At 48.5% G+C, this 57,671-nt stretch carries 56 protein-coding genes, 1 tRNA gene, 1 pseudogene and 2 riboswitches; of the genes and pseudogenes, 6 read left to right on the top strand and 52 right to left on the bottom strand.

Features of this window, described 5'->3' with window-relative positions:
• Window positions 1-176: 176 nt before the first annotated feature.
• The 7 genes from BUB67_RS16595 to BUB67_RS06410 form a co-directional block, all read right to left on the bottom strand.
• Entirely contained in the window at window positions 177-347 is a 171-nt protein-coding gene (locus tag BUB67_RS16595) for a hypothetical protein (RefSeq protein WP_200798133.1), read from the bottom strand.
• Window positions 348-354: 7 nt separating this feature from the next.
• Window positions 355-660: an abnormal cell lineage family protein gene (locus BUB67_RS06435; RefSeq protein ID WP_073237721.1), complete on the bottom strand. Its 306-nt coding sequence runs from the start codon at window positions 658-660 to the stop codon at window positions 355-357.
• Window positions 661-693: 33 nt separating this feature from the next.
• Window positions 694-1,350, bottom strand: coding sequence for a YkgJ family cysteine cluster protein (locus tag BUB67_RS06430; protein WP_073237544.1), 657 nt, complete (start codon window positions 1,348-1,350; stop codon window positions 694-696).
• A gap of 213 nt (window positions 1,351-1,563) precedes the next feature.
• Window positions 1,564-2,343, bottom strand: coding sequence for an ABC transporter ATP-binding protein (locus BUB67_RS06425; protein WP_073237539.1), 780 nt, complete (start codon window positions 2,341-2,343; stop codon window positions 1,564-1,566).
• Window positions 2,340-3,137 carry an ABC transporter permease gene (locus BUB67_RS06420; protein WP_073237537.1) on the bottom strand — a complete coding sequence of 266 codons (798 nt, stop codon included), beginning with the start codon at window positions 3,135-3,137 and terminating at the stop codon, window positions 2,340-2,342. Before BUB67_RS06420 ends, BUB67_RS06425 begins: the two co-directional genes overlap by 4 nt.
• Entirely contained in the window at window positions 3,138-4,163 is a 1,026-nt protein-coding gene (locus tag BUB67_RS06415; RefSeq protein ID WP_238456977.1) for an ABC transporter substrate-binding protein, read from the bottom strand. It lies immediately after the preceding gene.
• Window positions 4,164-4,437: 274 nt separating this feature from the next.
• A tRNA-Gly gene (locus tag BUB67_RS06410) sits at window positions 4,438-4,512 on the bottom strand.
• 275 nt (window positions 4,513-4,787) lie between these two features.
• On the opposite strand from BUB67_RS06410, the gene BUB67_RS06405 reads away from it, so the two are divergent.
• The gene (locus tag BUB67_RS06405; protein ID WP_073237531.1) at window positions 4,788-5,225 is read left to right on the top strand and encodes a universal stress protein; all 438 of its coding nucleotides are present in this window, start codon (window positions 4,788-4,790) and stop codon (window positions 5,223-5,225) included.
• Between the two features lie 63 nt (window positions 5,226-5,288).
• Here the strand turns inward: BUB67_RS06405 and BUB67_RS06400 are convergent, their stop codons facing one another.
• The 6 genes from BUB67_RS06400 to BUB67_RS06375 all read right to left on the bottom strand — a co-directional run bounded on the left by BUB67_RS06400 (window position 5,289) and on the right by BUB67_RS06375 (window position 11,661).
• Window positions 5,289-6,209, bottom strand: coding sequence for an S-layer homology domain-containing protein (locus BUB67_RS06400; RefSeq protein WP_073237529.1), 921 nt, complete (start codon window positions 6,207-6,209; stop codon window positions 5,289-5,291).
• 163 nt (window positions 6,210-6,372) lie between these two features.
• Window positions 6,373-6,945, bottom strand: coding sequence for a xanthine phosphoribosyltransferase (locus BUB67_RS06395; RefSeq protein WP_073237526.1), 573 nt, complete (start codon window positions 6,943-6,945; stop codon window positions 6,373-6,375).
• Window positions 6,946-6,962: 17 nt separating this feature from the next.
• A complete protein-coding gene (locus BUB67_RS06390) occupies window positions 6,963-7,895 on the bottom strand; it encodes an ABC transporter permease (protein WP_073237524.1) in 933 nt (310 codons plus the stop codon).
• A 3-nt stretch (window positions 7,896-7,898) separates the two neighbouring features.
• The gene (locus BUB67_RS06385) at window positions 7,899-8,993 is read right to left on the bottom strand and encodes an ABC transporter permease (RefSeq protein ID WP_073237521.1); all 1,095 of its coding nucleotides are present in this window, start codon (window positions 8,991-8,993) and stop codon (window positions 7,899-7,901) included.
• Complete coding sequence (locus tag BUB67_RS06380) at window positions 8,990-10,519, bottom strand: ABC transporter ATP-binding protein (protein WP_073237519.1); 1,530 nt, start codon at window positions 10,517-10,519, stop codon at window positions 8,990-8,992. The genes BUB67_RS06385 and BUB67_RS06380 overlap by 4 nt, the downstream gene beginning before the upstream one ends.
• Before the next feature lie 59 nt (window positions 10,520-10,578).
• The gene (locus tag BUB67_RS06375; protein WP_073237718.1) at window positions 10,579-11,661 is read right to left on the bottom strand and encodes a BMP family ABC transporter substrate-binding protein; all 1,083 of its coding nucleotides are present in this window, start codon (window positions 11,659-11,661) and stop codon (window positions 10,579-10,581) included.
• A gap of 278 nt (window positions 11,662-11,939) precedes the next feature.
• On the opposite strand from BUB67_RS06375, the gene BUB67_RS06370 reads away from it, so the two are divergent.
• Window positions 11,940-12,137: a cold shock domain-containing protein gene (locus tag BUB67_RS06370; RefSeq protein WP_073237516.1), complete on the top strand. Its 198-nt coding sequence runs from the start codon at window positions 11,940-11,942 to the stop codon at window positions 12,135-12,137.
• A 183-nt stretch (window positions 12,138-12,320) separates the two neighbouring features.
• A riboswitch (purine riboswitch) is annotated at window positions 12,321-12,420 on the bottom strand.
• A 224-nt stretch (window positions 12,421-12,644) separates the two neighbouring features.
• Entirely contained in the window at window positions 12,645-12,824 is a 180-nt protein-coding gene (locus BUB67_RS06365) for a zinc ribbon domain-containing protein (protein WP_073237508.1), read from the top strand.
• A gap of 1 nt (window position 12,825) precedes the next feature.
• Here the strand turns inward: BUB67_RS06365 and BUB67_RS06360 are convergent, their stop codons facing one another.
• From BUB67_RS06360 to metF, 14 genes are all read right to left on the bottom strand, one after another.
• Window positions 12,826-13,050 (bottom strand): metallophosphoesterase family protein, encoded by a 225-nt coding sequence (locus tag BUB67_RS06360; protein WP_238456976.1) that lies wholly within the window; start codon window positions 13,048-13,050, stop codon window positions 12,826-12,828.
• A gap of 86 nt (window positions 13,051-13,136) precedes the next feature.
• Window positions 13,137-13,349 (bottom strand): DUF2892 domain-containing protein, encoded by a 213-nt coding sequence (locus tag BUB67_RS06355; protein WP_073237505.1) that lies wholly within the window; start codon window positions 13,347-13,349, stop codon window positions 13,137-13,139.
• Between the two features lie 20 nt (window positions 13,350-13,369).
• Window positions 13,370-13,684, bottom strand: a complete 315-nt coding sequence (locus tag BUB67_RS06350) for a hypothetical protein (RefSeq protein WP_073237502.1) — start codon at window positions 13,682-13,684, stop codon at window positions 13,370-13,372.
• Between the two features lie 14 nt (window positions 13,685-13,698).
• The gene (lpdD, locus tag BUB67_RS06345; RefSeq protein WP_073237500.1) at window positions 13,699-14,100 is read right to left on the bottom strand and encodes a prenylated flavin chaperone LpdD; all 402 of its coding nucleotides are present in this window, start codon (window positions 14,098-14,100) and stop codon (window positions 13,699-13,701) included.
• 5 nt (window positions 14,101-14,105) lie between these two features.
• Window positions 14,106-14,609, bottom strand: coding sequence for a nucleoside recognition domain-containing protein (locus BUB67_RS06340; protein WP_073237498.1), 504 nt, complete (start codon window positions 14,607-14,609; stop codon window positions 14,106-14,108).
• 50 nt (window positions 14,610-14,659) lie between these two features.
• Window positions 14,660-15,079: a nucleoside recognition domain-containing protein gene (locus BUB67_RS06335; protein ID WP_073237496.1), complete on the bottom strand. Its 420-nt coding sequence runs from the start codon at window positions 15,077-15,079 to the stop codon at window positions 14,660-14,662.
• Between the two features lie 171 nt (window positions 15,080-15,250).
• Window positions 15,251-17,161: a selenocysteine-specific translation elongation factor gene (gene selB / locus BUB67_RS06330; protein ID WP_073237493.1), complete on the bottom strand. Its 1,911-nt coding sequence runs from the start codon at window positions 17,159-17,161 to the stop codon at window positions 15,251-15,253.
• A complete protein-coding gene (selA, locus tag BUB67_RS06325) occupies window positions 17,161-18,588 on the bottom strand; it encodes an L-seryl-tRNA(Sec) selenium transferase (protein WP_073237491.1) in 1,428 nt (475 codons plus the stop codon). The genes selB and selA overlap by 1 nt, the downstream gene beginning before the upstream one ends.
• 88 nt (window positions 18,589-18,676) lie before the next feature.
• Window positions 18,677-19,402 carry a FadR/GntR family transcriptional regulator gene (locus tag BUB67_RS06320; protein WP_073237715.1) on the bottom strand — a complete coding sequence of 242 codons (726 nt, stop codon included), beginning with the start codon at window positions 19,400-19,402 and terminating at the stop codon, window positions 18,677-18,679.
• Window positions 19,403-19,557: 155 nt separating this feature from the next.
• Entirely contained in the window at window positions 19,558-20,280 is a 723-nt protein-coding gene (locus BUB67_RS06315; protein WP_073237481.1) for a FadR/GntR family transcriptional regulator, read from the bottom strand.
• A 139-nt stretch (window positions 20,281-20,419) separates the two neighbouring features.
• A complete protein-coding gene (locus tag BUB67_RS06310) occupies window positions 20,420-22,219 on the bottom strand; it encodes an L-lactate permease (protein ID WP_073237462.1) in 1,800 nt (599 codons plus the stop codon).
• 648 nt (window positions 22,220-22,867) lie between these two features.
• Complete coding sequence (locus BUB67_RS06305) at window positions 22,868-24,610, bottom strand: L-lactate permease (RefSeq protein ID WP_073237460.1); 1,743 nt, start codon at window positions 24,608-24,610, stop codon at window positions 22,868-22,870.
• A gap of 394 nt (window positions 24,611-25,004) precedes the next feature.
• Complete coding sequence (locus BUB67_RS06300; RefSeq protein ID WP_073237457.1) at window positions 25,005-25,874, bottom strand: nitrilase family protein; 870 nt, start codon at window positions 25,872-25,874, stop codon at window positions 25,005-25,007.
• Between the two features lie 126 nt (window positions 25,875-26,000).
• Window positions 26,001-26,870: a methylenetetrahydrofolate reductase [NAD(P)H] gene (gene metF / locus BUB67_RS06295; protein ID WP_073237454.1), complete on the bottom strand. Its 870-nt coding sequence runs from the start codon at window positions 26,868-26,870 to the stop codon at window positions 26,001-26,003.
• A gap of 199 nt (window positions 26,871-27,069) precedes the next feature.
• Here metF and BUB67_RS06290 point away from each other — a divergent pair, with 199 nt between their 5' ends.
• Window positions 27,070-27,561: a rubrerythrin family protein gene (locus BUB67_RS06290; RefSeq protein WP_073237451.1), complete on the top strand. Its 492-nt coding sequence runs from the start codon at window positions 27,070-27,072 to the stop codon at window positions 27,559-27,561.
• A 219-nt stretch (window positions 27,562-27,780) separates the two neighbouring features.
• Here BUB67_RS06290 and mqnC read toward each other — a convergent pair whose 3' ends face one another.
• From mqnC to BUB67_RS16865, 22 genes are all read right to left on the bottom strand, one after another.
• Complete coding sequence (gene mqnC, locus BUB67_RS06285; RefSeq protein ID WP_073237448.1) at window positions 27,781-28,848, bottom strand: cyclic dehypoxanthinyl futalosine synthase; 1,068 nt, start codon at window positions 28,846-28,848, stop codon at window positions 27,781-27,783.
• Window positions 28,841-29,689 (bottom strand): menaquinone biosynthetic enzyme MqnA/MqnD family protein, encoded by an 849-nt coding sequence (locus tag BUB67_RS06280; protein ID WP_073237445.1) that lies wholly within the window; start codon window positions 29,687-29,689, stop codon window positions 28,841-28,843. Before BUB67_RS06280 ends, mqnC begins: the two co-directional genes overlap by 8 nt.
• Window positions 29,689-30,792: an aminofutalosine synthase MqnE gene (gene mqnE / locus BUB67_RS06275; protein WP_073237442.1), complete on the bottom strand. Its 1,104-nt coding sequence runs from the start codon at window positions 30,790-30,792 to the stop codon at window positions 29,689-29,691. Before mqnE ends, BUB67_RS06280 begins: the two co-directional genes overlap by 1 nt.
• Window positions 30,793-30,846: 54 nt before the next feature.
• On the bottom strand, window positions 30,847-31,713 hold the full coding sequence (locus BUB67_RS06270) for a UbiA-like polyprenyltransferase (protein WP_073237439.1): 867 nt from the start codon (window positions 31,711-31,713) through the stop codon (window positions 30,847-30,849).
• A complete protein-coding gene (locus BUB67_RS06265; protein ID WP_073237437.1) occupies window positions 31,703-33,148 on the bottom strand; it encodes a menaquinone biosynthesis decarboxylase in 1,446 nt (481 codons plus the stop codon). The genes BUB67_RS06270 and BUB67_RS06265 overlap by 11 nt, the downstream gene beginning before the upstream one ends.
• 86 nt (window positions 33,149-33,234) lie before the next feature.
• Entirely contained in the window at window positions 33,235-33,951 is a 717-nt protein-coding gene (locus BUB67_RS06260) for a demethylmenaquinone methyltransferase (RefSeq protein WP_073237712.1), read from the bottom strand.
• 19 nt (window positions 33,952-33,970) lie between these two features.
• A complete protein-coding gene (locus BUB67_RS06255) occupies window positions 33,971-34,741 on the bottom strand; it encodes a polyprenyl synthetase family protein (protein ID WP_073237434.1) in 771 nt (256 codons plus the stop codon).
• 171 nt (window positions 34,742-34,912) lie between these two features.
• Window positions 34,913-35,296, bottom strand: coding sequence for an adenosylmethionine decarboxylase (gene speD, locus BUB67_RS06250; RefSeq protein ID WP_073237431.1), 384 nt, complete (start codon window positions 35,294-35,296; stop codon window positions 34,913-34,915).
• A gap of 317 nt (window positions 35,297-35,613) precedes the next feature.
• Window positions 35,614-37,848 carry a hypothetical protein gene (locus BUB67_RS06245; protein ID WP_143157013.1) on the bottom strand — a complete coding sequence of 745 codons (2,235 nt, stop codon included), beginning with the start codon at window positions 37,846-37,848 and terminating at the stop codon, window positions 35,614-35,616.
• A 49-nt stretch (window positions 37,849-37,897) separates the two neighbouring features.
• Window positions 37,898-39,058 (bottom strand): glycosyltransferase family 4 protein, encoded by a 1,161-nt coding sequence (locus BUB67_RS06240; RefSeq protein ID WP_073237424.1) that lies wholly within the window; start codon window positions 39,056-39,058, stop codon window positions 37,898-37,900.
• A gap of 168 nt (window positions 39,059-39,226) precedes the next feature.
• Window positions 39,227-39,415, bottom strand: a complete 189-nt coding sequence (locus BUB67_RS06235; RefSeq protein ID WP_073237422.1) for a ferredoxin — start codon at window positions 39,413-39,415, stop codon at window positions 39,227-39,229.
• A gap of 434 nt (window positions 39,416-39,849) precedes the next feature.
• Entirely contained in the window at window positions 39,850-40,065 is a 216-nt protein-coding gene (locus tag BUB67_RS06230) for a hypothetical protein (RefSeq protein WP_073237420.1), read from the bottom strand.
• A 152-nt stretch (window positions 40,066-40,217) separates the two neighbouring features.
• On the bottom strand, window positions 40,218-40,352 hold the full coding sequence (locus BUB67_RS17175; RefSeq protein WP_274377228.1) for a hypothetical protein: 135 nt from the start codon (window positions 40,350-40,352) through the stop codon (window positions 40,218-40,220).
• 208 nt (window positions 40,353-40,560) lie between these two features.
• Window positions 40,561-42,198, bottom strand: coding sequence for an ASKHA domain-containing protein (locus BUB67_RS06220; RefSeq protein WP_073237416.1), 1,638 nt, complete (start codon window positions 42,196-42,198; stop codon window positions 40,561-40,563).
• A gap of 23 nt (window positions 42,199-42,221) precedes the next feature.
• Window positions 42,222-44,627, bottom strand: coding sequence for a homocysteine S-methyltransferase family protein (locus BUB67_RS06215; protein ID WP_238456975.1), 2,406 nt, complete (start codon window positions 44,625-44,627; stop codon window positions 42,222-42,224).
• The gene (locus BUB67_RS06210; RefSeq protein WP_073237411.1) at window positions 44,611-45,303 is read right to left on the bottom strand and encodes a hypothetical protein; all 693 of its coding nucleotides are present in this window, start codon (window positions 45,301-45,303) and stop codon (window positions 44,611-44,613) included. The genes BUB67_RS06215 and BUB67_RS06210 overlap by 17 nt, the downstream gene beginning before the upstream one ends.
• Window positions 45,304-45,371: 68 nt before the next feature.
• A riboswitch (SAM riboswitch) is annotated at window positions 45,372-45,477 on the bottom strand.
• Between the two features lie 184 nt (window positions 45,478-45,661).
• Window positions 45,662-46,762, bottom strand: coding sequence for a redox-regulated ATPase YchF (gene ychF, locus BUB67_RS06205; protein WP_073237409.1), 1,101 nt, complete (start codon window positions 46,760-46,762; stop codon window positions 45,662-45,664).
• Window positions 46,763-46,873: 111 nt separating this feature from the next.
• On the bottom strand, window positions 46,874-47,407 hold the full coding sequence (gene rbr, locus BUB67_RS06200) for a rubrerythrin (protein WP_274377227.1): 534 nt from the start codon (window positions 47,405-47,407) through the stop codon (window positions 46,874-46,876).
• A 185-nt stretch (window positions 47,408-47,592) separates the two neighbouring features.
• The gene (locus BUB67_RS06195; RefSeq protein WP_084127657.1) at window positions 47,593-47,949 is read right to left on the bottom strand and encodes an arsenate reductase family protein; all 357 of its coding nucleotides are present in this window, start codon (window positions 47,947-47,949) and stop codon (window positions 47,593-47,595) included.
• Between the two features lie 27 nt (window positions 47,950-47,976).
• The gene (locus BUB67_RS06190; protein WP_073237404.1) at window positions 47,977-49,170 is read right to left on the bottom strand and encodes a M24 family metallopeptidase; all 1,194 of its coding nucleotides are present in this window, start codon (window positions 49,168-49,170) and stop codon (window positions 47,977-47,979) included.
• Window positions 49,171-49,188: 18 nt separating this feature from the next.
• The gene (locus BUB67_RS06185; RefSeq protein WP_073237709.1) at window positions 49,189-51,231 is read right to left on the bottom strand and encodes a PAS domain S-box protein; all 2,043 of its coding nucleotides are present in this window, start codon (window positions 51,229-51,231) and stop codon (window positions 49,189-49,191) included.
• Window positions 51,232-51,253: 22 nt separating this feature from the next.
• Window positions 51,254-53,593, bottom strand: a complete 2,340-nt coding sequence (locus BUB67_RS16865; RefSeq protein ID WP_159431813.1) for an HD domain-containing phosphohydrolase — start codon at window positions 53,591-53,593, stop codon at window positions 51,254-51,256.
• 721 nt (window positions 53,594-54,314) lie between these two features.
• Here BUB67_RS16865 and BUB67_RS06160 point away from each other — a divergent pair.
• Complete coding sequence (locus BUB67_RS06160) at window positions 54,315-54,776, top strand: universal stress protein (RefSeq protein WP_073237401.1); 462 nt, start codon at window positions 54,315-54,317, stop codon at window positions 54,774-54,776.
• Window positions 54,777-54,941: 165 nt separating this feature from the next.
• On the opposite strand, the gene BUB67_RS06155 is transcribed toward BUB67_RS06160, so the two are convergent.
• Together BUB67_RS06155 and BUB67_RS06150 are read right to left on the bottom strand one after the other, a co-directional pair.
• Window positions 54,942-55,388 carry a PPC domain-containing DNA-binding protein gene (locus BUB67_RS06155; RefSeq protein ID WP_073237398.1) on the bottom strand — a complete coding sequence of 149 codons (447 nt, stop codon included), beginning with the start codon at window positions 55,386-55,388 and terminating at the stop codon, window positions 54,942-54,944.
• A 428-nt stretch (window positions 55,389-55,816) separates the two neighbouring features.
• The gene (locus BUB67_RS06150) at window positions 55,817-56,098 is read right to left on the bottom strand and encodes a HEPN domain-containing protein (RefSeq protein ID WP_073237396.1); all 282 of its coding nucleotides are present in this window, start codon (window positions 56,096-56,098) and stop codon (window positions 55,817-55,819) included.
• Between the two features lie 143 nt (window positions 56,099-56,241).
• On the opposite strand from BUB67_RS06150, the gene BUB67_RS06140 reads away from it, so the two are divergent.
• Window positions 56,242-56,445 carry a DUF5348 domain-containing protein gene (locus BUB67_RS06140; protein WP_073237392.1) on the top strand — a complete coding sequence of 68 codons (204 nt, stop codon included), beginning with the start codon at window positions 56,242-56,244 and terminating at the stop codon, window positions 56,443-56,445.
• Window positions 56,446-56,823: 378 nt separating this feature from the next.
• Here BUB67_RS06140 and tnpC read toward each other — a convergent pair.
• Window positions 56,824-57,649: pseudogene (gene tnpC, locus BUB67_RS06135) on the bottom strand (IS66 family transposase); the annotation flags it as partial.
• Window positions 57,650-57,671: the final 22 nt, after the last annotated feature.

The raw sequence follows: 57,671 nt of genomic DNA, 5'->3' as shown, positions 1-57,671 counted from the left end.
GATACTTACTCCGGGTTTACATAAATCCTTGACAAATTAATAATTTGTAAAATTCAGTCATATATTACAAATTACTTCCATCTTTTTCCACATTATCCACCGATTTATCCCCAGCATTTTCCACCTTGTTTTAATCCTCTCTATATTGCGTCCTATTCATTCAAAAAGCCTTATTTTTACTCCGACCATTCCAATTCCTGTGCCAACTCTCTAATGGTATTTCTTAACTGACATTCTTTAATTTTCAACCTTCGAATGTCCACCCGGACAGCCATCAATTGTTTGACCAGCTCATTTATGTGAGCTAGTTTTTGTTTGTGCCGGTAAGAATTAATATCCGTAATCATAACTGTATTATTTCCCTAATTTTAGTAGACTTTCCAAATCTTCCGAGGCTTTTTGGATTGCTTCCTTTAAGGCAGCTTCTTTTGATTTAAGCTCAAAATACCCGTAATATTCCCTGGACTGTCGCTGCTGTAAACGAATTAACAACCCCGACTCTACGCCCGGGGGAACCTGAGAAATCATTGCTTGGTAATCAGGCAAGTCAAGGCCTTCAAAATATTTCAGGTATTGTCTAATTTCAAGGATTTCCTTCACCAGGGCATTTAATTTCTTCAATTGGTTACGTTTGCGGATTTCCATTATTTCTGTAACCATTCTGATCACCAAATAAATATTTAGACATTCCATTTAGGAATACCTCAATTTATTCCACAGCTTTTGACTGCAAACCTTCGCCAAATAAACCTGGCTGTAGCTGGTTTTATGGGTGAAGCCATTGGCAGGATAATCCGCCAGACGGAGATTGGCGTTATGTTCTTCATGGGCATAGGGTTTTTGTCCCGCCTGTCGGCTTTGCAGCAACCACAGGCGAACCAGTTCATCCATGCCGGTGTTAACCAGCTCCGAGCGCAGTTCCTGGGCCCTCGGAGTGCTTTCCATACAGACAAAACTCTGGCAAACCAGGGAACGGGCCGCATAACCGGAACAGATGCGCTCCTGTTGATTAAGAAAAACACAGGCTCCTTCCATGGTAAAACCCAGACTGATGTCCACTGCGCCGTTTTCCACATAAATATAACAGTACTTTTTGAGAAAATCCAACAGAGGCCAACGGGAATCCAGTTGCAGTTGATTTCCCAATCTTTTAAGATAGTTCAGGACATCTATACTGGTAAGTGGAATCCGCTCCCAGCAACACTCGTCACATCCCCGGCAAGGAGGATGAGTGTATTTTTTAATAAAATCGTTCATAGCATCCAAATAGTCCTGCACGGTGGCCCGGGGATGCAGAACTTCCAAATCATAGCCGTCACCGGTTGCTTTTTTAAATATTCGTACCTTCACATCTTTCCCTTGCTTTCTCAAAATAATTTTATAAAAACTTACGCTATACAGTATATAACAGAATGGATCTCTTGAAAAACCGGAATGCATAAATTAATTCATTGTGTTAAATCCGTACTAACCCAAGGCTGCCCGGAACAGATCAGCTGCACAAAATAAAAGCTATCATCCCCTGTTTGAGGTAATAGCTTTTATTTTTAAGCATTTACTTGTTTATCTCTCATTGGCTGCTGTCCGGCTTTCTTCCCACAGCATCTCCATGATTTCTTTTTTGACGGCCGAGAACTCAGGGGATACGGTGGACCGGTGATCCCGCGGCCTGGGGATAGGCACCTGAATTCGGCACCTGATTCGTCCGGGCCGGCGGGACATAACATAGACATTGTCTGCCAACAGCACCGCTTCGTCAATATCGTGGGTGATAAATAAAATGGTGGTGCGTTCCTTTTCCCAAACGGAGAGCAACAGTTCCTGCATAATAAGCCGGGTCTGGGCATCCAACGCACCGAAGGGTTCGTCCATCAGCAACATTTCCGGTTTATTGGCCAATGCCCGGGCGATGGCCACCCGCTGCTTCATGCCCCCGGACAACGCTTTCGGGAGCGCACCCTCAAAGCCGCCAAGTCCCACCAGATTGATATAGTGTCGGGCAATTTCTTGCCGCTCTTTGGCATTTATCCCTTTGATTTTCAGTCCAAATTCCACATTCTGTTGCACCGTCAGCCAGGGAAACAATGTATAAGATTGAAACACCACGCCCCGGTCGGCACCGGGTCCTTCAATGTTTCTGTTGTTCATAGTGATGACCCCGCTGTCAGCCTGTTCCAACCCCGCTACAATGTTTAGCAAAGTAGACTTGCCACAACCGCTGGGTCCCACAATCACCGCCAGCTCGTTTTCAGCAATACACAGGTTAATATCAGACAGGGCTTCCACAGCCTTGCCCCCTGTACCAAAGGTCTTCCCCACCCCGTTTAAAACGAGCTTGTTCATGCTTTACCACCTGCCTTCTCATTCCATGGCACCACAACTCTGGTTAACCACTTAAAGAACAGGTCGGTAGCCAGGCCCAGCAAACCGATAATAATTAACCCTGCAAACATGCGGTCAGTGGCCAAAAACCTCTGGGATTTCAAGATCATATGACCAAGACCGGAGTTGGCAGCCACCAACTCCGCCACCACCAGGTAGGTCCAGGCCCAGCCTATGGTAATGCGCAGGCTGTCCATAATGCCCGGCAATGATGCCGGCATCAATACCAGCCGGTAAATCTGCCACCGGCTGGCACCCAGGGTGGCTGCGGCCCTTAGTAAATCTCTTTGTACGCCGGCCACCACATCACTGACCATGAGCACCAATTGAAAAAAGGTGCCGAGGAAAATCACCGCAAACTTTTGGAGATCACCGATGCCGAAATACAACAGGGTTAATGGCACCATGGCCACCACCGGCAGGTAGCGGGCAAATTCAATAACCGGGGTTAGAATGGCTTCTGCCTTCTTGGAGGTGGCCACCAGCATCCCCAGGGGAATTGATACTATTACTGCCATGATCCAGCCCACCACCACCCGGTAGGTGCTGTCCAGCGTGTAGTCCACCAGGATACCCTCTTCATGCATTTCCCCCAGAGCTTGCAGCACTGAGCCCGGAGAGGGTAAAAACAACTCCTTGACGGCTCCGCTGTAACTTAGGGCAAACCACATGAGAAGAATAAATGTAAAAGATGACAGTGTTAGGGTACTATAGATGTTCCTACCCAGGATCCTGACCATGCGTTTCCTCTGCATTTACTTTGCAGCCTCTTTTACATAGGTAGTATCAATCAACTGATCAGGGTTTAACTGTTCAGTAATAATGCCCTTTTCCTGCCAGAACTTGCCTGCCCGTTCCACCAGCTTGTAAATGGTGTTGTCCCCGTCTTTGTTAAAGAAAGCCAGGTTTTCTTCCTTGCCAAGAAAAATCACGCCCTTTGCCATGTCGGCAATCTCCTCTTTCTTTAACCCTAAAGCCTTAGCCATGATTTCATTCCCCTCATCAGGATTTTGGCGGTAAAAATCAATGGCTTCAAACCACGCTTTGGTTAGCCCGGTGGCAGCTGCCGGATGTTCCTTCAGGAAATCTTGACGCATTGTGATAACGTCTACGATGGTGTGGGGGTACTCTTTACTATTCGCCAGCACATGACCACCTTGCCGCTGGGAGGCGTTGGTGAGCCAGGGCTCCCAGGTAACCGCTGCATCCAATTTACCCGCCACAAAGGCAGCCCCGGCATCCCCGGCGGACATTTCCTGGATCTTCACATCATCTTCTTTAAGACCGTGTTTTTCTAATATCGAAAGAAAAAAGAAATAGGAAGTGGTGGATTTGTCCAAGCCAACAGTAGCACCTTTTAAGTCTTCTACTTTGGTAATTTCTTTTTTGGCTACGATACCATCTCCACCGGCAGATTCGTCCATGGCAAATACAAAGGTTTCGGCAGTACCCTTGGCAAAATGAATGACTTCTCTGTCCACAACATTACCCAGAGCCTGAATTTGCCCGGAAGCCATTGCCCCGGCATACTGGGACTCATCTTCAATAACCACCAATTCCGGTGCAATGCCGTACTTCTCAAACAACCCCTTTTCTTTGGCAATATACAGAGGCCCGTAACCTACCCAGGTGGCGTGGGCCAGTTTAAACTGTACCGGCTTGTTTTCTGCAGCTTTGTTGGTTTTTTCCTTACTTCCTTCCTTTGGGGCTCCGCCGCACCCGCTGAGGGCCAGTGTAATCAGCATCAGCAGGACACCCGTTAACGCAAAGAATCTCTTCACAATACCGTTTCCTCCTCACAAAATGACATTTTATGCAACCACATTTAAACTATTCTACGTTAACAGTGTATTACCTGCCCATATTAAAGCTTTAATTTATTAAATTGCTGCGCTAGTATGATCTATTTTTGGCTTGGCGTGGTTGTTAAATATTCAGGTTCCTTATACAAGAGAAAAGTGCAGACCGGAAACCGGAACTGCACTTTTACCTTAATCCTTAACCATATACTTTGGGATATAGCAAAATAAGCAGGGTTTATCCCTGCTTACAAATTGGAGCGGAAGACGGGATTCGAACCCGCGACCCTCGCCTTGGCAAGGCGATGCTCTACCACTGAGCCACTTCCGCATCGGCAATGATAATATAACATAAAATCTTACCCTTGTCAAAAACAAATCTTATATTGAAATCGAACTTTTTGTCGTTTTTTTACCTTGTTTTTACCTCTTTCACAAGTATTCCCTTTAAAAATGGCATTCTAATCTTGTGAATGCCTTCATAAAGTATAACAGGTAAAATATGAAGGGGGTGATTGATGAATCGAATTTTGCATATCCTCCGGAAGTTGCAGGAATTTCATGTTTTAAAGAGAAGTAACACTGAAAAAACAAGGAGGGTATGCCATGTATAATAAGATTTTGGTACCCCTGGACGGTTCGGATCGTGCCAGAAAGGCCCTGTCCCATGCTGTTGAGTTAGCAAAAAAACTGGGAGCTAAGGTAACGCTGATGCATGTGGTGCCCAGTTTACCTCCCTACGTGAATACGGCAGTGGATCGTTTAGGTCAGGCCCAGCAAGCCATTATTGATGAATTAATGAGAAATGGCAAGGAATTACTGGAACAATATGCTTCTTCCATTTCGGATAAAACGATAGAGGTTGATACATTCATTGTCATGGGCCAACCGGCAGACGAAATTTTAGAAAAAGCCAAGGCTGAGAATTATGATTTAATTGTTGTAGGAAGCCGTGGTTTAGGAGAAATTAAGGGCTACTTGATGGGAAGTGTGAGCAACCGTGTCTCCAGACACGCCTCCTGCCCGGTTTTAATCATTCGCTAAACAAGTGAATAGAAATTTAAAACCAACCATCTCGAATGGTTGGTTTTTTATCGGTCTTGTGGTTTATAATTTGTTCAGTTGAATGTTTAATTGGGCCGGATAGTTTACAGGGATTGGCCTGGTATCCTTGGGTTCGGTAATCACCGTGGAATTATAAGAACCGGGGGTCGGTTCCTTCGTTTGGTAATTGACCGTTAATGTATGGCCGTCCAACTTCATATCCACGATGTATATTTCATACCCGCTGGAAGGTTTCTCACCCCAGGAAATTTCTAAGACCCTGCCACCTTCCTTACCGCTTATGATTTTAGCCGTAACATCCGAATCACTAACACCGATCCGTTGTTTTACTTCTTTTAAGATGGTGGCCATTTCTTGTGGCGTAACCCCTTGCTTGGGCCGGAAGCTGCCTTCCCGGTTTAATCGCATGATATTCAAACCTACCACAAGCTTTATATCATCCGCCGCCTCGGTGCTTGCGGCGGCCAAATCTTTAATCTGGGGTTGATCTGCAGCAGGCTCCGACCGGTTTCTGGCTTTTTGCTGCAGCAGGTTCCCTAAAATTTGGGCCATTTCTTCACGGAGAAGCATTTCTGAAGGCCGGAAAGACCTGTCAGTGGTTTGAATGACCCCGTTATAACCCAAAATCATAATGGCATTGGCTTGCGGAGAACCGGCCGGAACGTCATCAAAGAAGTCTTTAACCTCCGGGGCTTTAAAGAAACGATAGCCATCAAGATTTAACCCCAGAGAATTCACCAGTTTTACCGCGAATTCTCCCCGGGTGACATAGGGGCTGGATTTATTTGTGCCAGCTCCGGACGGAGCGGTATTATTTATAGGATTGTCAACAATCACACTTTGTTTTTGCGCTTGCGGCACTGTCACGTTGGTCTCGTCAGCTTGCCCCAACCCAATGGGCCAAAATGCCGCGGCACCTATTATCAAAGCACTAATTATTACATAGCCTGCGGACTTTTGCATAGATTTCCCTCCTGTTACTTTATTGACGTAGCGTCAGAACAGAAAGTTCCATCATGTGGTTGGCGCAACGACAAAATTAAAGGGCTCTTTGCCATAATCATATCTTGTTTTGTTTTGAAAAGCTACCGAAACCAAGAAAAGAAAACAGACCGGTATGCCGGTCTTATTCCTCCAGTTGAAGTTTTCCGCCTTCCAGGCTCTTAATTTTAATTAACGACTCAATCCTCACGCCGGAGTCGCGCAGGTTTTTGCCCCCGCCCTGAAATACCTTTTCAATGACAATACCAACGCCCACCAGCTCGGCTCCGGCCTGCTTAACAAGCTGGGTCAGTCCCTTCAGGGCTTCACCCCGGGCCAGAAAGTCATCCACGATGAGAACCCTGTCATGGCAGCTTAAATATTGTTTGGCCACATAAATATCCACGGACTCATTTTTGGTAAAGGAATGGATATTGGACAAATAATAATTTTGCTGCAAGGTAGACGGCATCTTTTTCTTGGCAAACAGTAAAGGAACGTTAAGGGCCATCGCCGTGGTCAAGCCTACGGCGATGCCGGAAGCTTCAACCGTTAATACCTTGGTGATCTTTGCATCTGAAAACCGACGGGCAAATTCACGGCCGATTTCCAACATCACATTGGGGTCAATCATATGATTGATGAAAGAGTCCACGCGCAAAATTTGATCGGAAACAATTTGACTGTTATGTATGATTTTATCTCTTAAAAGCTGCATAGGATCCCCCTTATGTTTCAGCGTTCTTCACGGTCGTAGGGTAAGCCTAACGCTCCCGGAGCGCCCACCCGGTTGGCCATGGCTTTGCGAGTTACCATAATTAACACGAGAATGGTAAAGATATAGGGCAACATCTTCAAAAAGAAGGACGGTATCATGACGCCCATGGCCTGGGCACGAAAGCCCAGCGCATCAATGCCACCGAAGATATAGCTGCCCAGCATGGCTCTCAGGGGATTCCAGATGGCAAATATCACCAATGCCACCGCGATCCAACCCCGGCCGGCGGTCATGTTTTCCAGCCAGGTAGGCGCATAAGCCAGGGAAAGATAGGCACCGCCCACCCCCGCCAGCATACCGCCCAGGGTAACATAGAGATACCTTACTCGATAAACACTGACCCCCAGAGAATCGGCGGCAGCGGGGTTTTCCCCCACAGCCCGCAGGTGCAAACCAGGTCGGGTATAGTAAATGAAAAACCAGAGAACCGGTACCAAAATATAAGTGACATAAACCAGCGGGTCATGGTGAAAAAAAACAGGTCCCAGGACGGGAATATCACTGAGGAACCCCAGCGTTACCGGTTTAAAGGCATTTTCCACCGGAATCCCGATATAGGGCTTGCCGATAAACCCGGAAAGCCCAGTGCCAAATAAAGTCAGGGCCAGACCGCTGACCACCTGGTTGGCCTGTAAAGTGACCGTTAAAAAGGCATGAACCAGAGCAAGGGCCCCGCCACCCAGCATGGCTGCCAGGACTCCCACCCAGGGGTCGTTGCTTCGGACGGCAAATACAAACCCGGTGACGGCACCCACCAGCATCATTCCCTCAACACCCAGGTTGAGAATGCCGCATCTCTCTGCCAGCAGTTCTCCCAGTGCGGCATAAAGGATGGGAGTCCCTGCAGTAATGGCGGTAGCCAAAATGGTTATGAGAAATTCCTGAGTCACTGGCTACACCTCCATCTTTGTTTTGCCTGTGCAGACAATTTTATAACGGTTGAAAAATTCCCCACCCAGTACAAAGAATAACAGCGCCCCTTGAATCATAAACACAATGGCGGCGGGCACACCGCTGGACTGCACGCTATATCCCCCCACCTGCAGGGCGCCCAGTAAAAAAGAAACCAAAAGGATGGCAAAGGGATTTAATTTAGCCAGCCAGGCCACAATGATGGCGGTATAGCCGTAACCGGGACTCAATCCCTGCTGCATCCTTTGGGCAATGGCGGAAACTTCCGCCATCCCCGCCAGTCCCGCTATGGCCCCGCTGAAAAACATCACCAGCAAAATATTTTTTGTAATATTCATCCCTGCATAGCGGGCGGCTCTGGGACTTTCCCCAATTACCGTTACCTCATAGCCCCAGCGGGACTGTCGTAAAGCAATCCAGAGCGCCACCGCCAGCACCAGCGCAAAAGCCAGACCAAGATGTACCCGACTGTTACCCAGCGTAGGTAAGACGGCCGCCGGTGTAAAGGGTTTACTCAGCGGGAAGTTCATGCCCTGGGGGTCTTTCCAGGGACCGAAAACAAGATAGTTCACCCATAAAATGGCTACATAGTTCAGCATCAAGGTGGTAATGGTTTCGTTGACGCCCAGGTATGCCCTGGGGACGGCCGGGATCAGTCCCCACAGGCCGCCGCACAGCATTCCCGTCAACACCATGGCAGGCAGCATCACACAGGCGGGCAGGTCTGGAAAGCTTAAGGCCACCCAGGCCGCCGCAAAGGCTCCCATATAAAATTGGCCTTCGGCGCCGATGTTCCATAACTGCATCCGGAAGGCAATGGATACACCCAGTCCGCAAAGCATCAAGGGAATGGCCTTCACAATGGTCTCTGAAAGGCCATAGCCAGAGCCGAAGGCTCCGTCCAACATGCCGGTATAGACAGCCAGCACTTGCCCCCAGCTAATGCCTTTGGGCGACCCCAGGCCGTTTATATAGAGAAAAACGGCTCCTGTCAACAGGGCCAGAAAAATCGCTGTCAAAGGTATCAAAACCATCCCTGCAGGAGAGGGCGCGGAACGTCTTTCCAATCTGATCATGATGCCATAACCTCCCCTGGTTGTGCACCCAACATCATCAGTCCAATTTTCTCCGGTTCTGCTTCCTCCACCGGCAGAATTCCCATTAACCTCCCTTTATATAGAACGCCGATATGATCCGATAGTTTGAGGAGTTCCTCCAGGTCCTCGGAAATCAAAACAATGGCCGCACCCTTACTCCTTTGTTCCAGGAGCATTTTATGTACCGCCTCGGAGGCCGCAATGTCCAATCCCCGCACCGGATACACAGCCACAATCACCTTGGGGGAGGACGCCAGTTCCCTGGCCAGCAAAAGCCTTTGCAAGTTACCGCCGGACAGCTTTTTAACCGGCACTTCCAGGCCTGTGACTTTAACCCCCACGTCCTGGATCAGCCGGGCGGCAAACTCCCCGGCCTTGCGGCGGTTGATAAACGGACCCCTGCCCAGCCCAGGTCGGCGGTATTCCTTTAAAATAAGATTATCCACTGCACCAAGGTTGGGCACCAGCCCGGAGCCCAGGCGGTCCTCCGGAATATAACTGACCCCTTCTTCAATGATTTCCAGGGGTGAAAGATTGGTAACATCTTTGCCGCCAATTAAGATTTTACCCTTGGAAAGGGGGCGTAAACCCGCAATAACCTCTGCCAATTCCCGCCGTCCGTTGCCGGCAATACCGGCAATGCCCAGGATTTCCCCCTGCCGAACGGTTAAGGAAATATCCTTCAAGCCCGGCCGACGGCTGTCGCTGTCCGCCGTAGCGCTCTCGAGTTTCAGTACCTCTTGGCCAAATTGACCGGGGTTCTTTTTGCTGGGAACAATAATATCCTGACCCATCATGAGTCTGGCCAGTTCCCGTTGATTTACCTGCTGTCTTTCCCTGGTGGCCACAGCCACGCCGCTTCGCAGGACGGTGACCCTGTCCGCCACTTCCATGACTTCGTTTAATTTATGGGTAATTAGAATGATCGATTGTCCCCGGGCGGTCATCTGACGGATGACTTGGAACAGTTCCCGGGCCTCCTGGGGAGTAAGAACCGCCGTGGGTTCATCAAGAATCAACAGCTTGGACCCCCGGTACAGCATCTTGACAATCTCCACCCTTTGTCTCTCGGCGATGGATAGCTGCCAAATCTTAGCAGTTGGGTCCACCTGTAGACCGTAACCCCGGGAGAGTTCTTCGATCTCTTTCTCCACTTTGCCTGCCTTCAGCAGGAATTTCGCTTCTTTACTGCCCAAAATTATGTTTTCTGCCACTGAAAAGGTATCCACCTGCTTAAAGTGCTGGTGTACCATACCAATTCCGGCGTCAATGGCTTCCCGGGGTGACTTGAAGGTCACCTTTCTGCCCTCAACATAAATCTCACCGGCGTCCGGTCGATAAAGTCCTGACAAAATGGACATAAGGGTGCTTTTACCGGAACCGTTTTCCCCCAGCAAAGCAAGGATTTCTCCTCTCTTTACCTGCAGATCAACGCGGTCGTTGGCCAGCACTCCCGGGAACCTTTTGGTGATTTGTTTCATTTCCACCAGAAAATCGGCAGTCAAGTCCTTTCGCCCCTTAAATTCAGCTGCTGGCAGGATTCCCTGCCAGCAGCGCGTTATTTTTACTTGGGAATGGTACCGTCTACACCTTCAACAAACCAGTCGAAGGAAAGCATTTCCGCATCGGTCATCTTCTGTCCGGCGGCTACACGCTCTTTACCGGTCTGGTCCTTGATGGGACCGGTGAAGACATCGAATTTACCTTCCAGAATTTCCTGCTTTTTAGCTTCTACCAGCTTCTTCACATCTTCGGGAACCATCGGGCCATAGGGGGCCAGGTCAACGATTTTATCAGACATGGGGCCCCAGTACTGGCTGCTCTTCCAGGTTCCTTCTTTGATGGCTTTGACAGTTTCCACATAGTAGGGACCCCAGTTCCAAACGGCAGAGGTCATCACCGCCTTGGGAGCCATTTTGCTCATGTCGCTGTTGTAGCCGATACTGAATTTTCCTTTTTCTTCAGCAGCCTGTTGGGGGCCGGGAGTATCCTGGTGCTGGGTAATCACATCGGCGCCGGCTTCCAGCAAGCTCTTGGCTGCTTCTTTTTCAGCGGCGGGATCATACCATGTGTTGGTCCAAACCACTTTTACCTTGGCATTGGGGTTTACAGAACGAACCCCCAGGGTAAAGGCGTTGATGCCGCGAATAACTTCGGGAATGGGGAATGCGGCAACGTAGCCGATGGTGTTGCTCTTGGTGGTTTTACCGGCGATGATACCGGTGAGATAACGGGCCTGGTACATACGGCCAAAGTAAGTACCTACGTTCTCCGCAGTTTTATAGCCGGAGCAATGCAAGAATTTCACATCGGGATATTTTTGAGCCACTTTAATAACGCTGTCCATGTAACCAAAACTGGTAGCAAAAATAATTTTGTTGCCCTTTTCAACCAGTTCGGTTAAAACACGCTCAGAGTCAGCCCCTTCAGGTACAGACTCAATATAGCTGGTTTCTACATCCGGCATTTGCTGTTCTAAATACTTGCGCCCCTGGTCATGGGCATAGCTCCAACCGCCGTCCCCGACGGGTCCGACATAAATAAAGGCAACTTTTAACTTTTCCTTGGCTGCAGGTTCCTTTTTATCTTCCTGAGCCTTGGGCTTCTCGCCGCCGCAGCCAACCAGAGCAACGACGAATACCAACATGAAAACAAAAGATATGATTCTTTTCACCTTTTACCCTCCCTTTACTAAATTCATGAATTTATAACCAAAAACGCTGTTTTCCCACCCCCTGGAAATACCGGCCTGCCTTCGCCGGCCATCAGTATTTATTTTTTAAAGAACGGATCTGCAGCCAAAGAATATTAAATATTAATTATATGGACAAAATAATTTTTCAGTTAGGAATAGTTTAGCAAGTTATTGCCAATACTTTAGGATGGAAGCGTTAATGCTTTATTTAATCTTGAGGAGGAAATACATTGCAAGGTAAGGTTAAATGGTTTAATGCCAACAAGGGCTACGGTTTTATTGAAGCCGAGTCCGGCACCGATGTTTTTGTCCACTACTCTGCTATTCAGGCCGAAGGTTATCGTACTCTCGAGGAAGGTCAACCGGTAGAGTTTGAAATAGTAGAAGGCGCTCGCGGCCCGCAGGCGGCCAACGTAATAAAATTATAATCCAAAGGAGTTACCGGCTTAAGCAAGCCTATCCTTTTTGCAATGACGCGGTGCAAAAAAGCCCAGGACAGATAGGTTTCATTCTCAGCAGAGTGAAACCTACCTCCTGGGCTTTTATCCCTATAGGTGTAGCGTAAAACGCCTGTACCGCTTGGACCAAACCAACCCAAAGGTTGTGGAACCCTAGGTACACTTTCCCTCCGTAGTCAGGCAATTACGGTTGCCCGGTAGAAACACTTGGGCCAATTCCCAAGCATATACGGATTTGATTCACTTGTCCAAAATCATACTACCAAGACTGTGAACATTTGTCAACGAGTAAATAGCCGTTATCAACAAAATAAAAGAAACTTCGAACAGTTTTTAAAACAGATATTGTTCAATGAAATTAAAGGAAGTCCGGGAAAACCGCCGGACGTTTCCCTTATATCTGCATAGTATACTAAAGGTTAACAATTCCCACCTCTAATCTCTCACTTCCCACATCTCAAAAGGGATGTCTTTTCTATGGTTATATGCCCTTATTGTCAGAAGGACATTCACCTGGACCTGGATACTTGCCCCCATTGCGGCGTCACCATGATTTATTTATATAAATGCAAACGCTGCAACCAGGAGATTGCCGCCACCGGCATTTTAAAATTTTGCCCCCTGTGTGATGCTGATTTATCGGATCAAATGAACTGAATTAATTTACCCCGGACAATGCCCTTATCTCGGGTCTTACATAATACACCTTTTTGGCCGAAACTTGTACAATTTCCCGTTCCGGATAACGCAGGGCTGTCAGCTTGCCACCCATTGCACAACCGGTATCGATATCGATGGTATTATTGCGAAACTGCGGCTTCTCCACGGGGGTATGACCGTAAACCACCAGGGCTTTACCGCGGTAATGCTTCGCTCCGATCAAAGGACAACCGGTATCCCTCCCAAGTTATTAAACAACCGGCCAATTTTATGGAAAAGAACGTCCGGCGGGTACCGGACGTTTACCTATTAAAAGAAATCCTCATCTTCATCTTTCTGACCCAACCAGTCGATGACGGGATCATAACCAATCATCCCCACTGCCGCTGTCTTTACACCAAGCAAAGTCATCCCTTTTCCCAGAATTGAATTGCGAAAGTTCTCAGAGCGACCCAAGCCGGCAAATGCGAGACCTCCCACTACGCTCAACCAGCGTTCGGTGGAATTCATATTCTGCCGCATTTTATTCACCTCCATTGTTATTATGGACAGTGAACAGGATTGTCTATCGACGTAATATCTGTCAACTCTGGCATTTCATTGGTGACGGCCTGTTCCCATAACCGCTTCATGGGGCGGAATTCACGAAAGGCACAGGAATTACAAGCAAGCAAATGGACGCAGCAATCATCTGTATAACCCTTGTAGCCGTCCTCAAAATTTTTTTGATCTTCATAGGCGCTGTAAGGGCCATAAAAATCCTGTATTAATCCCAGATCATCAAGATCCTGGCCGCAGTTGGGGCAGGCGATGGTCAGCGTGTAAAGCCTGTTACATAACACACATAATTTTTCCAAGTTTTTTCACCCCATCACTTTGCTAGGGATATTGTGTCCCTTTCCGGGTGATTTAAAAGCTTGTCAACCGTTTGCCAGCAGTGATCCAACAGGAGCTTTATTTCCTCTGCAGTGGCATGATCAATATGAATGCCTGCCACCAGCACCACAGGCTGCTTAAAATGCTTGGCCAATTTTTCCGCAAGGGGTTTTGCGATTTCATCTTCTTTATGTCCCAGCATAGGTAAAACACTGGAATTACAGCTTAATTGGCAAGGATCTTGCAAACTGGGCCTGGGTATGGAAAGAACCACCGCTCCCACATGGGGCTTCTCACCGCCAAACAACTGGCACACCAAACCCTCTGCTGTGATACTGGTTGAAAGATCCACCCGGTACCTGCCTTCCCCGGCGGATACAGTCAAGGTTTTTACCATGGGATTCATCCTTTCCGGCAGTGGGTACAACGGGGAACAATCATTTTGCCCCCCAGTAGTTTTTCCAGCCGCGTTAAACCGCTCCAACGGGATAAAAGAAAGGTTACAACCAGCGCCAAAGCAATTCTGCTGATCAGGATGACGGCGCCGTCGGCTCCCACTGCAATGAAAAGAGCGGTGTCCTCCACCACCGAGTGGCACAATATCAGGAACACATTAATGAGAAACAGGTCCCTCCAGGATAACTGGCCGTTTTTTACGCTTTCAATAATAACCCCTGCACCGTAGGCCAAACCAAAGGTTAAGCCAATCAATAAAGGGAAGGCGCCTTCTTTGGGGAGTCGGAATATTTTCATGCCCGGCGCCATCCACCCGGCTATCCTGTTCAGGATCTTGAGATCCCTGGCAATTTCCAAAATGACCATTAAAGGAATGATAATAAGCGCCATTTGCCAGACGCTTTGCAGGCTGCCGGCGGCAGCAGCCCTGGCAAATTCTGACCAATCCATCTCCCAACATCCTTTCCGGTTTATTTTCTAACAAGGTACTGACACTTTATTTAAAGCAAAATGTTTAATAAAACACCGGCGATAACAGCAAAAATAAACCGGCTTATCCCTACAATCCACGGGTTTATGCCGCATTTGCCGGCCACGGCGCTTTCTACAAAAATTGTATGGGAAAGCAACAGCATCATGGCGATAATGGTTGTTTCCCTCGGGTTTAAATGCAGGGACGCCATAACCCCCAGGGCCGCATAAAGATTTACCACATTTCCCAGAACAATGGCCAGGGAAGCTTCTCCCGGCAACCCCACGTATTTCATAAAGGGTGCACAGTCTTCGGCAATTTTATTTAATACAGGTGTAAAACTTAAAAAAGTAATGGCTACATAAATCGGAACCACCACCTTGGTTAATAGCCAGGTGGTGGCAATCCCTTTATGTAAACCTCGCTTCAATGTGTTGACACTAACCATCCTTACCTCCTGATGCAAATTGAATAGTCAATTGGGGTGGCGCACACAGGACGTGTGCGCCAGCCGAAGCGGGCCAGGACGGCCCGTTAAGGCGACCCTCCTCGGAGCCACCCGCCCCCGAGTTTGTCTACAACCTGAAGAGACAGTCGTCGACTGTCTCTTTTCTATCATTTATTGGATTAAAACACGGTTATCTCCTACCCGGCGAGTTACCCTTTCACGGTCCAAGGACTCCAGCAATGGCAGGGTAAATTTTCTGGACGTTTTGAGCAAATCTCTGGTTTGGGCCACTGAGATTTCTTTATTTTCCTTCAGAAAATCAACAATCATTTGCCTGGCCTGCCGGTACCGTTCAGCAGAATAATAAAGCTCCTCATCGCCCAGTTTTACCAATTTGCCTGTCCGCAACAGATACTGCAGGTATTCCTGGGCTTCGTGTTCCTTTAATTTGTGGCTTTTCACAATTTCACTCCAGGAAGGGGGTTGAAAATGGCCTTCGTGGATGGCCCTTACCATTGCCTCAATCAGCCTTTTATGCCCTGCGGATAATTCTCCGGTAAAATCGGGGCTGGCCAGGGTCTTCTCGTAAATTTTAATCATGCCGTCGACCTCTAAAGCCTGTAAAAGATACTGGAAGCTTTTATTATTCGTAAAAGAAAACTTCCTGGAGCGCAATTCCTCCTTGGGAACCCCCTCTCTCAGGGGATATTCCCGGTGGTAATTTTCCACCATGCTCCGGATCTCCCGGCCCCAGGTACGATACACCTGCAGGGATACAACCAGATCCTTATGATCTGCCGGGATTACTTTAATTTGCTCCTCCGATGCCAGTTTTTGCAAACCGGCTTCAACATCCGGAGCAGGCAGCCCGGTGGCCGTCACCAATTCCTCACTGGTAAATAACCCCTGCTTGCCCGCCAGGAACTGGTCAATTAATTCTTCCGGCGTTCCCATTTCCTTGGTTGCCAGCGCCTCCAGCACCTCGGGCCGGAAGCGCTTGTGTTTGGGGGCATTGGCATCAATGACAGCCCCTCCCCCAATGGTTCGCATGGGGGAATAGGAACGAATCACAAACCGGTCTCCCTTACCGGCAACCGCCTGTTCCTCCAGCTCCAACTGAGCATAGACTTCCTGTCCCGGCTCCAGTTCATCCCTGTCCAGCAATCTGACCCTGCCCAGGATCTCATCGGTGCCCAAATACAGCCTCACCCTTGCCCTGTTTTTCAGCCCTTTGGGGGCGCTCTCCAGCAGCAGTAACCGCACATCCATACGGTGTGAAGGCTTTACACTACCGGGGGAAACAATGACACTGCCCCTTTTTACTTGCTCCACTTCCACCCCCGTTAAATTAACCGCAGTACGCTGCCCTGCCCGGGCCTGCTCCACCTTTTGGCCGTGCACCTGAACGGAGCGTACCCGGGACACCAGACCCTGGGGCATGATCTGCACGGTATCCCCCACAGAAATGCGGCCGGCCAGGAGGGTTCCGGTAACCACCGTGCCAAAACCGGTGACAGAAAACACCCTGTCCACAGGCAATCTTAATTTTCCGGTATTGACTCTCTCTTCGGTATCATCTACAAGTTTATCAATGAACTGCAACAACCGGGGAATTCCTTGCCCCGTAACGGAGGATACCGGAACAACCGGGGCCTGGCTGAGGACGGTACCCTTTAAAAATTCCTTAACTTCTTCCGTGACCAGGCCCAACCATTCCTCATCCACCAGGTCCACCTTGGTTAAGACCACAATCCCCTTCTTTACCTGGAGTAATTGGATAATGTCCATATGTTCCCTGGTCTGGGGCATCACTCCCTCATCGGCGGCAATGACCAGTAAAACCAGGTCGATGCCCCCCACCCCGGCCAGCATGTTTTTAATAAAACGTTCATGCCCGGGCACATCTACGATGCCTGCCTGCTTACCGCTGGGCAGCTTAAGCTGCGCAAAGCCCAGTTCAATGGAAATGCCCCTTTCTTTCTCTTCCTTTAACCTGTCCGTATCGGTGCCGGTTAAGGTCTTGATCAGCAGCGTTTTACCATGGTCCACGTGCCCAGCGGTGCCGATAACAATGTGTTTCATCACCGGGACACCCCCCCGGAATTTAATACACCGGCCATCACTTTCGCCAGCAGGTCCACCTCATCCGGTTGAACCGTCCGTAAATCTACCTGATACCGGCCGTCCTGCACCCGTGCCACCACAGCAGGTTCCGCCTTGCGCAATTGAACCGCCAGCTCGTCCACCGACATGTTATCCGGCACACAGGACAGCAAATAGGTGGGTAATTCAGCTGTGGGCATGGATCCACCGCCTACCTGGGAGAAACCCTGGACAATCCTTAACTCAGCTCCGGCGGTTAGCCTGGATTTAAGTTTTACAGCCAACTCCTCAGCCCTTTTTAATATTGTGTCGGTGGATTCCGTCAGCATTCTAAGGGTAGGAATTTTCTTAAGAACGTGATCTTTGTCCAGGTATTCCCTGAGGGTGGCTTCCAGGGCTGCCACGGTAAACTTATTTATACGGACAGCCCGGGTAAGAGGATTCTGCTTCATTTTTTCAATGTATTGGCGCTTCCCTACAATAATTCCCGCCTGGGGGCCGCCTAAAAGTTTATCGCCGGAAAAAGTCACTACATCCGCCCCGGCCGCTACGGTTTCCTGCACACTGGGTTCCACAGGTAAACCATACTGGGCCAGGTCCACCAGAAAGCCACTGCCCAAATCTGACATCACCGGGATCCCGGACTCTCTGCCGATTTCCACCAGCTCTGCAACAGACGTCTCCCGGGTGAAGCCCATGATCCGGTAGTTGCTGGTGTGCACATGAAGCAATAACGCTGTATTTTCGGTAATACCGTTACGATAGTCCCTGGGGTGTGTTTTATTGGTGGCCCCCACCTCCACCAGGGTGGCGCCGCTTTGCTCCATTACCTCCGGAATTCTAAAGGAGCCTCCTATTTCCACCAGCTGCCCCCGGGATACAATCACTTCTTTCCCCCTGGCCAGGGTTCCCAGGGCTAAAAGGACTGCTGATGCATTGTTATTGACCACCAGCGCCGCCTCGGCGCCGGTCAAACGTATGAGCAGATCTTCCACCGGCTCGTACCGGGATCCCCTTTTTCCTGTCTCCAGGTTGATCTCCAAATTGCAATAGGCGGATGCCACCGCATCAACGGCATGGCGGGCCGATCTGGAAAGCAGCGCCCGTCCCAGGTTGGTATGCAGCACCACACCGGTGGCATTGATCACCCTGCGCAAATTGGGCCTGGTTTCTGATTCCACCAGAACCAATGACTTTTCAATTACCATATCATAAAGTTTTTCAGGGTCACCGGTAAAATACCCGTTTAAAATGGCCTTTCTCATAAAGTCTACGGCTCCCCTGACCCCGTCAACCACAACCGATCTCGGGTGAATTTCCAATAACTGGGTTATCTTATGATGTTTCATGACTTCATCAATTTTTGGCAGTTCCCTGAGCAATGATTTGTCAATTACAGGCTCCATCTTGTTCCTCCGCACTCATGTTCTTCGTTCATTATATGGTATAAAATCACTAAAAAGCAAGAAACCCAGCTGTGCTGGGTAAGTGATCTTATTTAGTAGACATAGACATGCTCATATTATGCAATAAAGCCTTTTCAGCATTAGATAAGTGATCCATCATGGTATGCCTGGCTTCTTTTTCATCCCCTTTGGCAATTGCCTGGTAAATCAGTATATGTTCCTCATAGAGACGCTTGGGAGTATCCGGGGTAAGGTACAACCGTTCCCGAACATTCTTCATCTCTTTTTTCATGGTTTCCGAAATTGAGTTCATCAATCTCATTAACAATGAATTATGAGCCGCACCGGTGATGGCATAGTGAAACTTCAAGTCGGATAAATCCCCCAGTCTGCCCTTGCTGATATCCTCGTTCATTTTGTCCAGCCAGTATTTCATATTGTTAATGTCTTCTTTGGTCCTTCGCAGAGCCGCTAGGGCCGAGGCCTCTGTTTCAATAATTTTTCTTAGTTCCAAAAGCTCAAAAAGAGTATCTTTTCCCGTTACAACTGCCAGTGACATGATATCCGTCATGGATTTGGTACCGATCTCCCGGACAAAGGTCCCCTCACCCGGTCTGATGTCGATAATACCGATGGCTTCCAAGGCACGGTAGGCTTCGCGGACAGCGGAACGCCCCACTTGCAGGCGGTCGGCCAATTCTCTTTCGGGAAGTAGCTTGTCACCCGGATTAAGCTCGCCGCGGGCAATCATTTCTTTAATTTGATCAACAATTTCTTCATAAATCTTTTTGGGTTTAATTGGTTTAAAGTCCACAGCAAACACTCCAAGCTACCTTTTGCAGTTTGAATTTTGCTTATATTGATATAATTCAATCAATAAATAATTGTAAATATTGTAGCATAAAACCAAGACACAAGCCAAAAAATATTTTGAAATGAAAGAGGAAACCTGGCTGGAGCCGGGTTTCCTCATGTCTGGTTGGAACGATTTAAAATCTCTTTTAATCCTTCTTCTGTTCTCGACAAATGATCATACATTGCAGACCGGGCGGCACTTTCATCACCTTTGGCAATTGCATCATAAATCACTTTATGCTGTTCATACAACCTACCGGGATTGCCGGGTTTCAGATAGAGGTTTTCCCGGGCAGTTATCATTTCCTGTTTCATAGTTTCCGAAATTGAATTCATTAACCTAGTCAATAGTGAATTATGTGCCGCATCAGTAATAGCATAATGAAATTTTAAATCAGATACGTCGCCCAGATTACCGCTCAGGATGTCCTGGTTCATTTGATCAAGGCAGTTTTTTATTGCCTTTAAATCCTCCTCCGTTCTTCTGACGGCGGCCAAGGCAGCTGCTTCTGTTTCAACAATTTTTCTCAGTTCCAGAAGTTCAAAGAGGGTGTCCTTACCGGTGAGAACCGCTAAAGACATAATATCTGTCATGGGCTTGTTGCCCATTTTACGGACAAAGGTTCCCTCGCCCGGTTTGATTTCAATAACTCCTATGGCTTCCAATGCACGGTAGGCCTCGCGTACCGCCGAGCGTCCCACTTGCATACGTTCCGCCAGTTCACGTTCCGGAAGGAGTTTGTCGCCTGGATTGAGCTCGCCACGGGCAATCATGTCTTTAATCTGGTCAACGATCTCTTCATAGATTTTCTTTGCTTTAATTGGTTTAAATTCCACAGGCAGCACTCCAGGTCTAGGTTTTGCTTTTGGTGACACTTCTTATATCACTATAGTATAAGATAAACGGACATAAAAAAACAGTTTTGTTACAAGAAAGTTATGGGGTCATGGACCCCATAACTTTCTAAGTCAGCCTTTAGTGAACGCTGATCTTGGCGCTGTCTTTGCCAAACTTGCCGCCGCCAACCTGTTTGTAGGCGTACACGGCAATCACCAGAACAACCACGGCGGTAGCAGCCATAATCATGGCTCCCTGGCTGCGCAGGGCAGCCTCAGCGGCGGCAGCCGCTTCCGGAGAAACTTTGGCAACCGCTTGCTTGGCTGTTTCGTAAACAGGAATCATCCAGGTGAAAACATAGGCCTGCAGGTAAGTCAGCACGCAGATGATGGCGGTAAAGAACAGGCTGTGCAGCACGGTAAAGCGGAACAGGTCGCCTTCTTTACCCACCAGGTTGCAGGCTGCGGTTGCGACAGCGATGGATTGGGGAGAAATCATCTTGGCCGCAACACCGCCGGAGCTGTTGGCAGCCACGGTCAGTACGGGATCCACCCCGATATCGGTGGCAGTAACAGCCTGCATCTTGCCGAACAAAGCGTTGGCAGAGGTGTCAGAACCGGTAACAAATACGCCCAACCAACCAAGGATCGGAGACACCAGCGGGAACAAAGCGCCGGTTACGGTAAATGCTTTACCCAGTGTAGGTGTCATACCGGACCAGTTGGCTACGTATGCAAAGGCTAATACGCAGGCAATGGTAATCAGCGGGAAGGTTAAGCTTTTTACGGTTTCCTGGAAGGTCTTTATAAAATCGCCGAAGCTGATCTTCAGGATAAAGGCAGTGATAATAGCGGAAATTAAGATAGCGGTACCGGCGGCGGACAGATAATTGAATTTATAAACCACTTCAATGGGCTTGCCGCCTGCAATAATCATTTTGTTAATGGCATCAAAAGGAATCTTAATGGTGACAACATCCAACAAAGCTTTTACGGACTTGAGACCCCAGTCACCGATCAGGATGGTGAGCACGATAAAGGGAGACCAGGCCTTGGCGATCGTACCGAAGGGATGCTTTCTGACTTCCAGAGTGGCAGGTGGCTCATCTTTAAAGCGCCACACATTCTTGGGTTTCCATCTTCTTAAGAAAAGAACCATTGCTACGATCGATACCAGAGAAGAAATAATGTCGGGAAGCATGGGGCTCATGTAGTTCGCAGAGAACCACTGGGCAGCCGCGAAGGAAACACCGCAAACCAGGATGGCGGGCATAACTTCCTTGGCGCCTTTCCAACCAGCCATAATAAATACCAACCAAAAAGGTACAAAAACAGAAAGGAATGGTAACTGGCGTCCAACCATCTGTGAGATTGCCATGGTATCTACGCCGGAAACAGCTCCTGCGGTGATGATAGGGATACCGATACCGCCAAAGGCCACCGGCGCAGTGTTAGCAATCAAGCAGAGACCGGCTGCATACAGGGGGTTAAAACCTAAGCCCACCAGCATACCGGCGGTAATGGCCACAGGAGTACCGAAACCTGCCGCGCCTTCCAGGAAGGCACCGAAACAGAAGGCAATCAACAGGGCCTGCAGTCGACGGTCATCGGTAATGGCGGCGATGGAATCTTTAATGATCTCAAACTGACCGCTTTTAACAGTTAACTGGTAAAGGAATACAGCGGTAAGAACAATCCAACCAATAGGGAACAATCCATATAAGGCGCCGTAAATGGAGGACCAAATGGCTAAATTGACGGGCATCCCGTGGACGAATACCGCAACACCAATGGCCAGCAGCAGGGTAATACTACCTGCAATATGACCTTTCATTCTGGCAATGGCCAGGGCGTAGAACATAAATAAGATGGGAATCGCCGCCACTAGGGCAGACAAGAACAGGTTATCTAATGGATTAATGACTTGAGTCCATTCCATAGTCTCTTCTCCTTTGCTTAGTTATAAAAGCTGCTTAAGGATTCATTACAAGCAAGCAAAACAAAAAAACAAACAATACAAAAAAGATACAATACTGGTACAATTGCGATAATATAAAACATCTAAAGGTTTAGTATTTTTTCTCTCTCACCTCCTTAAATTGTTATTGAAGCCGACAGGTTTAACAACCTGTTGGCTTAATGGTGTGACCTTGATACGGTACAAAAAATAATTATTCAGTTTTCATGAAGTTATATTTTTTAGAATAAAACCCTTTTGTTTTAGACCGGGAAAAGCATATGAAATATTTAACGATTTTGCAACATTTAAAATTGTTAATAAATTAGTGCAATTCATATTATAAGGCCATCTGGTTGAGTAGTCAACTATTGTGATGGTCTGACCATTCGACTTTTCATAGCAATTCGACATCACGCTTAGAATTCCTTCGTGTTTAGAATTATTTTTTTAAATATTACAACTATATTTACTATTGAGAATAATATATGTAAGACGTTTTTAACTTATTTAAATTTTCTAACAAATATTAATTAAAAAAATGACCAGTACGTTTGTACCGGCCAAGCTTGCTTTTTGCTTTTATACATTTTTTCTTTTCTCTAGATGTTTTATATTATCGCAATTGGTTTAGTCCCGGTAAGAGCGAGCTTGACGGGCCGCTACAATACCAAGACCAACCATAATGAATACCGAAATTGCCAGGGCTATCAGGCTAAAACCGGTATCAGGAGCAGTGGCTGCGGTAGCAGCAGCATGAGCTTCAACCATTTCAGGCACCATTCCTCTCAAGTAATATGCTTGTGCATACACCACAGCACCCATGATGGCTGTGAAAATGAGACTATGCTTCACTGTGAATCTGAAGAGATCGCTTTCTCTGCCAACCAGGTTAACTGAGGCACAGGCTACTGCAATACTCTGGGGTGAAATCATTTTACCGGCTACACCGCCGCTGGTGTTGGCGGTAACAGTCAATACAGGGTTTACATCAATTTGTTCGGCAGTAATACGCTGCATGTTGCAGAACAGCGCGTTGGCGGAGGTATCACTGCCGGTTACAAAGACGCCCAACCAGCCCAGGAAGGGTGAAACGAAGGGAAAGAAAGAACCGGTTACGGTAAGAGCTTTACCCAGGGTTGGGGTAATACCGGCAAAGTTTGCAATATAGGCAAAACCCAGTACGCTGGCGATGGTTGCCAGGGGGAATTTCAGGTTATTTAAGGTTTCACCAAATACTGATACATAGGTTCCCGGACGAATTCTTAAAATCAGGGCAGAAATGATGGTAGCAAGCAGGATCGCGGTACCGGCTGCGCCCAGCCAGTTAAACTTGTACACAACTTCCAGAGGCTTGCCGCCAACAAGAATGGCTTTATCCAAGCCTACCATAGGAATTTTTAAAGTCACCTTGTCCAACAGATACTTGATACCACTGATGCCCCAGTCACCAATCAGGATGGTTAATACGATAAAGGGAGTCCAGGCTTGGATAACACGGCCGATGGGATGCTTCTTAACCTCCATGCTGGCAGCGGGTTCATTGGGAAAACGCCAGATATTTTTAGGTTTCCAGACCTTCAAGAAGGCTACCAGTACAATAATAGAAATCAGAGCAGAAAGGATATTGGGCAGTTCGGGACCGATCTTTGCTGCCACAAACCACATGGTTAAACTAAAGCTGGCAGCAGTTACAAAAACAGCGGGAAACACTTCTTTGGTCCCTTTCCAACCGGACATAATGAATACTAACCAGAAAGGAACGATAAAGGAAAGTAACGGTAACTGGTTGGCAATCATCTGGCTGACAACCATGGGATCCAGGTTGGAAACCTTACCGGCCGTAATAATAGGAATACCGATACCGCCAAAGGCCACCGGCGCAGTGTTGGCAATTAAGCATAAACCTGCAGCGTAAAGGGGTTGGAAACCTAAACCCACCAGCATACCGGCGGTAATAGCAACCGGCGCACCGAAACCGGCAGCGCCTTCCAGGAAGGCACCAAAGCAATAACCAATTAATAATGCCTGTAAGCGACGGTCTTCGGTTATGGACGCGATAGAATCTTTAATTACTCCAAAATAACCTGTTTTTACTGTAAGGTTATAGAGAAACACAGCACAAAGAACAATCCAGCCAATGGGAAATAAACCGGTTAAAACACCGTAAAGCGTGGAAAGCAAGGCCAATTTTACCGGCATGCCGTAGGCCACAATGGCCACTGCGATGGCAGATGCCAAAGTAAGGGCTCCGGCAATGTGGCCCTTCATCCTTTTAATAGCCAGGGCGTAGAATAAGATCAGAATCGGGATCGATGCTACAAGCGCTGACAATCCTATGTTACCGAAAGGGTTCGTTTCTTGTACCCACATGATGCTTTACCCCTCATTTCCGAAAAATAATTAAAAATATTGCTGTAAAACCAAAGCCAGTTATCAGAGACCCTTCCCTTCACCCCCCCCTGCAGAATTTTATATCGTAGTGACATTCTTTTGTTGAAGAATGTCACTTACAGGCGTTTAATATCCGTTCATGATTCTGGAAAGACCCGGAGCTTCTTACACAAATCAACTGGTTGGCTAGTGTTAAAGAGGGTGGTTCTTTATCAGATGACCCTATGATCTTATGTCCTTATACCTATATCATCATATGGCATAATGGTATGACCGCAAACATTTATAAAAAACTTTACTCATCATTGTCATTTTTCAGTATATTAAAAATATCGACAAAAATCAACTTTAATTTCCCACCAAAATTATAAATTTAATCGCTGGATAAGTCAGGATTTAATTTTTCTGGCTCCTCTACCAATTCCTTATAAAGTTCCGGTCTCCTGGCCCGCAAATAAAAACTGTTTGCCATGGAACCCGACTTTTGTTGCCTGATCATGTTAATTTTATTGCAGTCCAAATCTGCAATGAGCATGGACTCCATCCCCCGAAAATCTTCTGCCAGGATATTCCCTTTGGGATCAATGACCAAAGCTCCCCCGCAAAAATGATGACCCCGACCATCATCCCCCACCAGATTACAGGCCCCAATAAAGACGGTATTATCATAGGCCCTGGCCGGCAGGTACTTTAACCAAATGTCCCGGCGATCCCCCACAATGGAAGGAGAGGCATGGGGCGCAAAAATGATTTCACATCCCTTCAGGGAGAGAATGGTTGTCATTTCCGGAAAATGCGTGTCCCAGCAAATTTGAATACCGAATTTAGCCTTGGGAGTGGAAAATACCCTGATTTCATCGCCTGCGCAAAAGTATGGCTGCTCACTTTTCCCCAGGTGGGTTTTACGATATTTTCCCACTGTGCCATCAGGATGCACCACAATTTGAGTAATATAGGGCTTGCCCTGTCCCTCATTTTTTTCTGCCATACCCGCAATAATAGTTATTTTCCCTTCCCTGGCCATTTGCACAAGGGAAACCACGAACTGACTTGTTGCAATGTCCCCGGCAAGCTCCCGGGCGGTTTCCCGGTCATAACCTTGCACGCACATTTCCGGAAAACAAATGATATCTACCGCTTTTTCCGCAGCCTCCTGCACAAACCGCTGCATGGCCGCCAGATTTTTTCCCATCTGTCCCAATTTTGATTGCATCTGTACCAGAGCAATTCTCGTATTCTGCAAGACATAAACCTCCCTGCAAAGCAAACCCCGCCTTTGTTAATTCAAGTCGGGGACGGTTCTTAACTTGAATTTGCCGGCGGCAAATTCAAGTTAAGAACCGTCCCCGACTTGAAATTGTGTGCGGTATTAGATGACTATTCCTACATTTTTTAGTATTTCGGTAATCTGCCGGGGTTTATTCATGGTGTAAAGATGAATGCCCTCCACTCCGTTCTCAATTAAATCCCGGACTTGTTGGCTGGCAAACTCAATTCCGGCTTTTTCCATCTCTTCATTATTATCTCCATATTTATCCACCATCATCAGAAGTTTGGCCGGCATGGAGGCGCCGCATAAGGCAATGATTCGTTTAATTTGTTTCGCATTCAGCACAGGCATGATGCCCGCCATTACCGGACAATGGATACCGATTCTACGGGCATTTTCTATAAAGTTATAAAAAATTCTGTTGTCAAAGAATAATTGGGTAATTAAAAAGTCCACCCCTTGATCCACCTTATATTTTAAATGGTTCAGGTCTTCACTCAAACGGTTGCAGTGGGCATGGCCCTCGGGGTAAGCAGCCGCGGCTATGCAGGTATCACTGAGGTTTTTGATATACTTAACAAGATCCGAGGCAAATTGGAAGTCACAGCGTGAGAAGTCATAATCCGGGTTGTCCGCCGGCGGGTCACCCCGCAGGGCCAGCACATTCTCGATGTTTTCTTCCTGTAGTCCCTTCAAAACCAGATCAATCTCACTGCTGGAGTGTCCCACGCAGGTCAGATGGGCCAGTGCCTCCACCTTGTACTGGTTTTTGATCCTTGATGCAATTTCTTTGGTCCTGTCCCGGCTGCTCCCGCCGGCGCCATAGGTGACACTGATAAAATCCGGATTTAATTTGGTTAAATCCTCCAGGGTTTCATAAATTGTCTCCACGGGTGTGTTAATTTTAGGTGGAAATATCTCAAAGGAAATAACCGGTTTTTTCTGCTGGAACAGCGTTGAAATTTTCATGTTATCATCACCCTGTTAAATGTAATTTTGTCTGTTTTTTTATTATAACTTGAGTTGCAGCAATGGAAAATAACAAAATGTTTGCCGATTCCTTACAACGTTCTTAACTCTTGCCCCGGGTTCTTGAGAATATAATCGGGTAATAATATACTATTAATTGTTAATAACAGGAATAAAAACAACTGTAAGGAGGATTTCCATGACCACTGAAAACAATCTGAAAGCCGCTTTTGCCGGGGAGTCCCAGGCCAACCGTAAATACCTTGCCTTTGCCGCCAAGGCTGACCAGGAAGGCTATCCTGCCGTTGCCAAGCTCTTTAGAGCCGCCGCCGAAGCCGAAGCAATCCATGCCTTGAGTGAATTAAAGGCTCTGGGCGCCATCAAATCCACCGCTGAAAACCTGCAGGCAGCCATTGACGGGGAAACCTATGAGTTTACACATATGTATCCCGGCTTTATCCAATCTGCGGAAACCGAATGCAACGAACAGGCCAAGCGCGCCTTCCACTTTGCCAATGAGGCCGAAAAGGTGCACGCCGAATTGTACAAGAAGGCCCTGGAAGCCTTGGAGAAAAAAGAAGACATTGACTACTACCTCTGTCCCGTATGCGGCTACATTCACGAACGCACCGCCCCCGACAAGTGCCCCATCTGCGGCGCCAAAGGCAGCGCGTTTAAAAACGTAGGATAATCGAATATTTTCGGTGTCTGGCATTTAAGTGAATTATGAAGACGGGTTCTTGATTAAATCAATACTTGAATGGCCGTTGGGTATTGGCCGTTGGCTTTTGGCTTTTAGCCATTGGTCCTAAAAGTTATTGAACGTTCAAATAAATTACTTAATATAAAAAAGGCTTCCGCGAACCTGTGTCCTCACAGGCTACAGGGAGGTGGAAGCCTTCTTTATTGACTACATTTCCCTGATAATCCTGTAATCCGTCGTCCTCTGGGCCGGTCTAAACCCGGCATCCCGAATGCAATGCAAAATGTCCTTTAAGGGGACCCGGTAGGTAACCCCCGCCGCCCGCACCACATTTTCCTCCAGCATGGTGCTGCCAAAGTCATTGGCTCCAAAACGCAGCGCCACCTGAGCAAGCTTGGCCCCTTGGGTCACCCAGGAAGCCTGAAGGTTCTTCACATTATCCAACATTAACCTGGCCACCGCTAGGGTCTTCAGGTACTCTACCCCGGAGGCGGTTTCCCCTCCCAGTTCGGTATTCTTAGGTTGAAAACTCCAGGGAATAAAAGCAGTAAACCCGCCGGTTTTGTCCTGGGCCTCCCTCACCCGAACCATGTGGAGTATCCGCTCTTCAGCCGTTTCAATATGCCCGAACATCATGGTAGCGGTGGTCTTCATGCCCAGACTGTGGGCGGTGGTCATGACCTCCATCCATTCTTCCCAGGTGATCTTTTCCGGGCTGATGGCCCTGCGCACCCGGTTGTCCAGTATTTCGGCGCCGCCGCCGGGCAGCGAGTCCAGACCGGCCTCTTGAAGCTTCAGCAAGACCTCCCGCAGGGAAAGCCCTTCTTTTCTGGCGATATGCCAAATCTCCGGGGGCGAGAAGGAGTGAATATGAATGTCATACCGTTCCTTGATCCCTTTCAGTAACTCAACATAGTAGTCCAATCCCAAATCAGGGTGCAGGCCGCCCTGAATCAGAAGCTCCGTCCCCCCGGCGGCAACCGTTTCATCAATTTTTTGATAAAGTTCCTCACGGGTGATTACATAGGCATCCTCGGCGCCGGGTTCCCGCCAGAAGGCGCAAAAACGGCATTTGCAGCTGCAGATATTGGTATAGTTAATATTGCGGTCAATGATAAAGGTAACGCGGTTTTCCGGGTGCATTCTTTGGCGGACGGCATCCGCCGCTGCACCCAGAGCAATGAGGTCGGAAGAATTTAAGAGGGCAACGCCCTCTTCCACGCTTAATCTATGTCCTGCCACAGCCTTTGCCAGTATCTCTTCTATTCTAGACATCTTCTTCACCCCAAACAGATAAACGCACCCGTTCCTCAATCAGGCCGCTTTTGTAACAGTAGTCATAGTAAGTAAGAAGGGCCCTGCGGTGGTCTTGCTCAAACTCATTATTAATGGTCTTAAAGTATTCCTCCAAATAATCCATGGGCAGTCCGGTCCTGCGCCTGCTTTTTTTCAGCAGCGCCGGCATGTTGTCTCCGGCAATTCGCTTGGCATCACTCAACAGGCTGCAAAGGGCATCAACATCTTCCGGATGATCCTTGGCAAAATCCTTACGAACCACCCACAGGGCATAGACCATTCTTTCGCCGGTAAACTGCTTCCAAACCTCACCCAGATCCGTCACATGATAAGGCAGTCGGTCCTGCAGGACCCACAGGTGGGCCCGCATGGCATCATCGCCAATTAATAAGGCAGCGTCTCCTTCTGCCATCATTTTTTCCAGATCCGGCGGCATGGTGACAAAATTCGCTTCCACATGATAATAGTGGTCAAAGAGCACCTTTAATAATGCCACTGAGGTGGCAGAGGAAGATGTCAGGCAAACTTTTTTTCGATCCAGTTCGGTAACAGGTACATAACTGAATAACAGAATGCTTCTTACCGGCCCGTCGGCGCTCACGGACAAATTGGGCAGAATCATACATTTATCAATATTTCTGGCATATTCAACCGATGATATTGAGGCTACGTCCAGTTGGCCTTCTAAAAGCATTTGATTCAACATGGTGGGCGGTCCTTTCACCAGCTCACCGTTAAAGGGCAGCATACCATCCTCCAAAGCATGGAAGACCGGTAACGTGTTCAGGTAATCCACCTGCCCTAACCGTATTCTGGCCACTAAAAACCCTCCTCAATTACATTGTACAGGGTATCTCGTTCAACCGGATCCTTGCCTGCAGCCTTAATCATATGAATGAGTTTGTTTTTCGCCATAATTTGAGCAGTCTCCGCTCCAGCATCATGGGCAATTTTCTCTTCTATGACGGTGCCGTCTAAATCATCCACTCCAAAGGACAAAGATACCTGGGCAATTTTGGGGCCAATCATGACCCAATAGGCCTTGATGTGATCAAAGTTGTCCAGCATCAATCTTGCGATGGCCAGGGTTTTCAAGTCATCATAGCCGGTGGTCAATGACAGCTTGTGAGATACCAGAGCGGTGTTTTTAGGATGGAAAGCCAGCGGGATAAAGGTTAAAAATCCGCCGGTCTTATCCTGTAGCTCCCGTAATTGAATAAGGTGATCAATTCTCTCTTCGATTGTCTCCACATGCCCGTAAAGCATGGTGGCGTTGGTCCTCATTCCCACACGATGGGCTGCTTCATGAACCTCCAGCCAGCGTTCCCCGCTGATCTTTTTTTCACAAATGATGTCCCTGACCCGCCGGGCAAAAATCTCCGCTCCACCGCCAGGCAAAGAGTCCAGGCCGGCATCCATTAACGTCTTTATTACTTCTTGCAGGGACATGTTATGGGTTCTGGCTAAATAATCAATCTCCACAGCGGTAAAGGACTTAATGATTGCCCCGGGGGCAGCGGAACGGACACGCCGTAGCATTTCCAGATAATAATTGATTTTCAGCTCAGGATTCAGGCCTCCTACTATGTGTATTTCAGAGACCTTTAATCCATGACACTCTTTGGCCTTTGCTTCCACTTCATCAAGGGACAAGGTATAAGCCCCTGGATCTTCTGCTTTCCTGCCGAAGGCGCAAAGCTTGCAGAGATTCTTGCAAACATTGGTATGATTGATATGCCGGTTTACTGTAAAGTAGGTTTTGTTACCGTTCTTACGTCTTCTTACGAGATCCGCCAGGTAGCCGATGGCCAGTAATTCATTGGATTGGTAAAGACGTATGCCGTCTTCTCTGCTTAGCCTTTCTCCGGCTTCAACCTTTGCCTTAATATCTGTTAACTCACTGTTTGCAAAAAGAGTTTCCATGGTTTTCTCCTTTCCTTGCCAACCGCATCGCCGCGGCTGGGTTTTGGGAAGCCCTTAAAACACTTTAAAGGGAAGCAAAATGTCAGCCACTGTGCAGACAAACATCATAACACTTAAAGTACCATTTAAATGAAAGAAAGCAAGTCCGGTCCTGGAAAGATCCTCGGGGGTTACCAGGATGTGCTGGTAGGCCAGCAGGCCGCTGGCAATGGCCACACCGATAAAATAAAACAAACCTAAATTTAACAGCGCCCCGACTGCCAAAAAACACAGGGGGGCCAGGGCATGGACAACGGCAGAAATCCTGAGCGCATTTTTAATACCAAACCGCGCCGGAATGGAAAAGATGCCTTCCCGCCGGTCAAATTCATAATCATCACAGGCATAAATAATGTCAAAGCCTGCCACCCAGAGCAGAACGCCGACACCCAGCAGAACCGGGGCCGGGTGAAAGCTGCCGGTGATGGCCACCCAGGCTCCCAGGGGAGCCAGCCCCAGGGCGATGCCGCACCAAAAGTGACAGGTCCAGGTAAATCTTTTGGTAAAGGAATAAAAGCTAAGGGCAAAGACGGCCACCGGAAACAATTTAAAAGCCAGCGAGCTCAAGTTGTAAGCGGACACAGCCAGCAGGCCGAAGGACAAAAATACATAAATCCATACCTCGGTCACTCCCAGCAGCCCCCTGGGCAGCGCTCTGCCAGCCGTGCGGGGATTTTTGGCGTCAATATGCCGATCCACCAGCCGGTTAAAGGACATGGCTGCTGTCCGCGCGCCCACCATGGCCAGGGTGATCCACAGGATGTTATGCAGAGAGGGAATCCGCTGCTCAGTCAACAGCGCCCCGATATAAGCAAAGGGCAAAGCAAAGATGGTATGCTCAAACTTGATCATGTCAAGAAATATTTTAAGCTTAGAAACCATAGCTCTTCCACTTCCTGTCCACCAGGGCTTTGATTTCTTCACTCATCACAATGTCTTCGGGCCACTCCCTGGGATGTCCTTCAGCGGGCCACTTCCTGGTTGCGTCAATCCCCATCTTGGCGCCATAGTAGGGCATCGGGGATGAATGGTCCAGGGCATCCAGGGGACCGTCCACAATTAAGACATCCCGCCGGGCGTCAATGTTGTTGAAAACCCGCCAGGCCACTTCAGAGGGATTCTGGACATCCACGTGATCATCCACCACGATGATCAGCTTGGCAAACATCATCTGGCCCATCCCCCACAGGGCATTCATAACCTTCTTGGCATGACCGGGATAGCGCTTCTTAATGGAAACAATGACGCAGTTGTGGAATACGCCTTCGGGAGGCATATTCATATCCACCACTTCCGGCAGCTGCAGCCGCAGCAGGGGCAAAAAGGTCCTCTCAATGGCCTTGCCGATAAAGTTGTCTTCAATGGGGGGCCTGCCTACAATGGTAGCCGGGTAAATGGGATTCCTGCGGTGAGTGATGCAGGTCAGGTGAAAGACCGGGTAGTAGTCCGCCAGGGAATAATAGCCGGTGTGGTCGCCAAAGGGACCTTCCCAGCGGGTCTCCTCTGGATCCACATAACCCTCTAAAATAATTTCAGCCCGGGCCGGCACTTCAATATCCACCGTTTCGCATTTGACCATTTCCACCGGTTCCTTGCGGATGAAGCCCGCCAGCAGCATCTCATCAATGCCCGGCGGCATCGGCGCAATGGCAGAGAAAATACAGGCGGGGTCGGCTCCCAGGGCAACCGCCACCTCCAGACGCTGCTTTTTTTCCCTTTGTTTACGGTGGTTTTCGGCGCCGTCTTTATGTTTATGCCAGTGCATGCCCGTGGTGGTTTCGTCATAGACCTGCATACGGTACATACCGACGTTTCTCCTGCCGGTGTCCGGGTCCTTGGTAAACACCAGGGGCAGTGTAATAAAAGGGCCGCCGTCCAGGGGCCAGCACTTGAGCACCGGCAATGAGGCCAGGGAAGGCTTTTCCCTGACAATCACTTCTTTACAAGGGCCGGTACGAACGGTTTTGGGTATAAAGGAAGAAAGCTGTGCCAGCTTGGGCAAAGCCTTCAGTTTATCCATAAAACCGGTGGGAAGCTCCGGTGGTTGCAGGAATTCCATCATTTGCTCGCCAATATCATCCAAATCATTGACCTGCAGGGCCAACTTCATGTGTTCCAGGGACCCCATCAGGTTGGTTACCACCGGCATGGAATAGCCCTTTACATTTTCAAACAGCAGGGTAGGTCCACCCATTTTACAAACCCGGTCGGTAATCTCGGTTATTTCCAGGTCGACACTGACCTCGGTTTTAATTCTCTTCAGTAAGCCTTTGTTTTCAAGGGTTTTCAAGTAATCTCTCAAGTCCTGATATGCCACGTTCTATGCACCATCCCCAGATTATTATAGAGGGACTTTTGATCTTTAATTTGAGCTTTAAACCTTAAATAAAAATTTCTCACTTCTCATTTAGTACCAACGTGAACCGCCACAATGCCGCCGGTCAGTTCATGGTAGACGGCGTCTTTGAGCCCCACCCTGGTGAAGATGTCTCTGATAACGGACTGGTGAGGAAAAATTTTCAGGGAGTTGGGCAGCCACCGGTACGGGCCGTCCTTCCCCACACCCAATTTCCCCAGCAGGGGTACCAATTGTTCAAAATACAGGTAGTAAAGCTGCTTAAAGACGGGAGCGCTTGGTTTGGCCAATTCCAAAGAAACAACCCTGCCTCCCGGCTTCACCACCCGTCTCATTTCCGCGATGCACCCTTCTACATCGGGAACATTTCTTAAAGCAAAACCTATGGTGGCACAATCAAAGGTATTATCAGCAAAGGGCAGGTTCATGGCATTGCCCTGGACTAAATCAATATTATTTTTGTAAGGGGTTTTTTCAATGTTACGAACTGCCTGTGCCAACATGTTCTCACAAAAATCCAGCCCGGTGACCCGGCCGGAGGTACCTACCACCCTGGCCAGCTCAATGGACAACATGCCCGTACCGCAGGCCACATCCAGGGCAAAACCCCCGGGCTGCAAACCGGTTTGTGACACAGCAAACCGCCGCCAATATTTATCCCTGTTAAAACTCAGGGTGGTATTCATCAGATCATAGCGGTGCGCGATGGCGGAAAACACCCCGTGCACAAACTCTTCTTTGCTTTTACCGTTGTACTGCTGCAAGACGGTAGTGCTCCCTTCTTTATACAACCTTACGAATGTCCTCTTCCGTTAAACACAAAGCACGCACCAAATTTTCCAACATCGCTTTTTCCGGCCGGTTGGGTAACTTCTCCAGGGCCTTCAAGGCTTGATCGGTATATTTCAACCCTTGGACGCTCAAAGGATTCCTTTGCAGGAGACCGTAAACCATGCCTAAATTTACCCCGAACTCGTAGAGGGATTCCCGGTCTCCCTCCGGGGCTCCTGCCAGGTCCCCCGCCAAACGGGCTGCTCCGGCCATCAATTCCGCAATTTCTAAGCGAACTATCTCATTAACCAGTTTGTTATTGTCTTCTAACATATGAAGATTCTTACGGTACAGGATACCGCCCTCGTGGATACGGCCAATCATTTCTGCTAGGGGGCGCAGGTATTGTAAAAGGTCAGAATCACAAAGAGTGGTGAAAAACTTACCATACAAGTAGTCCCCCACTAAAACAGGAAATTGAGTGCCGTCTCTGGGGTCTACCTTGTAAGATTGTATGGCTGTTTCCGGTATGTTTTTATGAATATGGGAAGCCATAAAAATAAACTGCACAATAGCGCCAAGGGAAATCACCTTGGCAGACCTGCAGTTATATAATCTGGCCGCAATAAGAACCACCGCTGGGCGAATAAAATTGTCCATTGGGGAAAATTCCAAATGGGCATAGTCACCCACATGCCCGGCTTTGATCAATAATTGATTCTTAATGGTATTGTGAATAATCTGAATATCTTCCCGGATGCTTGCAAAGACGTCGCCTGACATCAAAAAGCCCCCTTTTTGGCGGTTAACTTATTATTACTTCGTTAAGCATAACAAATTTCCTCCCTTAAAGGACTGGAAAAAAGGCACAAAAAACTAACGAGCCTCGCTCCATCTTTCCGATGAGCCAGGCTCGTCAGTTCCCACTACTCTTGGTACTAATAAATATCCCTCCTATGAGTTTACGGCCACCAAACGCGGCGCCATTCCAGGCAGGATTCCTCTCTTAGTCTCCTGAGCAGCCATATCCTTAGCACCAAATTCTCTGGTTAAGAAGTTGCATGCATCCCAGGGATTCACTGTATCCCCGCAGGTGAATACATCGACCGCAGCATAGCCTAATTCCGGCCACGTATGAATGGCAAGGTGGCTTTCACTGATGACTACAACGCCACTTACACCCTGTGGACTAAACTTGTGGAACACCACTTCGCGGACCTCAGCCCCAGTTTCCAGAGCTGCGTTAACCATAATCTCCTCAACCTTCTTCACATCATTGAGGATATCAAAATCACAGCCATAGATTTCTGCCAAGACATGGCGGCCCAAAGGTTTCATTATAGTTATCCTCCTCCTTTAATTAATAAAATGTTGGAACCAACAAGCCCCTTTGCCGTTTTCACCGGGCTGGCCAATTCCAACCAAAATCAATTTTAACATAAACTTTTCCCTTGTCAATAAAATTTTACGCAAATTTTGCCTCTAATTGGCGAATATATTTATTTGCAACTTTATTCACTTAATTTATTAATTTACCTAAATATTCTGCTAGGACTTACGGGTTTTTCTCGCTCCTGCACCATCAACCCAATCCTATAGGGTCCCGGCCAATACCCTTTATCCAAAAATACTTGCTTTACAAAAAGGATACCTTATTAGATGGTATGTTTGCTGTCCGGCCTTTGTTCCGTCAACACCAGGTAAACCAGTGGCGGAGCGCCAAAAATCATGGTGGTGGCTGCAGCCACAACGCCGGAATCGTTAAAAGCAAAAGCTACCAGAGCGCCGGTAACAACTCCGATAAAGCCTTTAAACAAGTAAGGGTATTTTACCCGGATGTTTTCCATAACACCTCTGGGACGGTAAAACAACAGGGCCAGGATCGCCAGGCTGGCCAGCAGCACCCTGCTCCATATGGTATAGCGAAGTAGTTTCATATTCATGGCCCATTTGCGCTGAATAATATCCAAAACTTGACCGGGTCCTGCATTCAGGATAAGGGACGCGGTGGTCCCCATGTGTGAACGCAAATCCGGCGGTCTGGAAAGATCAAAGGCGATGAAACCAATGACCGCCAGCAGCACCACAACGGACACCAGCAGCAGGGTACGGAACCGGAAACGAACCCCTACCAGCAGGAGAAAGGTTACCAGCAGGGCGGAGGCGGCTGCGATGGTGCCCCCCACATTGGTTCCGATGTTGGGCGCTGCCATTGCATAAACTGTAAAAAGGAACAGCAAACCGCTGGCTGCAATAAGAGGCCGGCGCCACTTCGACCAGTATTGAATGGAGGCTGTGGCGCCAATGATGATGGAACCAATTAAGACCCCCATATATTCATTGCCAATGCCATAGAACCTTGCTCCCACAATGGGGTCATACCCCAGCAAGGACTGTTTCTGTAAATAAGACCCGTTCAGGAGATCCATTAAAATGGTTCCCGCACTGGCAATACAAATAAAAATAAAGGGATCCAACCCCACTTTTCTGTTTACCAGGATGGCTGCTCCCACAATCACCAGGGTGGTTACGATGAGCATGACCGCCATGACTGCTATTGAATTCCGGGGCAGCAGCGGCATTAAAAGTTCTGCCAGAGGAACTGCCATGACCACCAGCAGGAAGGGTTTAATGATCTCCGCCATGTGTCGCTTAAAAAAGATACCATACAAAGCCGTAAAAAGCACTACCAATTGTACTAACACATAGGCTGACTGCAGCGGGGGTCTGGCCTGGTAGGTTGTGACCAGCTGCTTATTTAAATTGCTCAGGTAGTCAAAGCTGTCTTCCTGTAACTTTAAACCGGAAACCAGTAACGGGCGTCCCGACATGCCAACCACCGGTTCCAGCCCCAGGTACTTAAGAACGGTGGGAGCGATATCGGTATTCATAACAATGCCGTCCCTCTTGGTGGTGCCGGATGTTAACAAAGTACCCGCTTGAAAACCCGGTCCTGCGCCAATGACGGGGGTTAAACTGTTATTTTCCTTGATGGCCTCGGTTGTGGGAGTGGGGGTGATTACCAGCAAAATTTCCCTGGAAAAATCCATTTGCTTGACCAAATCACCCACAAACCGGTCAATTCGGCCCAGAGCTTCAACCCTTTGCCTGTTATAGGCGATATCGGTTGCCTTGTCTTTTTCTTCATAGATTCTGGTGGCATCCCCTGTTTCAATAACAATGAGCGATGCTCCGTTGTTACGGTATTCATTAAACTTCTTTAGCACCTCGGCAAAATTGGTTCGATAAGAACCAAGCGCTGTCCGGTGCGGCAGCAGGATTGTTTCATCTACACACCCCATGTCCGTCAAACCCTGCTTATCCATGGTGATGGTGGTGGCCAACCTCCTGGGAACGCCGGGGGTGTCGGCATTGCCGATCACCGCGGTTTTCCTTCCCGCTGCATGAAGGGCCTGCCCCAGGGCACCGGGTACGGCAGGATAATGCAGGGCATCATTGGTACGGGTTAACTTGCCAACGGCCAGTTGGAGGACGGATCCCGCCGGCGCCTGCCACCCGGTGCGGCGATAATATTCATTGGCGGCCGAAGTGTCCAGTACATGTTCATAATCATTAAAACCGTTATTGGCTTCCCCCACGCCAATCAGGTGAGCCCCTCCGCCAATGGTGGGATATGTATGTTCCGAATAAATGCCTGCACCGGTATTGTTGTTCAATAACCCCACGGAACCCCGGTTGGCTAAAGATTTTATATTGGTTAAGGAGGTACCTTCATAATCCTCCATGGTTACTTTGTCAATCAGGACCAGAACAACCCTCTCCGCCCGGGCGGTGTCATCCGCCCCGGCTGCGTAGGCCAGGGGTCCAATCGCAAGTATAAAAATGGTTAGTAAACCGGCAATGATTTTATGCCAGAAAGAGCCACCCAATTTTTTATCCCTCCATGTCTGTCCCGGTATATCCCTTTTGTCCATATTTTTAGTTTTGGCCCTTGCCCTGAATCAATTTCTTTTCTGCTAACAACTGCTGGTATAGTTCCATGGTTTTCTCAACCATCATGCTGACGGTAAACTTTTCCCTTACGTGTTTTTGGCCGTTGGTTCCCATTCTCATTAAACGGTCCCTTTCCCCTATGAGACCGGCCAGCGCTACCGCTAGGGCTTCGGGATCCTTGGGCGCCACCACCAAGCCTGTTTTTCCTTCCACAATGGCTTCCGGGACACCGCCTACCCTGGTGGCTACCACCGGCTTCCCGGCAGCCATGGCTTCCAGAATGGTCAACGGCAAACCTTCGGTTATTGAGGGCAGCACAAAAATATCAAGAACAGAAAGGATTTCTGCAATATTTTCCCGTCGCCCGGCAAAGATTACTCTGCCTTGCAAGCCCAACTCGGCGGCCTCCTGTTTTAGCGTTTCCTCCAGGGGGCCATCCCCTACCACCAGGAAATTCACCTGGTACTCCTTAAGGAGGGAGGCCGCTTTCAGAAAATAACTGACACCCTTTTGGGGAGCCAGGCGAGCAATGGTTCCAACCACCGGTCCCAATTCAGGAATATTGAGGTTGCGTCTTACGGCTTTGACATCAACCTTTGCGTTAAACCTGTCTACCTCGATGCCATTATAAATGGTGGTTAATTGTTTAACAGGCAGACCTTCCCGTTCCATTAATTCCTGTTTTAAAGCATCGGATACTGTAATGATCTTATCGGTAAACCGGGCTAAAAATCGTTCCACCCTGGCAAATAATTTTTTCTTCCATTCCGGCCATTCTTCATAGAAAATGCTGTTATGGGCCGTGAAAATGACCACCGGTGTTCTGGCCATTATGGCCGCCAAACGGCCCACTAGGGCTCCTTTGGAACTGTGGGCATGCAAAATGGTGGTACCCGATTGATGCAGATATTTAACTAAACTGCGTACCGCTGCATAATCCCTGGTTGGTGAAAGTTCTCCCACTAGGGAAATGGGTAAGGTCTGAATCCCCAAGGCGACAAGCTCGTCCCACAAAGCGGTGTTGGGAGGGCAGGCCACTGTTACATCAAACCTTTTTTTATCCGTATATCGTACCAGATTGATCAGGTGGTTTTTCATACCCCCTGCAGCGGGTCTTACCACATGCAATATTTTTATTCTGGACAAAAGGTTTCACCCCTGCAACTGTATATCTTTCCCAAAACTGTCCAAGTGTATGCATCCAACTTTTATTCGCCACTATCCGTCGTTTCACCTGCCCGTTAAAAAGAAAAAGCGGTGATACACCGCCATAAACAATGTGATTGGCCGCCCATAACCTGGCGGCCGGGTGTTTTAGCTGATTTTAATCGCTTCGGTGGGGCAGCCTTCGGCAGCTTCTTTAGCCTGGTCTTCCTGCCCCTCCGGCACCTCATTGACAATAGCATGGGCCTTTTCCTCATCGTTCCAATCAAAAACCTCGGGGCAAACATCGATACAGGCACCACAGCTAATGCAAAGGTCCTGGTCTACCACTGCTTTCATGGTTACACCTCCATTTAATTTAACAGCCTTATTTTGGCTGTCAATACCGGAAATTATGCCCGTTTTAGAAAAAAGTTAACCGTGAATCAATGGGGCAAACAGCGGGTGCATGTCCATTGCTTCGACTCCTTCAATTATTCTTCTGTATATTTTAACCACCGGGCTATGGAATATGTTAGTATTTCACCTGCCCAGTGAAAAGGTTTATGGACCGGACCGAATATTTTTCAATGCCTTTTCTACATTTTTAGCCATGACCTCAAACAAGGGGGAAGTTTCTTGATAATCTTCCCCCTTGGTATTCATTTCTTTATCTGCCTTTTTCAGAATATTTCTACTAATATTATACTATATCCTTGACCGGAGGCAGGTTTTGTAAGAAAAATGTTACCTTTTGCAGGAAAACGGTCATAAAATGTGTGTCAGGCCACCCTTTAATAATGGTCCCTGCCGGTATCCATTCTTTTTTCCTCATCCAGACCAACGGTGGCGAATAATTCCTTAAACTTTAGAAAGTCTTCAACACTCATGACTTCCGTATTGGAATAAAAAATCCGCCCGGCATTGTTTACCGCACCCCAGGTCACTTTAACAATATCTTTATGAATCCCCTTTGTTGTCTGTGTTTTAATAAATAGTTTAACTGTCATGCATACTCCCCCGCATCACTTGTCATTACCAGCCAACATTTACTATGGTTAGTTAAATTATAACAAATTTTCACTGGCTGCATGGGAGATGTTAAGATATTGTTTACAACAAAAAAGAAGAACGGAAAACCCGCTCTTCTTCAAGAGTGTTACTATTGGCAATCAGCAGACATGCTGCCGCAGTCGTCGGAAACGCTGCTGCAGGTGTCAGGACAATCATCGGCACAACTGGAAGTCATTTTTTCCAGTTCTTCCTGAGCTTTGGTCGTCCGTTTTTCTTTAGCCATAAATGTAACACCTCCCTTAAATATCTTGTCCAAACCCGGGTATAAAACTCCTGGTATCATTATCCAAAGTTCATCCTACTGGAATAACCTGTCATTAAACGGTAAAAACACCGGCCGATGACTATCGCCGGTGTCTTTTGTTCCCTTTGCTTTTTATCTTTGAATTGCCCCGGCTTCCACCCATGTACCTTATAATAATAAAGCCGGTTTACACCCCATACTCTTTGTCCGGAAAATTTAATTGTCGGATAAAGATTTCCTGGTATCGCTCATCGGAGGCTAGCTCCAGGTGCTTAAAACGCCCGCTCAAGGCTTCCGCCCTTCCCCTGGCGGCAAAGGAAAGCAGCATCATAACAGCTCCCGAACCGGCTGCATTTCCCACCTGGTGGATTTTTGAGCAGTCAACCTCCCCCAATAAACCGATCCGTAAAGCATTGGCCGGATTAAGATAATTGCCGAACCCACCGGCCAGCCACAGGGCGTCCAGGGCGTCGGCCCCAAGGCCGGCCTCTGCCAATACCACCTTGATACCGGCGGCAACCGCCGCCTTGGCCAGTTGAACCTGCCGGATATCCCTCTGGTCAAGGTAAATGTCGCCGGACAGGGTAAACCGGTTGTTTTGAGCATTCTGCCGGAGTTTTTGTTTAATTTTAAAGGAAATCACCGGCGGCAGTTCAGATGGATTTACCAGGCGCCCGCTGCTGTCAATGAGGTGCAACCGGAGCATTTCTGCGACGGCATCCACCAAACCCGAGCCGCAAATACCCACCGGCTGACCGTCCCCAATGACCACCGGGTGAACGTCATAATCCATGGTGACCTTGCTGATGGCCCCTGTGGCCGCCGGCATGCCGCATTGAATGTTGCCGCCCTCCAGGGCCGGTCCCGCCGGGGCTGAGGCAGCCAGCAACTGATCACCGGCCTGCAAGAGAATTTCCCCGTTGGTGCCGATATCCACCAGCAGTTCCGTACCGGCTGCCGGCAGGCCAAAACCCTGGGCCAGAGCGGCAGCCAGAGCATCCGAGCCTACGAACCCCCCGATCAGGGGCGGCAAATAGCACACAGCCCCAGCAACCGAAGTAAGCCCCAGTTCAGAAGCGTTCCTGTAAAAGGGCCCCTTGGCCGCAGGCTGAAAAGGGGCGGCTGCCAGTCCCTGCACCGGTAAATTTACTAACAGGTGGATCATGGGGGTGTTGCCGACGGTTACGATTTCCCTGATGGAGCAGGGATGTACCCCTGCCAGCCGGCAACAGTCCAGAACAAGTTGATCCAGGCTGGCCGCTAGGGCCTGCCGCAATTCCCGGTAATACACACCCCCCTGCAGGGCATAGGCCAACCGGGAGATCACGTCGGCCCCGTAGGAGAGTTGCCCGTTCTCCCTGGAGGCCACCGCCAGGGGTTGCCCGCTGGTAAGATCGTACAGGTAACCCACCAGGGTTGTGGTGCCCAAATCCACCGCCAGCCCCAGCAAAGGCTCCCCTGCAACCGAATTTTCCATAGGAATGCCGGCCCGGTGTTTTACCACGCCGTGATCCATAAAGACTGCAGGCTCCAGGGCAACAGGCCGCATCTGCCCTTTCTCCAGGATCAGCAAAGAACTTGCCGGAAGTTCAACGTTCATGGAATTCCTGACGGTTGTTTGACAAGCCAGAACCCACTGCGGGGAATGCTCCTCCTGCACGGATGTTATTTTAACCAGGCATTTGCCGCAGCGTCCGGCGCCCCCGCAGGGGGCGGCCAGGTTTAGGCCTGCCAACCTGGCTGCCTCGAGGATGGTAAGGCCGGGCGGTATTTCAATGCAGCGGGGGCCTGGCGTGAAGGTTACGGTAACTTTTTTGGACGCCAATCGATCATCCCCGTACAGTTTTATTAACTTACCAAACTTTTGGCTACACTTACCGCCTCAACCGCATCAACCGCATAGCCGTCGGCGCCGATTTCCCGGGCATACTGGGCGGTAACCGCCGCTCCCCCCACCATGACTTTGCAGTTGAGTCCTTGTTCCTTCACCCGGTTGATTAAATCCGCCATGTGGACCATGGTGGTGGTCATCAATGCGCTCAGGCCGATAATCTGGGCCCGGTGTTCCATGGCTGCCTTGATAATCTCTTCATTATCCACGTTTTTTCCCAGATCAATGACTTCAAAACCATGGTTGGCCAGCATGACGGATACAATGTTCTTGCCGATATCATGAATGTCTCCCTTTACGGTGGCCAGCACGACGGTGCCGACCTTTTTGGCAGGTCCCCTGGCCAGTTCCGGTCGCAGCCGCTCAAAACTCCTGGTCATGGTTTCGCCGGCCATCATTAATTGGGGCAAGAAATAAAGACCTGCGCCATACCGGCGTCCCACTTCTTCAATACCCGGAATCAAGGCCTTATCCAGCAGTTCCATGGGAGAAAGCCCCTCTGCCAGGGCGGTTTCGATATAAGAGACAATGTTGTCTTTATCCCCGGACAGGACCGCCTGGTATAAAATTTCCAGGGGAGTGGCGGCCGCCTGCTCCACCGGTTTGGCGGGGGCCTGGACGCCCCCGGCCTGTTGTTCCCGGGCAATGTACTGCTCCGCCCGGATATCCCGGCCGGTCAACACCGCCGAGGCCCGCAGGGTCTCCATCATGCGCGGTTCCTGGGGGTTCAGGATGGCGGCATCCAGTCCCGCCGCCAGGGCCATGGCAAAAAAGGCGGCATTAATCAACCCTCGATTGGGCAGGCCGAAGGATACGTTGCTAACCCCCAGGCTGGTGGTCAGGCCAAGTTCCTTTTTTACCAGGGTAATGGCCCTGAGTGTTTCCGGCACCCCTTCGGGCTGGGCGCTGACGGTCAGCACCAGGCAGTCAATCATCAGGTCCTGCCTGGGGATACCCATGGCCTCGGCCCGTTCCGTCAGCTTGCGGGCCACCGCCAGCCGCTCCTCTGCTGTGGGCGGGATACCCCGTTCATCCAGAGTCAGGCCAATCAGCGCTGCTCCGTAACGTTTGGCCAGGGGCAAAATGGTTTGCAGGCTTTTTTCTTCTCCGTTCACCGAGTTAATGATGGCTTTGCCATGATAAATTTTGAGCGCCTGTTCAATGACCCGGGGATCGGTGCTGTCGATGCACAGGGGAGCATCCACCAGGACCTGGACCGCGTGGATGGCCCGTTCCATGGCTGCCACCTGGTCTACTCCCCCTACTCCCACATTGATGTCCAGAATGGCCGCCCCCGCCTCCACCTGGGCCAGGGCGTCCCGGCGGGTAATTTCTGTCTTTCCTTCTTTAATTTCCGCCTGCAGGGCCTTTTTACCGGTGGGATTGAGCCGTTCCCCGATGGCCACCGGAATTCCCCGGGGGGCGATGGACACCGTTTTCACCCGGCTGGCCACCCGGAGTCCGAATTGCCTGGACCGGACCCTGGGCTGTAATCCCTTGACACTTTGATGAATAGCCTTAATATGCTCCGGGGTTGTGCCACAGCAGCCCCCCAGTACGGAAGCGCCGTATTCTACAAAACGCACGGCATAGTCAGCCATGGCCGCCGGCGTTTCCCGGAAAACCGTGCGGCCCTCCACCATTTCCGGCATGCCTGCATTAGGGGAAACCAAAACGGGCAGGTTGGTGCTTTGGGTTAGCTTTTGCACCACCTGCACCAGTTCCCGGGGACCCACCGAACAGTTGACCCCGATGGCAGAAACACCCAGCCGCTCCACCACCACGGCCGCGGTTTCGGGGTCGGTTCCCGTGAAGGTGCGCCCGGTTTCATCAAAGGTAAAGCTGGCCACCACCGGCACATCCCCGGCGTCGGCGGCTGCAATGAGGGCCGCCCGCATCTCGCCGATATCGCCGAAGGTCTCAAAGAGGATGAAATCAACCCCTGCTTCCACCAGAGCGCGGCATTGTTCGAAGAATTGCCCGTAGGCCTCGTCGAAAGTCATGGTACCAAGGGGCTGCAGGAACTTGCCCAGGGGTCCCACGGAACCCGCCACCATCGCCCCGTAGGGCCGGGCTGCCTCTTTGGCTAAATTGGCCGCCGCCAGGTTGATCTCCCTCACCCGGTGGCCCAGACCGTAATCTGCCAATTTCAACTGTATGGCGCCGAATGTATTGGTGGTGATGATGTCCGCGCCGGCCTCCAAATACAGTTTATGAACCTCTTGAACGGACTCCGGGCGGCTGAGATTCCATTCCTCGGGGCACCACCCGGGAGGCAGCCCCCGTTGCTGCAGCAGGGTGCCCATGGCTCCGTCAATAACCAGGATTTCTTTTTTTACCCTTTCCCTAAAAGACAACTCCACTCTCTCCTTCTGTCCTTACGGCCCGAAATTGACAATTTGCTTGATGGCAAAAATCACATTTAACCTGTTCCTTCTGCTGTTCAGAACTCCATCCCACCATGAAACAAAGGGACTTTACCGGGTTCATTTGAAAAAAATTATTACAGGTAACAGCAATTTGTTCCCCCCCTGCCATTTCCAGGAACAACGGCAAATAATCCATCTTCAAGCCCCGGTAACCAGGACCAAGCCTGGGCGTGGGGAAGAGCCCCCTTATTCTCATCTGCCGGGCCAAAAGCTTGACCACCTGGTTGGCGGCCCCCTCTGCCGCCGCGGTTCCCACGGCATCAAGGATCACGGCACGGGTTGCCAGGCCCCTGTGAAACAACCTTTCAACTTCCTTTTCAATAGTTTCTCCAACCGTGACCGCTGCCACGCTGGCAACGCTACAACCTTTCAGCCATTGACTTAGATCCGGCAGGTGGAAAGCCGCCCCGCTCAGATATACGGTATCCCCTGCCGGGGAAACCCGCACCTGGGCCACGGCTGCGGCAGGCTGAAGCAAAGATTTGCCCAGGAGGATCATTTCATTTACCTGGTCCAGCAGGTCCCGGTCAATCCTTTGCTTCCCCGTCGCCCCCAGGCAGCCAAGAACCTGCTGATGTTGTATCTCCACGGGGATCTGAGGCAGCAGCATAAATACCTCCGGCAAATAAAATAAAAACGCCCAATAAGGGCGTAGGTGGTTGCATAACTCCATAGCGCACCTTATCTCTCAGGAACTTTTATCCTGCAGGAGTTGGCACCGCCGCCAAAACAGGCCGGTTGCCGGGCTTCATTGGGCCAGTCCCTCCACCACTCTTGATAAGTTCTCGCAACAATTTTTTGTTAATGGTAATTTACATGAAAGAAGTTCTTTCGTCAAGAGTTTCCTTTTACGAAAGCGGCGGCAGACTCTCCTGCCACAAATCCGGTGCTGAAAGCCACACCGGTGATGCTCCGGTATATTTTAACACACTTTGCCAAGAAACAACCCCGGCTCGGCCGGGGCAGTCCTATACATTAAATCTGAAGTTAATAATGTCTCCGTCCTTCACAATATATTCCTTGCCCTCCAGGCGCAACAAACCCTTTTCCCTGGCCCTGGCCATGGAACCGGCAGCCGCCAGGTCGTCAAAGGCCACCACTTCGGCCCGGATGAAACCCCGTTCAATATCAGAGTGAATTTTGCCCGCTGCTCTTTTGGCATCGGTGTTGCGCTTGATGGTCCAGGCCCTGACTTCGTCTTCCCCGGCGGTCAGGAAGGAAATCAAACCCAGGTAATCATAAACCGCCCTAGCCAGGCGTTCAATCCCCGGCTCGGTAATGCCCAGGTCCTCCATAAACATTGCCCGGTCCTCTTCCGGCAGTTGGCTGATTTCCATTTCAATACGGCCGCAAATTTCAATAACTGGGATTCCCCGGGCGGCGGCGTACTTTTCCACCTCTTCTTTGCCGGGATAGGTTCCCTGCCGGAACTGGTCTTCGTCGATATTAATCACCAGCATCATGGGTTTTTCAGTTAAAAAGGCGTAGTTTCTCAGGGTCAGCTTTTCTTCCTCCGAGAGACCCAACTGGCTGATGGGAGATTCTTCCTCCAGGGCAGCCAGGCACTTCTTTAATACTTCCAACTCAAAGGCATTTTCTTTGGTAATTTTCTTACCGGTCTGTATTCTTTGAATTCGTTTTTCCACCAGGTCCATATCGGCCAGTAAAATTTCTACCGCAATGGTTTCAATATCTCGCAGGGGATTGATGTCGTCCTCCACATGGGGAACATCGGGGTTCTTAAAGGCCCTTACCACATGCACCAGCAAGTCGGCATTGCGAATGGCGCTTAAAAACTGGTTGCCCACGCCTTTTCCTTCGTTGGCCCCCCGAACCAGGCCGGGAACTTCGCTGAACTGGATTTGCGCGTAGGTGGTTTTCCGGGGTTTATACATGTTGGCCAAAAAGTCTATTCTTTTATCCGGTACTTTGGCGGAAGCGGTAATGGTCTCTGTTTTACCGCTGAGGAAATTAGAGGTTTCTTGATTGGAGTTGGTTAATAAATTAAAAACTGTGGTTTTTCCCACCATCGGTAGTCCAATAATACCACTGGTCAGGTTGGTTGACACGATTTTATCACCTCTGTTATTTCATTACGACAGGATTTTATCATATATGGATAAGCTTTACCACTCCACAAAGAAAGAAACCCCGTACCCGCCGGATACAGGGTTTCCAACCTAGTAATTTTCACAAAGTAATTCGTAATAGGCTTGAGGGTGAGCACAAGCCGGACAGACTTCAGGAGCCTCTTTGCCCTTGTGGACATAACCACAATTGCGGCACTTCCATTTTACTTCCTCATCCCGCTTGAAGACTTTACCCTCTTCAATGTTCTTTAATAGTGCCAGGTAACGCTTTTCATGTTCTTCTTCCACTTCGGCAATTTCACGGAATACATCGGCGATTTCAGCAAAGCCTTCTTCCCGGGCCACCTGTTCAAATTCCTTATACATGCTGGTGTATTCGTAGTTCTCACCGGCGGCTGCCTCTTTCAGGTTGGTTTTGGTATCGCTGATGCCGTTCAGGAACTTAAAAAGTCTTTTGGCATGTTCCTTTTCATTATCGGCAGTTTCCAGGAAGATGGCGGCAATTTGCTCGTAACCTTCCTTTTTGGCTACACTGGCCCAGTAGGTGTATTTATTGCGGGCTTGGCTCTCTCCTGCAAAAGCAGCCTTAAGATTCGCTTCGGTTTTGGTACCTTTTAGATTCATGATGTTCCTCCTTATTTTTATTCTTTAGTATAGATCTGTTGGCCTCAATAATTCTTGATTAACTCGTAGATTTCCTCTGCATTTATTTATATTTAAGTATTCGTTAAGGTTTTTGTTAGATTTAGCGGGAAGAGGCAAACCCTCTTCCCGCTTTTACTTTGAGATAACACTTAAAAACCTTATTATTAACCCAGGGCCTCTTCCCATTCCTTCTCCTTAAAACCCACCAGCACGACCTCACCATTGGTTAATATGGGTCGCTTTACTAACATTCCGTCGGAGGCTAAAATATTATAGAGTTCCTCGTTACTGGCGGTTTTTAATTTATCCTTTAAACCAAGTTCTTTATATTTTACCCCGCTGGTATTAAAGAACCTTTTAATCTCCAGGCCGCTTTTGGTATGTAGATCCCGAATCTCCTCCAGAGTAGGTTTTTCCTCTATTATGTGCCGGGTTTTAAAAAGTATGTTCCTTTGCTTTAGCCAATCCTTGGCCTTTTTAACAGTACTTCACCTGGGGTAATCATATAAAATCCATTCCATGACAGTCCCTCCGTTTTTTTATTTGTATTAATATACTGGAATTAATCCAGGGTTATCTCCAGTAATACACCGCCCACCTTCAGGGGTAACCAAAAACGTGTTCTCAATCCCCACCATTCCGATGTTGGCAATCCCTTTTTTGGGTTCAAGAGCAAAAGCCATTCCTTCCTGCAATGGTACAGAAAACCCTTCAGCAATTACGGGCAATTCATCAATCAATAAACCAATTCCATGACCTAAAAATTTTACCCTGCGATTTCCAAATCCCATAAAGTTTTTTAGAAACTCAGTACTAAGGTTATTCATGATAGTGTTATATATATGTGATGGAGTAACACCAGGTTTCAGCATCTCTGCAATCTTGTTCTGTATGTCAACACATTTGTTATGCACAGAAATTACTTCCTGTGGAAGGGATTCACCAAACATGTAAGTCATGGTTTTATCAGTGTGATAACCATCTACCCCGCATCCTATGTCAACAAAGACCAAATCTCCTTTTTTGAGTTTGCGATCACGACTGCCTAATAATGGCACCGCAGGGCTCATCCCATAATTACCCCCAGGTCCATTAAAATATGTAGGGTAAATAGAGCTTTCACCAAAACAGATGTGCCCCAATACCATCTCGGTATCAAACATTCCAAAACGGGCTACCCCATGGTATCCTTCCTCTATCATTACAGAAAACAATTGAGAGGCCAGTTCTGCTTCACTCATACCCTCTTTGAGCATTTTCGGTACACGGTCTTCCAATACCCGCTGATGAATTCTGCCAGACTGTTCCATTAGGGACAGTTCATATGGGCTTTTTATTGCTCTTACTGCAGCTATCTGTGCATCAACCGACCTAACATCAGTAACAGGAAAATACTTTTGAAACCGCTGATACAATGCCAGCGGTACCACTTCGGTCTCCATATATGCTACGCTAGGAAACTTCCTAATGGATGCTGCAGCATCACGGAAACTGTCCATTGGTTTAATATGGGAAAATAACGATTCATCCAATGCACGTTCGTAACTACGCCGCACCCAAAATATTGCCTCATCATCCCGGGGAATAAGCAGCATGCCGTCTTGCATGGTCCCAGTAAAATAATAAAGATTTATTTTACTGAAAATAACAGCAATCTCCCAATCCGGATTTGATGCTTCCATTTTGGCCCTGAAGCGGTTCATACGTGTTTGTAGTTCAATTAATGGCACTTGTTTCTTCATGTTTATATCCTCGAATATCTATAGACATTCTTCTCTATACCGCACACAGTTCCTCCCGGCGGCCTTCGCTTCGTACAGCATATTGTCAGCACGCATAATGAGGGTATCAGACGTATCCGACGGGCAGTACCCAGCCACTCCGAAACTGGCAGTCACACTACCTACGCCCGGAATATTCATTTTGCTTAACTGCCCTCGAATCTCTTCCGCTAAACCGGCGGCCTTATCCACCGGGGTATTTGGCAAAAGTATTACAAATTCTTCTCCGCCCCAGCGGGCCAGGCAGTCTATTTTGCGGATCCTCCCGTTGATCAAGTCTACTAAACTTTTAAGAACCAGATCGCCGGCAGCGTGCCCGAAGCGGTCGTTTATGCTCTTAAAGTGGTCCAGGTCCACCATGATTATTGAAAATGGTAGTCCGGTCCGCCCCGTGCGCTCCATTTCCTGTTCCAGCACCTGCATAAAATAGCGGCGGTTGTAAGCATTTGTCAGGGGATCGGTATTGGACAGCCGGTAAAGCTGTTCCTCCATCTTTTTATATTTTGTAACGTCCACGGCATAGTGAAGGTAGATATCCTCTCCCAAGGGAATCCACCAGGTATCCCAGATGCCCCCTGCAAACTCCACTTCGCTGTTTATTGGTGCATTTTTATCCAAAGCCTCATCTACGCGGCAGAAATAACATTTCGTGCCGGGTAAAGGGGTGCCGGATTTTTCAATTGCCTCCCGGGACCGGTCCGGAAGGGTTTCCATCCCATGTATGCTTTCCCAGCAATAATCTCCTGTTTTCGATCCCATTATTCTTTCGGCTGCTTTGTTCTGGGCCAGGATGATGCGCTCCCTGTTAATGAGCCAGGCCGGATTGGGAATGCCCTCCAGCATCAGGCGGAGACACTCTTCTTTGCGCCTGTTATCCTCCTCCAGCCGCTTGCGCTCGCTGATGTCGCGCACAATTCCCACCGCATGCCAGGCGTCCCTAATCCTCAAAGCAGACAGTGAGAGCTCCACATCAAGCTCCCGCCCGTCTTTATGTTTAGCTTTCAACTCAGTTGTTTTCCCTATGGTATTCCCTTCCCCTGTTAACTGAAAGTGCTTGAAAGCCTTATTATAGGCCTGGTAAAGGCATTCGTCCAGCACCACCAGCCGGTGCAGGTCCTTCCCTAGGATTTCTTCCCGGGAGTAGCCGAAGAGCTGTTCCGCTGCAGGGTTCCAAAAAGTGACGTTCCCCTGCCCGTCAAGCATGATGATGGCATCCCGGGCCGAGCCCATAATAGTGCCTAAAGTTGCATCCCTTGCCCGCAGCTCTTCTTCCATCTTCCTGCGCTCTGTCAGGTCGATAATAAGTGCTACACATACTTTTTCTCCACTGTGTCCAAACAGCTGCAAGTGCATTTCCGCAGGGTAAAGGGAGCCGTCTTTCCGCCGGTGCACCGTGTTAAACAGGATCTGTTCCTGCATCCCACCAACCAGAGGTTCAAGCAGTGCCCTGAAGCTCTCAGAATCCAGTTCTGGCTCCAGGTCAAGGGGCGTCATGGTGCTCAGTTCTTCGATTGTATAACCCAGATTTTTTCTGGCGCCGCGGTTCACCGCAATAAATTTTAAGGTCTCAGGGTGAAAAATATAGATCTCATTCAATGAATTTTCAAATATCTGCCGGTACATGTTCGCATGGGCATTGGCTTCATAAAGATGCAGCGCCATTTCAACTGTGGATACCAGCACATGTTCGCCGGCGCCTTTCAGCACATACCCGTAGCCCGTAATCGTACGGATTTTCTCCACAATTTCCTTTTCAGTATGGGCGGTAAGAAATACCACAGGTACGTCTCTGAACTGCTGTATTGTCCGGGCTGCCAGCGCCCCATCCATTCCTTTTCCCAGTTCTATATCCACCAGAATGAGGTCGGGGCACCGGCTGCCAGAGACTTTCTCCACAGCTTCTTCCCCCGTCAGGGCAATTTCGGTCATATACCCGTACTTATTCAGGATATTTGCCGTTATTTGTGCCTGAAACCTGCTGTCTTCTACAATAAGAATCCTCTTGCCTTTAAATGCGTTCACCGATAAACCAACCCCTAAGCATTTATTTCTGAAAATTTTCATCACTGTAGCAGCAGCTTTCAATAAAAGCACTTACTACCTCCGGGTCAAACTGCGTCCCCGCATTCCTTTCAAGTTCAGCTAAAGCTTCTTCCCTGCTCATTGCTTTCCGATAGGGCCTGTCATTGGTCATTGCATCAAAGGCGTCAGCAACTGCCAGGATACGGGATAAAAAAGGGATTTCTTCACCTTTTAACCCCCGGGGATAGCCCCTGCCGTCCCACCGTTCATGGTGGCACAGGATGTATTCGGCAACAGGGGCCAGTTCCGGTGTCGCCCGGGCGATCCGGTACCCGATCTCCGGATGTTTTTTCATTTCCTCCCACTCTTCCTCCGTTAGTTCGCCTGGATTCATCAATATACTTTCTTTAATCGCCACTTTCCCGATGTCGTGAAGCGCCGCCAGCAGCTCCAGTTCGTCCATTTGTTTAGCGGAAAGGCCCAACCCTTTCGCTATTTTCAGGCTCATTTCCTTTAACCTTTCTGCATGCTCTTCCGTTTCCATGCTTTTTTCAAAAAGGGTGGCCTTCAGGGAGGAAATAACGGCATTTCTGTAACTTTTGCTCTGCAGAAGCTTATTACGGTACATCCATTCCTCGGCTTCCTTCAGTACCTGCCAGATATTTTCTTCGGCTTTATTTTTTGTGGCATAGCCCAGGGCAATACTCACCTGTATGAGCCCCTCACTGTCCAAAGCACACTTGTTTTTAATCCTCCTGACAATTTCTTCCGCTGCTTTCATATCGGTCCGGGGCAGCAAAACAACAAATTCGTCCCCGCCCCAGCGGGCGATGATATCCTCCCGGCGGCAGCTTTCCTTTATTATCTCTGCCGCTTTCTTTAAAAGAAGATCCCCTGCCCTGTGGCCGAAGACGTCATTGGTCAGCTTCAATCCGTTGACATCACCCATGATGACCGATACAGGCAGCTGACGCGGCGTATCCAGCCGCCTTATTTCTTCTTCCATGAACCTGCGGTTGTAAAGCCCTGTCAGCTGGTCATGATAGCACAAAAAGAGGATTTTTTCTTCAAATTTCTTGCGCAGAATATATTCGGAAATAATCCTTGCGGCAAGCTGCAGTAAATTGATGTCGGCTTCAGACCATTCCCTGTTTTTCAGGCAGTCGTCAAAACCGATAAAGCCGTATAAATCCCCTTCCACATAAAGGGACAGCACCAGCAGGGACTTGATCTCCTGAGGTCTTAAGATTTCCTTTGTCTTTTCGTCGGGGATGTCTTCAATGTCCCTGTAGTTTATCACTTCCCTGTTTTTCAGCCTGTCCACCCACCAGGTAAATTCAGCCACAGGGATTTCCTGAAGGTTTTCTTTCTGGGGCGTTATACCGGGCGCCGTCCACTCAAAAGTGTTGCTCGCGGTCTCTTTTCCCCGGTCCGCTTCAAAGAGGTAGGCCCGGCTTACCCCCATGCCCTCGCCCATAAGCCGCAGGGATTCTGTCAGAAAAACTTCAAGGCTTCTTTCCTGTAAAGACAGCTGCGAAACACTGCTGATTATTTTTTCGTATTTCAGCCTCTTTTTGAGTTCTTCTTCGGCCTTCTTTTGCAGGGTAATATCCTTGCCGGAGACAACCAGGTATTTTACCTTCCCCTTTTCCAGCACCGGCGTCAGGGTAGTCAGCCAGGTCCTTTTTCCGGCGGGGAGGATCAGGGTCTCTTCATAGGTCACGGGCTTTTTACTGTCCACGCACCTTTGATAATTGGCACTGACGGCTTCACCAATTTCTTTCCCGGCCAGTTCAACGGGGGTTTTGTCTTTTATATCCTCTAGGTTGAACCCTGTCAATTTCCGGTGGGCGGCATTGTTCCTCATGTACCGGAATTCTCCGTCTTCCACCCTGACCAGGAACATGGTATCCTGGGTACCGTTGAACACCATTTCCAGTTCTTTGGACAGCTCCTCGATTTTTTCTTTCTGGGCCTCAAGGTTTTCGATCTGCCGGATTTCTTCGGTGATTTCCTGAAACAAGGTGACAAAATACCCTTTTTCAGGAGAAAAGGCGGTTATTTTGTACCAGCGCTGCAGAGGTTCTGCATACTGGCAGAACTCCTGCCTTTCGCCGGTCAGGGCCACCTTGCCGTAGAAGGCCACCCAGTCAAAGCTACCCTTCCTGATGTCGGGCAGCACTTCCGTCACCCTTTTCCCGAGAACAGCTTCGCTTTTTAACCCGGTCATTTCTTGAAAGGCGGGATTAACTTCCAGAAAGATATAGTCTTCCGGTTCACCTTCACTCCCCATCAGTAATTTGTGATAGGCGTAACCAAAGGGTGATTTCATTAGAATTTCTCGAAAAAGTTTTTCTTTCATCTTCCCCCTACCTTTTCGCATAAAACTACAAAGTGCCAAAGCACAGATCGTCACGCCCCAGGATTTTGCTGCAAAGGGCTGCCATAGAATTCGTTGCCCACCGGGCCCTTGGCTTTGCGAGGTTTGCCCTTTATAATACTAATTTTCATAGCATGTTATAGGATTATGGCCTAATACTTTAGTCCCTATGGTAATATTATACTTTTTTTAAACAAGTTGTTTGGATTTTTTTCATCTTTCTCGTTTAATTTCCACTATATCCTTTCTTATTAAGCTTATCAATAAATTGTTGCCAGTCATCTTCAGTCGCTACATCTTTGGCTTTACTCAAAGCTACTCTCACAACCTCGTTTGACATGATATATTCCGGGAGATCCGGGGAAACTTCACATCTGCCTTTGCCTGCCAGGTCAAAACATGAGGTTTTTATCATCTTCTGTAAGCTTCAGTATTGTAGCAATCTTTTCTAATAGAGGTTTATCCGGTGGGTTTCTCCGGCTTTTCTCAATGTCGCTGAGGTAAGCAGGGTTCTTTAAAAATTCCTTCTTGTTAGAACGCCCTATCGCAAGTCATAATTATAGCATCACATTCATTGTATAGAATCTGCAAGGTAGGAACTAGTCCGAAAAGAAGAATGCAATGATCCCTATTCAGTAACAAGAATTCCGAAGCTTGGTTGCCATTGTGATGCTTTTATAAACAAACAGAAAGAGGGTCTCCCATGAACGGTCAAATTCTGTTTATTACAGACGGTTCACCTTCTGCCGACGCAGCGGGTGAAACAGCCATCCGGTTGGCTAGAGAAATGAAAATGCCGCTAAAAGCTGTCTTTATTCTGGACGAAGGGTGGAAATATTTACTGGGAGATGAATGGATTAATACATCATCCACCCGCATGAAGTTTTTCCACTGGTTTGAATATGAATTGAAAAATCATGCGGAGACGGTTCTCAATGAATTTGCCAAAAAGGCGAAGGATCAGAATGTCAAGGTGGAAGTTGGCATCAAAATTGGAAAAACTGAGAAAGTAATAACAAAATTAACCGTGGAGAAGCCAACAACCTTTTTGATACTGCCTAACCCGCACGCCACTACCCCGGCAGCGGCAGCGGGGCTTAGATTTAATTTGAATAGATTAGCAAAAAAGGTAACATGCCAAATTATCCTTGGGCCGGGACAATAGGAAAGAGCCGACCAGACCGCAGGCAAAGTTTCTGCAAGCGGCGTGGCTATCCCAAAAAGTGCCGCCGAGAATGTTCCTCTTTTCAATGCCATTCATGGGCCAGCCTGAATCTTACCGCAGCGGCATGTCGCCGATTTCAATCCAGATATTATTGAAAAAGGGAAACTATTGGACTTGTAAAAGTTCAAAACCAGTGGTAGGGTCAATTTTTCTTTGGGCCGAACAGTTGATAAGTTCAAAGATTATGACCTCGCCAATATGCCAAATGGTTACCCCTTCTCTTGTACACCCTGTCACGGTTTGTTCTTTGCGACCAAAGGCAGAGTGTAAATGAAGTTTTGGCATCCTGTCTTCATTGAGAAAAATGGTCCCAACACCTACAGACTCACTGACTCCTGGTAAGCCAATCACGGTTGGAACCGGCTTTATTGCCGTTCCATCCTCGGGTCCAACTACCACCTTGCTATTCTGGTCGGAACCGCCAAGAAAAAGCAGAGTAGCTGATTCGATTCCCTGACTCTGGGCAAATTCCTCAATTGTATCTGGCAAGCGGTCCCCATGTTCTAATCGTAAAATGAAGATTCTGCCTAACTTTGCTTCGGTATATTTCATAATTTTGTCCTCCCTTTAGTGAAAGAATTTGTATACCCTCATTTCCGGCAAGATGTGAATCGTCAGGTGTTACCACCCACGCAGGTTGGCAGTAAAGAAATCAATGTCAGTGTCGGTAGGCAAAAAATCATGCTAAACTGCAGGAAAACCGACAATAAATGCAGAAAAGCCGTCTCATGCTTTAAAAATCTACGCAGGAGGCGGCTTATGTGGTCATGAACGGCATAGGAGTCCAAGAGTTTGCCCGCTCAACCCCTATGCCTCGTAATGGCACAATGCCACAACTTAAGATGAGAATATCAATTCTTTGCTCAGATTTCAACAGATATTTAGAATGTCCGGAAGCATGGACTGGCTTACCAACCGTTTGTTCTCGGACATCCCTCGCCTTGGCCCTAGCTTGATGCCAAATAGCGTGATTCGCTACATTAGGTATCGAGATTTATATCCTTTGCTTTCTGCTTAACAAAATCTTGAATCCGCTCCGCACTTTTCAATGCCAGCAACATATCCGTTTCATTAAGTTCGAGATTGAAAGGGTAACGGGCTTGTACCCCATAATCAGTCAGGTTCAAGCAGTCGTTTTCGATTTCTGCAAAGCTTAAATCATAGTTCCTACATATTTTATTAAGGGCAACAAGATCGTGAATCCTCTGAATTTCTCCGCCGTTTAATGCAATATACCCTTTAAGGTAATGAGAGGTATCCACCGTTTGCAACCGACCGACTCGTTAACAAGGTGTGCACTCATTGCCTACTCTACGGCGCCCAGAACGGTTATCGGATTATTGACGATCACATGGTTAAACGCGTGATCCAAGGAGAATTGTCATGAAGCGTCGGGGGGGTAGAAATGAAATACGATCCTCAGCAAGATCGATGGGTTGTCGTTCTGGGAAACCGTGAGTACGGACTTCATTGCGGAGAATATTTGGAACTTTCGGTCAGTCAAAGTCGTATTGCCTGTCGATTAGAGTTAGACAGTGAATGGTATGTTGTTATGCAAGATACCCTGTTCAATTTGCGAACCCAAGATACGTACAGGGTGACAATTTAAATTCAGAAAGGGGATCGGTGGCTGATCTCACCACTGATCCCCTTCCGTGGATTTCGGTCGGTATATCCGTCAACTTATGGACATTAAAAAACGTTAGTTTCCAATCACTATGCAGTGTCAGTAACAATCGACCTAATACGCCAAATCAAACATACCAAAGTACCTTTTGAAAAATTCAACAAAATATATAATCTAATTGCTGGCATAAATTTCCTGACTTACAAGCAGATTACGATACTGCCTTTTATTCAAAAGAGAGAGCTCACTTCTTTTGGCAAGATGGGTTATGATCGCTATGTCTCTACGGATATATCTCAGTTGTTGACGTAAGCGTCAAATAATCCCCACCTTCCAAGGAAAGTGGGGATCCATGTAACATTAATTATTATATACTCGACAAGCAATGGGTAAGGTAGCTGACCAGGGAAGCAGCTTATCTAATTCGCCTGGGTCTGTGGTATCTATGTTGGGCAGCTGCTCGAAAAGATAAGTGAGATAGGCCAAAGGATTCAAATTATTCTCCTTAGCCGTTTCAACAATGCTGTAAATAACAGCGCTAGCCCTAGCACCCCGCGGGGTGTTTGTGAACAGCCAGTTTTTGCGGCCAATCACAAATGGCTTAATGGATCTTTCACTGCGGTTATTATCTAATTCTAACCGACCATCCTGGAGAAATGCCTCCAGCTTGTTCCACTGATTAAGGCAGTACTTAATGGCCTGCCCGAGGGCGCTTTTGGGTAATACCCGGGGAGCCTGGGTTTTCAGCCACGACCAAAAGGCATCCAGCACCGGTCGGCTGCGCGCCAAACGAATTTTATGACGTTCTTCAGGCGTGACATCATGCAATTCTCGCTCAATGGCAAAGAGCTGATTGCAAAAATCCAGCCCTTCCTTTGCTGCCACCGAAGCAGATGCGGCAGAACCAGGCAATGCCTTCAGCGCCTCATCAAACTTGCGCCTGGCATGGGCCCAAACAGACTACCAGGGTAACATCAGGCAGATCATTGTAGCCGGCGTAGCCGTCCACATGCAAGTACCCCTTGAAGCCTGATAAAAACTGGCGTGGATGCTTGCTGGCCCGGGTTCTTTGATAATCATAAAGGATGATCGGAGGCCCTTGCCGCCCGGTACGGTAAAGCCACATATACGAAGTGGTTTCGGCTGCCCGTTCCGTTTCACGCAAAACCTGCAAGGTTGTCTCATCTTATGTGGAGCCCTATATTATG

Origin of the sequence: Desulforamulus putei DSM 12395 (assembly GCF_900129195.1) — a bacterium.
GTDB classification, from domain to species: Bacteria; Bacillota; Desulfotomaculia; order Desulfotomaculales; family Desulfotomaculaceae; genus Desulfotomaculum; species Desulfotomaculum putei.
Note: the sequence above shows the minus strand (reverse complement) of the source record. Positions and strands in the feature narration are given on the sequence as shown.

Coding starts and splice junctions, on each gene's coding strand:
- BUB67_RS06210 (WP_073237411.1), bottom strand. CDS start 45,303: ATGCTGCTGCCTCAGATCCCCGTGGAGATACAACATCAGCAGGTTCTT.
- BUB67_RS16595 (WP_200798133.1), bottom strand. CDS start 347: ATGATTACGGATATTAATTCTTACCGGCACAAACAAAAACTAGCTCAC.
- speD (WP_073237431.1), bottom strand. CDS start 35,296: ATGAAACCTTTGGGCCGCCATGTCTTGGCAGAAATCTATGGCTGTGAT.
- BUB67_RS06385 (WP_073237521.1), bottom strand. CDS start 8,993: ATGATCAGATTGGAAAGACGTTCCGCGCCCTCTCCTGCAGGGATGGTT.
- BUB67_RS06405 (WP_073237531.1), top strand. CDS start 4,788: ATGTATAATAAGATTTTGGTACCCCTGGACGGTTCGGATCGTGCCAGA.
- BUB67_RS06255 (WP_073237434.1), bottom strand. CDS start 34,741: ATGTCAGGCGACGTCTTTGCAAGCATCCGGGAAGATATTCAGATTATT.
- BUB67_RS06190 (WP_073237404.1), bottom strand. CDS start 49,170: ATGAAGAAACAAGTGCCATTAATTGAACTACAAACACGTATGAACCGC.
- BUB67_RS06235 (WP_073237422.1), bottom strand. CDS start 39,415: ATGAAAGCAGTGGTAGACCAGGACCTTTGCATTAGCTGTGGTGCCTGT.
- metF (WP_073237454.1), bottom strand. CDS start 26,870: ATGAAAATTTCAACGCTGTTCCAGCAGAAAAAACCGGTTATTTCCTTT.
- selB (WP_073237493.1), bottom strand. CDS start 17,161: ATGAAACACATTGTTATCGGCACCGCTGGGCACGTGGACCATGGTAAA.
- BUB67_RS06310 (WP_073237462.1), bottom strand. CDS start 22,219: ATGGAATGGACTCAAGTCATTAATCCATTAGATAACCTGTTCTTGTCT.
- BUB67_RS06155 (WP_073237398.1), bottom strand. CDS start 55,388: ATGAAATATACCGAAGCAAAGTTAGGCAGAATCTTCATTTTACGATTA.
- rbr (WP_274377227.1), bottom strand. CDS start 47,407: ATGAATCTAAAAGGTACCAAAACCGAAGCGAATCTTAAGGCTGCTTTT.
- BUB67_RS16865 (WP_159431813.1), bottom strand. CDS start 53,593: ATGAAAGAAAAACTTTTTCGAGAAATTCTAATGAAATCACCCTTTGGT.
- BUB67_RS06425 (WP_073237539.1), bottom strand. CDS start 2,343: ATGAACAAGCTCGTTTTAAACGGGGTGGGGAAGACCTTTGGTACAGGG.
- BUB67_RS06435 (WP_073237721.1), bottom strand. CDS start 660: ATGGTTACAGAAATAATGGAAATCCGCAAACGTAACCAATTGAAGAAA.
- mqnC (WP_073237448.1), bottom strand. CDS start 28,848: ATGTCTAGAATAGAAGAGATACTGGCAAAGGCTGTGGCAGGACATAGA.
- lpdD (WP_073237500.1), bottom strand. CDS start 14,100: ATGGTAAAAACCTTGACTGTATCCGCCGGGGAAGGCAGGTACCGGGTG.
- BUB67_RS06395 (WP_073237526.1), bottom strand. CDS start 6,945: ATGCAGCTTTTAAGAGATAAAATCATACATAACAGTCAAATTGTTTCC.
- BUB67_RS06340 (WP_073237498.1), bottom strand. CDS start 14,609: ATGGATTGGTCAGAATTTGCCAGGGCTGCTGCCGCCGGCAGCCTGCAA.
- BUB67_RS06160 (WP_073237401.1), top strand. CDS start 54,315: ATGAACGGTCAAATTCTGTTTATTACAGACGGTTCACCTTCTGCCGAC.
- BUB67_RS06270 (WP_073237439.1), bottom strand. CDS start 31,713: ATGGTTTCTAAGCTTAAAATATTTCTTGACATGATCAAGTTTGAGCAT.
- BUB67_RS06420 (WP_073237537.1), bottom strand. CDS start 3,137: ATGCAGAGGAAACGCATGGTCAGGATCCTGGGTAGGAACATCTATAGT.
- BUB67_RS06140 (WP_073237392.1), top strand. CDS start 56,242: ATGAAATACGATCCTCAGCAAGATCGATGGGTTGTCGTTCTGGGAAAC.
- BUB67_RS06365 (WP_073237508.1), top strand. CDS start 12,645: ATGGTTATATGCCCTTATTGTCAGAAGGACATTCACCTGGACCTGGAT.
- BUB67_RS06230 (WP_073237420.1), bottom strand. CDS start 40,065: ATGACAGTTAAACTATTTATTAAAACACAGACAACAAAGGGGATTCAT.
- BUB67_RS06335 (WP_073237496.1), bottom strand. CDS start 15,079: ATGGTTAGTGTCAACACATTGAAGCGAGGTTTACATAAAGGGATTGCC.
- BUB67_RS17175 (WP_274377228.1), bottom strand. CDS start 40,352: ATGGCTAAAGAAAAACGGACGACCAAAGCTCAGGAAGAACTGGAAAAA.
- BUB67_RS06355 (WP_073237505.1), bottom strand. CDS start 13,349: ATGCGGCAGAATATGAATTCCACCGAACGCTGGTTGAGCGTAGTGGGA.
- selA (WP_073237491.1), bottom strand. CDS start 18,588: ATGGAGCCTGTAATTGACAAATCATTGCTCAGGGAACTGCCAAAAATT.
- BUB67_RS06290 (WP_073237451.1), top strand. CDS start 27,070: ATGACCACTGAAAACAATCTGAAAGCCGCTTTTGCCGGGGAGTCCCAG.
- BUB67_RS06375 (WP_073237718.1), bottom strand. CDS start 11,661: ATGTTGGTATTCGTCGTTGCTCTGGTTGGCTGCGGCGGCGAGAAGCCC.
- mqnE (WP_073237442.1), bottom strand. CDS start 30,792: ATGGAAACTCTTTTTGCAAACAGTGAGTTAACAGATATTAAGGCAAAG.
- BUB67_RS06400 (WP_073237529.1), bottom strand. CDS start 6,209: ATGCAAAAGTCCGCAGGCTATGTAATAATTAGTGCTTTGATAATAGGT.
- BUB67_RS06305 (WP_073237460.1), bottom strand. CDS start 24,610: ATGTGGGTACAAGAAACGAACCCTTTCGGTAACATAGGATTGTCAGCG.